The sequence below is a fragment of the Rhodococcus sp. OK519 genome, assembly GCF_003051005.1.
In the GTDB taxonomy this organism is placed as follows: domain Bacteria; phylum Actinomycetota; class Actinomycetes; order Mycobacteriales; family Mycobacteriaceae; genus Prescottella.
In genome coordinates, this window is the sequence record NZ_QAOW01000009.1 from 172,865 (window position 1) to 229,195 (window position 56,331).

Genomic DNA, 56,331 nt, shown 5'->3' on the forward strand with positions numbered 1-56,331 from the left:
GTGAGCCTCGCGGCGGCCGCGATCATGCTGCGGACGGTGATCCGGTGGCAACTGCGCGGGGGTCCGCCGACGCGCGCCGAGCAGATGGCCGCGCTGCACGCACCGTTGCGCCAGGCCATAGTGCACCTGGCCCTGTGGTTCCTCGGTGGCGTGATCTTCGTGTTCCTCACGGTCGAGGAAATGCCCGAACTGTCCATCGCCGTCGTCGTCACCGTCGGCATGGCCGCCACCACCACGTTCGGTTTCACCTACATGCTGGGCGAACGGATCCTGCGTCCCGTCGCGGCGCAGGCCCTGAGCGAGGGCCAGTTCGACCGGACGATGGCGCCGGGTGTCGGTACGCGTCTGGCCATGACCTGGGGCCTGGGCACGTTGATGCCGGTCATCGGCATCATCCTGCTGTGTGTCACGCAGCTGACCACCGATCTGGAGTTCGCGCCGAGCGCGCTCGCGTGGGCGATCCTGCTGCTGTCGATCATGGCGATCGGCCAGGCGTTCGCCCTGTCGATGCTGACGGCGAGCCAGATCTCGGATCCGATCCGGCAGCTGCGCCGCGCGATCGAGCGGGCGCAGAAGGGCGAGACGGACGTGCGGGTCGAGGTGTTCGACGGCTCGGAGATCGGACGCCTGCAGGTGGGCTTCAACCGCATGATGCGCGAGGCCGACGAGCGGCGCCTGCTGCGCGAGCTGTTCGGCCAGCACGTCGGCGAGGACGTCGCGCGTCGGGCCCTGCAGTTCGGAACCGAGCTGGGCGGCGAGACCCGATTCGTCGCGGTCCTGTTCGTAGACATGGTCGGCTCGACCGGCGCGGCGGCGGAGCGGCCGCCGAGCGAGGTCGTCGAGTTGCTCAACGAGTTCTTCCGGGTCGTCGTCGACGTCGTCGACCGGCACCACGGCTTCGTCAACAAGTTCATGGGTGACGCCGCGCTCGCGATCTTCGGCGCCCCGCTGGACCGGCCCGACGCCCCCACCGCCGCGCTCGCGGCCGCTCGCGAACTGCGGTTCGCGCTCAACGAGATCACCGGCCTCGACATCGGTATCGGGGTGTCCGCGGGTCTGGCCGTCGCCGGCAACATCGGCGCGGCCGAGCGCTTCGAGTACACGGTGATCGGCGACCCGGTCAACGAGGCGTCGCGACTGACGGAGCTGGCGAAGCTGCGGCCGAGCCGCGTCCTCGCGTCGACCAGCGCGCTGTACTTCGCGGACGACGAGGAACAGGCGCACTGGGAACTGGGCGATCAGGTCCAGCTTCGGGGCCGACGCCGGAACACGCACCTGGCGTGGCCGGTGTTGTATCCGGAGTGACGTGAGGAAACTTCGTTACCCTGATCTCGTGGTACAGCCGGAGCCCGCCGTAGGAGGCGGCGACACAGATCGGCCGCGTGGTCGATTCTGGTGGCTCAAGTGGGTCGCCGGCGCCGTTCTGGTGGCGTTGCTCGTCGGCGAGGGCATCTATCTGTGGCCGCGGCTGCACGAGTCGTGGCAGGCGCTGGCCGAGATTCACTGGGGTTGGGTGGCGCTGTGCGTCCTGGCCCAGGCCGTCTCCCTCAGCGGCTACGGCCGGGTGCAGAAACAGTTGCTGCGCGCCGGTGGAGTGTCGGTGAGTCAGCGGAAGTCGGTCGCGGTGATCTACGGGTCGACGGCGATGGCGTTGACACTGCCTGCGGGACAGGTGTTCTCCACCGCCTTCACCTACAAGGAGACGCGGCGCTGGGGCGCGAGCCCCGTGGTGGCGTCGTGGCAGCTGGCGATCTCCGGGGTGATCGCCGCCGCGGGACTGGCTCTGGTCGGGGTGACCGGCGCGCTGCTGGTCGGCGGTTCGGTGAGCCCCTTCACGCTCCTCTTCTCGGTCGTGGGACTCGCCGCCCTGCTGTACGCGGGCCGGTATGTCTCGTCGCACCCGGACTCGATCGAGAACGCGGCCCGCTGGGTACTCGGCCGCGTGAACTCGGTGCGGGGCAAGCCGGCGAGCACCGGGATGAACATGGTCCGGACGACGATCGAGCAACTCGACTCGGTGCAACTCGGCAAGCGCGACGCCGCCCTCACGCTGGGCTGGTCGGCGGTGCATCGCACGGCCGACATCGTGTGCCTGGGCGCAGCCTGTTTCGCGATCGGCGCCGAACCCGTGCTCGCCGGTCTGCTGATCGCGTTCGCGGCGGGCAAGGCGGTCGCGACAATTCCCGGGGCGCCGGGTGGCCTGGTGTACGTCGATGCGACGCTCATCGCGACCCTCACGACGGCGGCGAGCATCAGCGCGTCGCAGGCGGTCGCGGCGGCGTTCGTCTACCGCGGGGTGAGCTTCATCCTGGTCGCGATCGTCGGCTGGATCGTCTTCGCATTCCTGTTCCGTGGGCACGGCCAGCAGTCCGAGACCCCGTCGTACGACGTCGAACTGGAGCGCAACGACTGACTCCGCGTCACCCGGCCAGATCTGCGGCCATGGCTTCGAGGTGGGCGCGGCTGATACGCGCGGCCGCCTCGACGTCTCCCGCCGCGATCGCCGCCACGAGCGCGGCGTGCTCGTCGGCGTTCGGTTCAGTGGGCCGGTCCCGGTCCCGGAGCCCCAGTAGACCGATCATGTCCACCATCGCGTCGGCGACACGGGGCACGAACGTGTCGAACAGTTCGGCCAGCACCGGGTTGTGCGCGGCGGTGACGATCGCCCGGTGCACCGCGGTGTCGGCGTCGACGAATTCTCGATCGGGCGCATCCGCTGCCGCCGCGCGGTGCTCGAGGGCGCGACGCATGGTCGCGATGTCCTCCTCGGTGGCGCGCACGGCAGCCAGGCGCGCCGCCTCGATCTCGATCGCTGCCCGAACCTCGACGACGGCCGCGATGGCCTCGCGCTGGAGCACACCCTCCCAACCGTCGTTCTCCGGTGCGGTGCGCTGGACGAACACCCCGGAACCCTGCCGCGCGCGCAACATGCCCTGACCCGCGAGCATGCGCAGCGCCTCACGGATCGTGGACCTGCCGACGCCGAGTTCGACGGCCAACGTCGTCTCGCCCGGCAGCTTCGCGCCGACTTCCCACTCCCCGGCCGCCAAACGACGTCGTAGCTGTTCGGCGGCCTGATCGGCGAGCAGGTTCCGGCTGAGCGCGGCGGTCAATCGATCTCCTCAGGTTGTCTGACAAGTTGTTTTCCTCTAGCTTAACCACCATGACGTTCCGCGGACTGCTTCTCGGTCGCCGCGGCGGGGCCTGAACGAACCGGCACCCCGCCGCGGGGTTCCGCCGCGCCGGTCGATCCTTTCGATCCGCACAGGAGCCACCGTCATGATCTGGAATCGCCAACGCCCGTCGTCCATGCCCAGCCACCGCTACCGCCCGCACTACGAGCGGGTATCGGTGCCGCTCGTCGAACGCTCGTGGCCCACCGCCCACACCACCGTCGCCCCGCTGTGGGTGCCGGTCGACCTGCGCGACGGCAACCAAGCACTCGCCGAACCGATGGACCCGACCCGCAAGCGTCGATTCTTCGAACTCATGATCGGCATGGGGTACAAGGAGATCGAGGTCGGCTACCCGTCGGCCAGCCAGACCGACTTCGACTTCGTCCGAGACCTGGCCGAGCACGGCCTGGTGCCGGACGACGTCACGATCGTCGTGTTCACCGCCGCCCGAACCGATCTCGTCGAGCGCACCTTCGAGTCGGTGCGCGGACTTCCGAACGTCGTGGTGCACATGTACACCGCGACGGCACCGACGTGGCGCGACGTCGTTCTCGGCCACGATCGGGACGCACTGCACCGCTTGATCTTCGACGCCGCGCAGGACGTCGCACGCTGCGGCGATCGCCAACCGGGCGTGCGCTTCGAGTTCTCTCCCGAGGTGTTCAACCTGACCGAACCCGATTACGTGCTACAGGTGTGCGACAGCCTCACCGACCTCTGGGATGCGTCGCCGGACCGTCCCGTGATCCACAATCTTCCTGCGACGGTCGAGATCTCGACGCCCAACGTGTACGCCGACCAGATCGAGTACATGCACCGGAACCTGGCTCGCCGCGAGTCGGTGATCCTGTCGGTGCACCCGCACAACGACCGGGGTACGGGTGTCGCATGCGCAGAACTGGCGGTACTGGCCGGTGCACAGCGCGTCGAGGGGTGCCTGTTCGGCAACGGCGAACGGACCGGCAACGTCGACCTGGTGACGCTGGCACTCAATCTGCACGCGCAAGGTGTCGACCCGATGATCGACTTCTCGGACATCGACGAGGTCCGGCGAATCGTGGAGTACTGCAACAGGATCGACGTACACGCCCGACACCCGTACGGTGGGGACCTGGTGTACACGGCCTTCTCGGGTACCCATCAGGACGCAATCAAGAAGGGCTTCGCGCATCACTACGCGTCGGCGGAGGCGGGCGGCGTCGATCCGGGACAGGCGCCGTGGGACGTGCCGTACCTGCCGATCGACCCACAAGACGTGGGACGCGACTACGAGGCCGTCATCCGGGTGAACAGCCAGTCCGGAAAGGGCGGGATCGCCTACCTGCTGCAGGAGGGCTACGGTCTCGATCTGCCGAGGCCGCTGCAGATCGACTTCGCCAAGCGGGTTCAGCACGCCACCGACGACAGTGGCGCCGAGATCACGGCAGAACAGTTGTGGGAATTGCTTTTCGCGGAGTACGGGTTCGACGGCAAGCTGGGCCCGTGGTCAGTCGATCATGGCGACGGCGGGGATCACCTGCGGGTGCACGCCGAATTCGACGGCGTGGCTGTCGACGGCGCCGCGTTCGCCGGTGGCCCCGTCGAGGCCCTCACCAAGATCCTGGCCGATCACGGCAGGCCGGTGGAGGTGCTCTCACTCGCGCAGCAGTCGGTGGGCGCCGGCAGCGCGGGACGGGCGGCGACGTTCGCCCTGTGCAGCAGCAACGGGGTCACGCGCTGGGGCATCGGATTCGACCAGTCGGTGACAGCGTCCGCATTGCAGGCGGTCCTGTCCGCCGGGGCCGGAAGCTGACGACGACTCCGGCCGGAACACAGCTCACCCGAGCGTGTTCCGGCCGGAGCCACCCGGTCAGCTCAGGTTCGCGGACAGCATGCTGCTGCCGGCACCACTCTTCAGCAGGTCGGCGATGATGGCGCTGCCACCGTCCATGTTGATGGTGGCGCTGCCGAGATCGAGCGCCTGACCGAGGCTGCCGAAGCCGCCCGGAGAGAAGACGACCTGGTAGCTGTAGGACAGCACTGCATCCTGGGCGGTGGCATCGAAGCACGCGCCGACGACGGCGTAGGCGCCCGGGGTGATCTCCTTGATCAGTCCGGTGTTGCCCTCGCCGCCGGTCGTGCTCTCCACGGTCGGCTCCGCGTCCGAGGTCGGGTTGCCGACGTAGTAGACCTTGCTGATGAGCTCCCCGAATCCGGGCCACTGATCCGTCGGCAGCGCGGCGAGCGGCAGCGCGTCGGTGGCGTTGAGCACGATGGGCAGGCACATGGAGTTCTGGCCGGTGCTCGTCTGCGTGACGGTCATGTCGATGACGCCGCCGACGACGTTCGCCGAGATCTTGGGGGCCGGCACCTCGGCCACCGGGTCGGCGGATGCGATACCCGGTGCAACCAGGGCGAGCGCACCTGCAGTCGCTGCAGCGGCGCCTACACAACGGGCAATGGTCGACTTCTTGGACAACTGCTTCTCCTCGCCTCAACGGAAATCACTGTTCATCACAGTTCCGCCGGAGCCGAGATCTCGGTTGGCAGAACCGGATTCGAAACACCCCACCAACGTTCGCGGGGATGGAGCACCAAAGCAGGCCGAACGTATCACGGAAACCTACTGAACGGTAGTAAGAATTTCGGCCTTCGGGACAAACGGGGTGAGGCCTCGGCGAGTGACGCGCATCACCACTGGTTGCGGAATGACGGCGACGGTGCGACCGTTGTAACCACAGTCTTTGAAGTTTCAACTACTTGCCCTCGGGAGCACACATGACCACTGCCGCCACCGCCCTGCCGAACCTCACCGCCGGAACCTGGGCCATCGACCCCACTCACTCGACCGTCGGCTTCGTGGTCCGACACCTCGTGGTGAGCAAGGTCCGTGGCACGTTCAATGACTTCACCGGTGCGATCACGGTCGCCGAGGACGGCACCCCGTCCGTGCAGGCCGAGATCCAGGTCGCGTCCATCGACACCAACAACGAGCAGCGTGACGGCCACATCAAGTCGGCCGACTTCTTCGACGTCGAGCAGTTCCCGACCGCCACGTTCGTCTCCACCGGCGTCCGCCCGGCCGGCTCCAACTTCGTCGTCGAGGGCGAGTTCACGCTCCACGGCGTCACCAAGCCCGTCGAGCTGGCGCTCGAGTTCCTCGGAGTCAACCCGGGCATGGGCAACGGCCCGGTCGCCGGCTTCGAGGCCACCACCACGATCAACCGCAAGGACTTCGGCATCAGCATCGAGATGCCGCTCGAGGGTGGCGGCGCCGTCGTCGGCGACAAGATCACCATCAACCTCGAGCTCGAGGCCGGCCTGCAGGCCTGATCCTCGCCTGAACGACGCACTCGCTGCGGCCACATCCCTCGGCCGTAGCGGGTGCGTTTTTCCATTCCCGAATCAGTCGACGGCGCCGCCGAACCACCGCACCATGTGACCGTCGAGATCCTGCTGATCGTCGCCGACCCACGCCACGTGTCCGTCGGGGCGAAGCAGGACGGCCGGCACGTCCAGTTCTGCATCGACATCGACAACATGGTCGACGCGAGAGGCCCAGTTCGCCACCGAGAGTCGTCCGGTGCGGTCCAGCAGTAGGCCGCGGCCGCCGTGCATCAGTGCGTAGAGACGACCCCGCGCCAGCTGCAGGTCCCGCATCCTACGGCCCACCAATTCGTGTCCGTCCCCGAAGTCGTAACGAACGCCGATCGCGGTGATCTTCTCGATCAGGTACCGGTTGACGTCCTCGAACTCGATCAGCTCCTCGAGTAGCCGTCGAACCGCCTGGGCGCCGGGTTCGACGGACATCAGCTCCATCTGCGCCCGAGTGTTGTCCAGCACCTCGGCGGCCACCGGATGCCGTTCATCGTGGTAGCTGTCGAGCAGCCCCTGCGGCGCCCAGCCGTCCACCTCGGCGGCCAGCTTCCAGCCCAGGTTGACGGCGTCCTGGATGCCGAGATTCAGTCCCTGCCCACCGGTCGGCGGATGAATGTGGGCCGCGTCGCCCGCCAGAAACACCCGGCCACCCCGGTAGTGCTCGGCCAGCCGGGTAGCGTCGCCGAAGCGGGACAGCCAGCGCGGTGAGTGGACGCCGAAGTCGCTTCCCGCGACGGCGCGCAGCTGCGCTTCGAAGTCTGCGAGCGTCGGCGGGGCAGCGTTGTCCTCCGCCAGCCCGTCGGCGGGAACGATGACGCGGTACGTCCCGTCCCCGAGCGGCATGAAGCCGAACCGCTTGTGGGTCTTGCGCACCTCGACCGTCGCAGCGGCCAGCGTCTCCGGCGGCACGGACACCGCCATCTCCCCCAACAGCGTCTCGACCCTGCTGGGCTCTCCGGGAAAGCCGACACCGAGCAGTCTGCGCACCGTGCTGCGGCCGCCGTCGCAGCCGACGAGGTACCGCGAGCGCAGATGTGTCCCGTCGTCCAGTTCCACGCTCACCCCGTCGTCGTCCTGGCCGAGCCCGACCAGTTCGCGGCCGCGACGGAATTCGGCGCCCAGTTCCACCGCCCGCTCGGCGAGGATGCGGTCGGTGACGGGCTGCGGAATACCGAGGACGTAGGAGTGGGCGGTGTCCAAGTCTTCGGGCCACCTGTCGCTGAGTCCCGCGAAGAACCCGCCGACGGTGAACTGCTTGCCTGCCGCGAGGAACCGCTCCAGCAGGCCACGCTGGTCCAGGATCTCGATGCTGCGTACGTGCAGGCCGAGCGCCCGGACGAACGCGGGTGGTTCAGTGCGTCTCTCCAGCACGAGCGTGCGCACGCCGTGCAGTCGCAACTCTGCGGCGAGCATCAGACCGGTCGGCCCGGCCCCGGCAATGATCACGTCGAACATGCGTCCCCTCCACCCTTTTCGATTCAGGCGGACGATTCTGCGGCACAACCGGGGCCTTGCCGCAAGCCCTCCACTCCGCTATAAGTTGAAAGTGGAAGGGATCGAGATTCGATCCTCCTTCCGGCTCGGCCGTGCGCTAGGACCCGAGCATCGACGTCGGCAGCGCCGCCGACCCGGTCGCGGGAGGTTGCGGCAGGAGCGTCAGACCCCCGGTGGCTGCCACCTCCACGGAGGGCTGGCTGACACTCTCCGAGCCGTTCTCGATGTGCCCCATCCACCCTCGCCGAAACGCCGGATCCTCGGTGAGTGTGAGAGCGGCGTCGTACCACCCCTGCTGCGAGGCAGCGATCCAGTAATGTTCCTCTCCCGCCGCCACCACGACGGAACTTCCTGTGAGCGTGGCGGTTACGTCACTCGCACCCTCGTTGGCCACGGCCACCCGCAACGTTCGATCGAGTGGATCGATCGTCGTGCGCACCTGCACCGTCGCGCCCGGCCCGGCCCCCGAACCGGCAAACTCACGACGGAAGCCGTTGGGGCCGACGATCGTCAAGTTATAGCCGTCACCCGGAACCGCAACATCGTGGCCCACGTCGCCGAGCACGTCGAAGTGTCGGGGCAGATCGAACTCGCCCGCATACGGGAACAACGCCAGGTGCACACTCTCGGCGCCGGTGTTGCGCATCGCCACCGACAGCACCTTCGATCCGGCGTCGAATACCGCGTTCGCGTCGGGCTGGTACGGAATCGCCCGTGCTGGGCGGGAACCGCTCTCCTGCAACGGCATCCGCTGATGCTCCGGGGGAGCAGGCTTCCAGCGCGGGGTCAGGGGCGGGGCGGGCGGCGGTGGGGTGACTGACGGCCGGGCACGTGGGGTGTCGAAGTCGAACGTCGACGTCAGATCGCCCGCGACGGTACGCCGCCACCCGCTGATCTCCGGTTGGGTGAATCCGAACCGCTTCTCCAGGAACTGCGTGATCGAGGTGTGATCGAACACCTGGGAGCACACGTATCCGCCGACGGTCCACGGCGAGATCACCGTCATCGGCACGCGCGGGCCGAACCCGAGCGGCTTGTCGCCGACATACTCGTCGGCGACGTCGCGCGGCGGGAGGGGCGGCGGTACGTGGTCGTAGTAGCCGTCGTTCTCGTCGAAGTTGAGGAATACCGCCGTCTTCGACCAGATTTCGGGGTCGGAGGCGATCGCGTCGAGCACCTTGTAGACCAGCGTGGCACTCGACGCCGGCGACGACGTCATCGGGTGCTCGCAGTCCACGGCCGACGGCACCAGGTACGACACCTGCGGCAGGGTGCCTGCCTCGACGTCGGCGCGGAACACGTCGGCGAGCGTGCCGGGCCGTTCCCGTCGCAGCGCCCGGTCGTACAGCCGACGGTCGGACGGATCGAGGCGTGCGACACCGTCGTCGAGGCATCGCAGCAGCAGGTTCTGGACGTCGGGCGACAGCAGCGGCAGCGCCGCGTACAGCGCTGCGAGTGTGGGGAACTGGTACGGCACCAACACCGGATGCCCGAGCAGTCCGTGCACGATCTCCTTGAACCGCACGAAGTATTCGAGGTTGTTGTCGGTGAAGTTGTCCCATTCCTGGTAGGTCCGCCAGCTGATGCCGGCTGTCTCGAGCCGTTCGGGAACCGTCGTCCAGGTGTATCCGCTGTGCCAGGGCATGTACGAGTCGTTGGTGACGGCACGCGAACCGTTCGACTCGAACCCGGTGTATCCGCTGATCCAGTAGTTGCGGTTGGGTGCGGTCGAGGTGGGCACCGAGCAGTGGTAGGCGTCGCAGACGGTGAACGACTCGGCCAGTTCGAACTGGAAGGGGATGTCCTGGCGGTCGTAGTGCGCCATCGTCGCGGCCGTCTTCGCCGTGATCCACCCGTCGTGCCAGCCGTCGGCGATCGCGGCCTGACCGCCGGCCCACTCGTGGTCGAGGGCGTCGACGTTCTGGATGTCCATGCGCTGCGCGTCTGCCGATTCCCTGATCGGGTACGGCACGACCACGGACGTGCGGTCGGGCTGTTCGTACACGGTCCGGCCGGTACGCAGTCGCAGCGCGTTGGGATCACCGAATCCTCGTACACCGCGGAGGGTTCCGAAGTAGTGGTCGAAGGCCCGGTTCTCCTGCATCAGCAGGACGACGTGCTCGATCGAGTCCAGTCCGCCCGGCGGCACCGGCGACGCGAGCGCGGCCTGCAGGGACGGTGGCAGCAGCGATCCGGCCGCCGCTACGCCCACGGCGCCGGCACCCAGGGACATGAACCGTCTGCGGGACATCTCGAACGTCACGTCTGGACCTCCTGGACAAGACGAATACGACACGCTTGCGCGGAGGTTATCGAACGCGTGAGCGCCCCGGAGGCGGATTCGTCGCACCCGCGATGAGTTTCGCGAGCAGGCCCGGTCTGTATGGCTGAGGCTCCACGCATCGGGTGTGGAGCGGCCACACGATCGGAGCCCGTCATGACCGCCGCCTTCCCCCACACCCGCACCGCCCCCGGTACCGCCACCGTGTCGCCACGTGCACGGCTCGTCGGCCTCGTCGTCACCGGCCTGGTGGTGGCATTTCTCGTGTCCGACGCCGTCATCCACCTCGCGAACATCCAGGCGGTCCGGGACTCGATGGTCGAGTACGGCTTCCCCGACTACGCGCCGTACGTGATGGGAATCGTGATGCTCGTGTGTCTGGCGCTGTACCTGCTGCCGGTCACGTCGATCCTCGGCGCCGTCCTGCTCACCGGCTATCTGGGCGGTGCGGTCGCGTGCAACATCCTCACCGAGCAGCCACTGTTCTCGACGATTCTGTCCCCGGTGTACGTCGGCATCTTCGTGTGGGGCGGGCTGTACCTGCGCGACGCCCGTGTCCGCACGATCATGCCGCTGGTCCGGGGGTGAGAGTCCACGCCTTACGACGGTGAGGACGGCCACTCCGCGGCTCGGCATAGGCTGATCGTCGTGAAGAAATACCTGCCTGCCGCCGTCGTCGACATCCTGTTCGTCGCCATCTTCGCCGCACTCGGCCGGAGGAGCCACGAGGAGGCCTCGACCATCGGTGGCCTGCTCACCACTGCGTGGCCGTTCCTGACCGGTCTCGCGGCGGGCTGGCTCGCCACGTTGGCGCTGTACCGCGACAAGTTCGATCCGCGACTGATGGTTCCGACCGGCGTGATCGTCTGGCTGTCGGCACTGGTGGTCGGCATGCTGCTGCGCGTGGTCAGCGACCAGGGCACCGCGTTCTCGTTCGTTCTCGTCGCGGCGTCGTTCCTCGCGCTGTTCCTGATCGGCTGGCGCGCTCTGTACCAAGCGGTCCGGAAGCGTCGTACTCTCGCCGGATCCCGCCGGTGAACAACCGGAACGGCGAGACCCCCGGAGGCGCGATGATTTCGAAGCTCGAACCGCAGGACACCGAGCCCGACCGGGGCTTCTTCGGACAACCGTTCGCGCTCGCGAACCTGTTCGGCGTCGAGATGTGGGAACGCTTCTCGTTCTACGGCATGCAGGGCATCCTGCTGTACTACCTGTACTACCAGGCGAGCGAGGGTGGGCTCGGCCTCGACAAGGAAGCTGCCACCAGCATCGTCGGCGCCTACGGCGGCACGGTCTACCTGTCGACGATCCTCGGCGCATGGATCGCGGACCGCCTCCTCGGCTCCGAGCGCACCCTGTTCTACTCCGCGTGCCTGATCATGTTGGGCCACATCAGCTTGGCGATCATCCCGGGACTCGCGGGCGTCGGCGTCGGACTCGTCCTCATCGCGGTCGGCAGCGGCGGGCTCAAGGCGAACGCCACGTCGCTCGTCGGGGACCTGTACGCCCCGGGCGACGAACGCCGCGACGCGGGCTTCTCGATCTTCTACATGGGCATCAACGTCGGTGGCCTGATCGGTCCGCTGCTCACCGGGTGGGCGCAGAAGAACTGGGGCTTCCACGTCGGATTCGCGCTCGCCGCAGTCGGAATGGCGTTGGGCCTCATCCAGTACACGCTCGGGCGCAAGCACCTGCGCGGGATCGGCGCTGCCGCCCCCAACCCGCTGCCGGTGACCGCTCGGCCGCGGGTCGCGGTCATCGCGATCATCGCTGTCGTCGTCGTGCTGCTGTTCTCCCTCACCGGGGTGATCTCTACCGGCAACATCTCGGAGATCGTCGTCGCGCTCACGATCGTCGCCGCGGTCGCCTACTTCGCGGTGATCCTGACGAGTCGACGCATCAGCCCCACCGAGCGCAGTCGGGTGTTCGCGTTCATCCCGATGTTCATCGCGAGCGCGGCGTTCTGGTCGCTGTTCCAGCAGCAGTTCACCACCGTCGCGATCTACGCCGACACCCGCCTCGACCGCAACCTGTTCGGCTGGGAGTTCCCACCCACCTGGGTGCAGTCCATCAATCCGGTGTTCATCATCATCTTCGCCGGTGTGTTCGCGACGCTGTGGACCAAACTGGGGACCCGCCAGCCGTCGTCGCCGATCAAGTTCGCGCTCGGCACCGGCATCATGGGCCTGGCGTTCCTGTGCTTCATCCCGATGAGCGGCGGCGGCCCCAACAGTGCTCCACTGTTCGGTCTGGCCGGGATCCTGCTGCTCTTCACGTTCGCCGAACTGCTGCTCTCCCCGGTGGGCTTGTCGCTGTCCACCAAGCTCGCGCCGGCCGCGTTCCACACCCAGATGGTTGCGCTGTTCTTCCTCTCGGTGGCGCTGGGGTCGAGCCTGGCCGGGACCTTGTCGCGCTTCTACGACGAGGACAACGAGGTGCCGTACTTCGCGACCATCGGCCTCGCGTCCATCGCCATCGGCGTGGTTCTGGCCGTGTTGTCACCGTGGATCCGACGCCTCATGCGCGGGGTCAACTGACCCCCGCGCCACCCCGCCCCGTCCCCCCGTCCCGCCCCGTCCCCCCGCCCCGCGTTTTGCGCACTTATCGCGAGAATTCCTGCCCCGAATCCGCGACAAGTGCGCAAAACGCGGGGTCGACGGACCATCAAGTCCCGGACGTAGCGGGAATCCGACACGCCTGACGATGTCCGACGCCGGTCAGGCCGGGATCGACACGCCCCTCCGCGACCGCGACGTGCTCCGGCAGCGCGTGTCGGACAAAGATCAACTGCATGCTCAGGCCCCGTATCCGGACGCGCCGGCCCGACTGAGCACCATCTTCGACAGCACCGCCCGATCCGACAGCCGCAGCACCGCGTCGACGAGTTCGACGACGTCGTTCACGGTGAGCATCGTGTCGGCGGGGATGCGGTCCTTGGTCCACTCCGACATGTCGGTGTCGACGTAGCCCGGCGCGATCGCCGTCGCGGAGATGCCGCTGCCCGACTCCTCCGCGTTGAGCGTCTCGACGAGAGACAGCAGCGCGGCCTTGGTGGCCCCGTACACCGCGAGGTTCGCCTCGGCATACACGCCGGTGATCGACGACACCGCAACCACTTTCGCGCCGCGCCCGGGGTTCTCCTCCGCGCCCTTGCGCAGCAGTGGGAGCGCACGCTGCAACAACGCGAACGGCGCCGTCAGGTTCACCGCGACGGTCTTGTCGAACCGGCGCATCGGGAACTCCCCGATCGATCCGGCCGTACCTACTCCGGCGTTCAGGATCAGCGCGCGTAAGGATCCGAAGTGTTCCTCGTGGGCGGCCACAAGCGCATGCGATGCTTCGGGATCGGCCATGTCGGCGGCCACCACGACGACGTCCGTCGCGCCGGCATCCCTCAACCCGGCCGCGACCTGGTCGAGCCGGGTCCGGTCGCGGGCCGTGATCGTCAGCCCGTAGCCCCGCTCGGCGAGCCGACGGGCGATCCCCAGCCCGATTCCCCGTGACGCACCGGTGACCAGCGCACTGTCGGTCATCGATGCCCCTCCACCGCAGCCAGTCCGGCAGCGACGAGCGGCGGTACCGCCTCGCACGCGTGCGCGAATCCCTCGCCCGTCGTGGCTCCGGCGCGATGTCGATGCGTGATGCCCTCGGCGATCACCGCGAGCTTGAAGTTGGCGAGACCCAGATAGAAGCCCCAATGGTCGAGGTTTCGGCCGGTCGCCGTCGAATACTGCTGCGCCATAGCGTCGGCCGACGGCAACCGTGCACTCGTCCACGCTGCTGGTTCACCGAGGATGACGTCGAGCGCGGGATGCCGGTAGACGCACATCTGCGCGAGGTCGGCGAGCGGATCGCCGAGTGTGGACAGTTCCCAGTCCACCACGGCGAGCAGGCGGCCCGGGTCTTCGGCGGCGACAAGCGTGTTGTCGATCCGGTAGTCACCGTGAACGATTGCGGTCTGTGACTGCTCGGGGACCGAGTCCGCGAGTCGCGCATGCAACCGGTCCAGGTCGGGAAGCTCCCGGGTCTTGACCCGGTCCCACTGCCGCGCCCACAACTCCACCTGGCGTGTCAGGTAGCCGCCGGGGCGACCGAACGACTCGAGTCCCACCGCGCGATGGTCGACGGCGTGCAGCGCGGCGAGTACCCGCACCAGTTCACCTACGCACGAATCGATCTCGGAGCCGGTGAGCGTGTCGAGATCATCGACGGTGCGGATCACCCGACCGTCGACGAAGCCGGTGACCGCGAAGGGTGCACCCATCACCGCATCGTCTTCGCACAGCGCGATGGTGGGCGCCACGGGGACCGCCGATCCCTGCAGCGCTGCGCAGACCCGGAACTCGCGGGCGACATCGTGCGCCGACGGCGTCAGGCCCGCGGTCGGCGGCCGGCGCAGCACCCAGCGGGACGCGTCGTCGGACACCTCGAACGTGAGGTTCGACTTGCCGCCCGAGATCAGTCGGGCCCGCAGGTCCCCCGCCGTCGTCACCCCTCGATCGTCGAAGAAATGTTGCAGTGCAGCCAGATCCAGACCGTCGAGTTCTGCAATCTTCATGCCCGCCCCTCCTCGCGCGCGGCCCGTTTCGCCTTGCCGACGACGCGCTTCGCGAGCGCCCAGCGGTGCACCTCGGACGGACCGTCGTACACCCGGAACGGGCGCACCTCACGGGACAGCCTGGCTAGCGGCAGATCACCGGACACGCCCATGCCACCGCACATCTGGATGGACCGGTCGACGATCCGGAAGATCGCCTCCGACCCGAAAGCCTTGGCAATCGACGTCGAATCCGACGCGGCACCGCCCTGGTCGAGTTCCCAGCACGCGCGAGTGAGCAGTGCGCGCGTCGCGGCGATGTCGATCTCGTTGTCGGCGACCATCTTCTGGATCATGCCGAGGTCACCGAGCCGAGAACCGAAGCCGTCCCGGCGGGCGACGTAGTCGACGGCGACGTCGTGCCCACGACGCGCGGCGCCGAGCCAGCGCATCACATGCGTCATTCGGGCGGGACCGAGACGCACCTGCGCGTAGGCGAACCCCTCGTCGACCGCTCCGAGCACTGCGTCGTCGGGCACGAAGAGGTCCTCGAAGAACACCTCGCAGTGCCCACCGATCATCGCCCGGTCGAGGGTCTCGATGTGGCGGCCTACCCGGATGCCCGGCGACGCCGCGGGCGCGAGGAACATCGTCGCGCCGCCGCGGTCCCCCGGCACGCCGGACGTCCGGGCCATGACGATGAAGAATCCGGCACCGTCGGCCCCGGTGATGAACCACTTGTGGCCGTTGATCTTCCAACCGCCGGGCGCCTTCTCGGCCCGGGTGGTGAGAGCCGACGGATCGGATCCGGCACCGGGCGCGGGCTCGGTCATCGCGAAGGCCGAGCGCACCTCGCCGCGCGCGAGGGGCGCCAGGAACTGCTCCTTCTGCGCCGCGCTCGCGACATGTGCGAGCAGGTGCACGTTGCCCTCATCAGGGGCCGCGATGCCCAGCGCCGTCGGCCCGAACAGCGAGTACCCGGCGGCCTCGAACACCGGAGACCGATCGCTCATGTTCAGGCCCAGGCCCCCGAACTCGACCGGCGCGTGCGGCGAGAGCAGTCCTCGCCCCTTCGCCTCGGCCTGCAGTTCGACCCGCAGGCCGTCCCCACCCGCGGCGGTGATGTCGCCACCGTGGGCATCCTCGGCCGCCAGGACCACGTCCTGCACGAACTCCCGGGTTCGTTCGACGAGTCCGACCACCTCGGGCGAATACGACAGGTCCACAGCCACGCCAGATCCTCCATCCGCTTCACCGACCGATCGATCGCTCGGTAGCCATGACGGTGCCACGGACCGTGCCGGAGGTCAAGGCTTACGTGCGGTGGTCAGTCGGCGCCGACGCTGCCGCGGGCGATCGCGAGATAGCGGTCGACCAGGGCGTCGGGACTCAGCGGGCCGTCGGGTCGGTACCAGCCGGCGACGGCGACACACATCGTCGTGACGGCCCGACTCGCGTCGCCCGGGTAGGACGTGCGGAACTCACCCGCAGCCGCGCCCTCCTGGACGATCGAGTCGAGAATCCGTTGCTGTTCGTCCCGCAATCCGACGAAGGCTTCCCGTGCCCGCGGCTCCATGCTGCGCATCTCGGTGGATGCGACGAATGCCTGCTCGCGCCGGAACATGTGGAACCGCAGCAACGATTCGACGACGGCGTCGAACTGCTCGCGGGGCGCCGGCCCAGCATCCGCGAGTGCCCGTCTGCTGCGGTCGAGCAGATCCACCATGCTCCCCTGCGTCAGAGCCACCAGCAGGGCCTGCTTCGACGGGTAGTGGTGGTAAAGACCGGGGACCGACAGCCCTGCACGCGAGGCGATCTCGCGGATCGATGCGCCCTCGTAGCCGCGCTCCGCGAACAGGTCGAGCGCAGCCGCGAGCGGACCCGGCAGCGCGGCGTCGCCGTAGTGCCGCCACGAGCCGGGAACCGAGTCGGTAGTCATGTCTACACCGTATGCGCCGCGGAACCGTTCTTCGCGAGGTGCCGGGCGAAGGTGGGCGAAGGCAGGTTGGTCAGTACGTCGCCTACCTCTCGATGGGCTTCGCGATCTCCCGCATCAGCAGGTCGGTCATCTTCAACGCCCGGTCGCCGCCGTCCGCGTCCGCGACGAAGACCGCGAAGGCGAGGTCGCCACGCGATCCGAAGAACCAACGGTCCGAGTCGTTACCGGAGGCCACACCCATGAGGTCGGGGTACCCCTTGAGGAACGACGCGGAGCCCTTCTGGACGTTGTCGCGCATCGTGTTCCGCAACTGGTCGGTGACGGCCGCCGGGAGCGGACCCTCGACGTCCTTCGCGGTTGCCTGCTGTCCCTCGACGATCATCGGCATCGGGGCGCTGCCCCGGGCGACGGAGGCCGCGACCATCGCGAGACCGAACGGGCTCACCTGCGGGTCCGCACCGTGCTTCGACTTCATCACCTGATCGACGCCGGACTGCGACGCTGTCAGCACCGCGGTTTCCGGCTCCAGTCCCGGCATCTCGTAGTCGAGCCCGATGCCGAGCTGCCGGCCCGCCCGCTCGAGGTCGTCGTCGCTCACATCCTTGGGGTCGACTCCGGCCTGCGCGGCGGCGGCGGTACGCACGAGGTCCAGCGAGTTGCCGGCCGGGTACAGCCCACTGAACACGATGGGGCCTTGGTCGATCGCCTGATTGTTCTGTGCGGCGGCCACGACGGCACCGGTCGACGGACGGACCGCGACGATCACCGACGGCGTGCCGACACTGACCACCGCGTTCTCGGCGGCCAGTTGCAGCCCCGAGTCGAGAGTGGCCTTGATGTCGGGTCCGGGCGGCCCCTGATAGCCCACCTGCTGCTGCGCCGCACCGTCGGGATCGAAGATGTTGACGGCCCAGCCCGCGGTGGCATCGCGGTTCGCCTGCCACACCTTGCGCAGCGGGTCCAGCAAGGGGGTGACGATCCGTCGGTCCGTCGTGATCAGCTTGGGCTGCTTGTCCACGATGACTCCCGGAATACCCGAGAGGCCCTTCTCGAGGTACTGGAAGTCCTGGTCACGCAGCAACACTGCGACGACGCGCTGGCCGGGCTTGGCTGCCATGTCCTTCCGCATCGAGTCCCCGGTGATGAGTGGAGCAACGGGTTCGAGTGCCTTCGCGAGCCGATCGGTAGTGGCGACCTGATCGGGCATCGACGCCGGGTCCAGAGTGATTGCGTTGATCGTCTGCTCCGCCATCAGGGGGTTACCGGCGCCGTCGAACACGCGCGGCGGGGCGGCATCGGTGCGCTCGTAGTGCACTGTGCGTCCGTGTCCGAGCGCAGGAGCGAGCAGGGTGGGATCCCACGAGATGCGCCATCCGACGGCGAGCTTCTTCACGCCCCCGTCGACGAAGTAGCTCCAGTCCTTGCCCTCACCGAAGTTCCACGACGCGTCGACGGTGAAGAAACCGGAGTCGCCGTTGAGTTCCATGAACTGGGCCACCGTCCACGTCGAGTCCTTCGCGTCGAGCCCGTCGAACATCTGCTGGATGGACTCCTCGGCAGCGTTCGGGTACGACGTGAGCTCGGCCGCGGCCTCGGCATCGCGATCGTTGAGGGCACGGACGAATCCACTGACGACCGACTGCGCGCTCGCGTCGGGCTTGTCCCCCACACAGGACACGAGCGCGACGGCCAGGACGGCTACTACGCCGAGCGGCAGGGCGATCGCACAGCTACGCCGGACGCGGGGCGAGGCTCGGAAACCCATGGTCACAATCCTCCCGATTGTCACATCAGCAACAAGCACGGATCGCGTACGAAGGGGTCACGATTGCGCCACTGGCGCTCGGTGCCGATACCCACTCGTTACTTCCGCGCCGCGTCGGGAGCGACGTGGGACTACCGGAGGAACCGACCGGCAGCTTCCAGCGCGGGACCCGAACTATCTGCTCCCGCAACGAAAACCGCGAAAGCGAGATCACCGTTCATACCCACGAACCAACCGTGTGGGCGTGTGCCATCACCGTACTCCGCAGTGCCTGTCTTGCCCTCGAGGTTTTGTATATCGGCGAGAATCCTGGCGGTCCCGTCCGTGACCGTCTCGCGCATCATCGAACGCAGCGCCGCATCGACGTCGGCGGGGGTGGCGTCGACGGTGCGATCGGCGACGCCCGGCTTGCCGACGATCATGGTCGGCGCCGGCGTCGACCCGTTCGCGATGGAGGCCGCGACGAGGGCCATCCCGAACGGCGACGCGGTCACCTCGCCCTGCCCGATCGCCGACTCGACCCGTTCGGCCGGCGACTCTGCCGAGGGCACCGAGCCCGTGACGGTCGTGAGCCCCGGCGTCATGTAGTCGACGCCCAGACCGAACTGGAGCGCGGCCTGTTGCAGCGCGTCCGGCGGCAGCGAGACGGCCAGCCGACCCATCGTCGTGTTGCACGAGTGCGCGAACGCCGAGTGCAACGGCACGGAACCGAGATCGAAGTTGTCGTCGTTGGGGATCTGGCGCCCCTCGATGTTCTCGGTGCCCGGACACGGCAACACGGTGTCCGGGGTGACCTCTCCGTCCTGCAGCGCCGCCGACGTGGTGACGGTCTTGAACGTCGAACCCGGCGGGTACAGGCCGGTGAGCGCGACCGCACCCTGCGCGTCGGCGGGCGCGTTCTGCGCCACCGCCAGCACGGCGCCCGTCGACGGCCGCAGTGCGACGATCGCGGCGGGTTGCGGCACACTCGCGAGCGCGTCCTCGGCCTTCGTCTGCAACCGCAGATCCAGCGTGGTGTCGACGTCCGGGACCGTGGCCGCGTCCTGCCCGGCCAGACGACGGGTCGTTCCGTCCGCGTTCACCATCTGCACGGCCCATCCGGCCGCGGCGTCCTGCTGCTCCTGCCACACGGTGGTCAGATCGGCGAGCACCGGAGACGACAGCGCGCGATCGACCGTCAGCAGTCGCGTCTGCTCGACCAGTTCGACACCCGGGATCGCCGCGAGTTGAGCTCGGACGGGCGCAATGTCCGCTTCGCGCAGGGTGATTGCATTGACAGGTTTGCCGTCGGACTTCGCGAGTTCCGCGCGCAACGACTCGGCCGTGACGGTGGGGGCGATCGGCGTCAGCAGTCCGGCCAGCGCCGAGGTGTCCGCCGGCGGTTGCATGTTCACCAGTGTGACCACCTGCTGCGTCATGATCGGTTGCCCGTCGCTCGCGACAACCTCGGCCGGCGTTCCCGACGTCGGGGTGAACCGGACGGTGGAGCCGGCGCCCAGGCCGGGGGCCAACAGCGCGGGATCCCACGCGATCACATCGCCCGCGACTCGCCCCTCGGTGGAGTACTGCCACTGCTTGCCCTCCCCGAAACTCCAGTCGGCGGCGAGCGTGAACGCATCGCCGTTCTCGGACACCGTGAACGAACGTCCCTGGGCGTCGAGACCGTCGAGCATCGCCGTGATGGCCTTCGACGCCGCTGCGGGGTCGCTGGTCAGATCGGCGGCCGCCTGCACGTCGCCGCTCGCGAGCGCGTCGGCGAATCGCTGCTCGGGAGAGGGTTCGGAACCGCCGCACCCGGACAGGACGAGGGCGGAAGCCACGGCCAGAGCGGTCGCGGTGGTGCGGGGGCCGAGTCGCGAGACAGACATGGTCCCGATGATGCCCGAGAAACAGACCCCGTGGACGGTGGCGCCGCCGTTCGAACGGAGTAATCATGTAATCAGTGCAGTAAGCATTACCCGATCGGCTCGAAGGAGGACGATCATGGGAAGGGCACACGGCCACGGCGGATTCGGACCCGGTGGCCGCAGATTCGGAAGACCCGGAGGCTGGCAACAGGCCGACGCACCGGATGCGTCGGACGCCCCGGATTGGTTTGCGGGACGGCTACCCGACGACTGGTTCACCGGCCCCGCCACCGTCGAGGTGGATCGCGAGGAGATCGTCGTGTTCGGCGAACTCCCCGCCGACGAGACGGAGGACTCCACAGCGGCCGAGGACGGCCGCGTCGCTCGCTTCCGGGAATCGACCCGGCCGGCGCGCATGCAGATCGCGGACGAGGCCGAGGCCCGCTACGGGCGCAAGGTCGCGTGGGGAGTCACGATCGGTGATCGGCGAATCCTGTTCACGCACCTCGCTGTTCCGGTGATGACGCGGCTACGCCAGCCGGAGCGCAAGGTGCTCGACACGCTCGTCGACGCCGGCGTCGCGCGCTCCCGGTCCGACGCGCTGGCGTGGACGGTCAAGCTCGCCGGGCAGCACGCGCAGGAGTGGCTCGCCGAATTACGGGAGGCGATGCGCAAGGTCGACGACCTCAGATCGGAGGGACCGCAGATCTAGTGGAGCACTCAGAGCGCGACCTCGTTCAGACGTCCGGTCGCGACGTCGAACACGAAGCCGCGCAACGACTGCGTGAGCGTCACGAAGGGACTGGCATCGATCCGGCGCAGCGACTGCCGCACATCCTCCTCGAGGTCGGGGAAGGACTCGGCCGACCAGTTCGGCTTGATGCCGGTCTCGTTCTGGATGTCGCGCTTGAATGCGTCGTCGGTGAACGTGAGCATTCCGCAATCGGTGTGGTGGATCAGGATGATCTCGCGCGTTCCGAGGAGGCGCTGACTGATCGCGAGCGATCGGATCTCGTCGTCGGTGACAACCCCGCCCGCGTTGCGGATCACGTGTGACTCCCCCGCACCCAGGCCGAGGATCCCGTACACGTCAAGGCGCGCGTCCATGCACGCGAGGACGGCGACGTGCTTGCTCGGCGGCAGCGGCAGCGGGCCGGTGAACGTCTCGGCGTAGCGCTTGTTGTTCTCGAGGTATTCGTCGGTGACCGTCATCGGCGTCTCCCGGGTTGCTGGGGGGTCGAGCAGGGGTCGAGTACCCGCACACGTCCTCCATGATCGTCGCGCCCGCCCGCCCGCGGAACCCTTCCGCTCGCTTCGAGCGGAATAAATGGGTTGCGCGGTGGTTGAACCGGCCATACCGTGGTCGACGTTCGTGTTTCCGATCGATAGGACAGGCCCTTGCTCCTGTAGAGGTGATCCCCGCGCCCCGCGCGGCGTGTGCTGTGGCACGCGTCGGCGCCCGTACGCACACCTCTCGGAGTTCTCATGGCACACCCGTCCCCGTCCGTATCGCTGTCCGATCTCACCTTCGCGTGGCCCGACGGCACCCCCGTCGTCGACGGCCTCGACGCCGTCTTCGGTTCGGGACGAACCGGGTTGGTGGGCCTCAACGGCTGCGGCAAGTCGACGCTGCTGCGGCTCATCGCGGGCCGTCTGCAACCCGCCCGTGGCTCGATCACTGCCCACGGCGACGTGGCCTACCTGCCGCAGGACCTGACACTCGACCCGGGCGTCCAGGTCGACACCATCCTCGGTATCTCCGGGGTGCGGAAGGCCCTCGCGCGCATCGAATCCGGCGCAGGCGCCGACGACGACTTCGACGCCGTCGGCACGTCGTGGGACATCGAGGAACGCGCCGTGTCGATACTCCACCGCCTCGGCCTGCACCGCATCGTCGCCGACGTCACCGACCTGGATCGAACGGTGGGCGAGTTGTCCGGGGGTGAAACGACGCTGCTCGGCCTCACCGCACAACTGCTGCAGGAGCCGGACATCCTGCTGCTCGACGAGCCCACCAACAACCTCGACGGCGCCAGCCGGGATCTGCTCGACGCCGCCGTCCGGCAGTTCCCCGGCACCGTCCTGCTCGTCAGCCACGACCGCGATCTCCTCGATTCGGTCGACACGATCGCCGAACTCCGCGACGGTCGAATTCGCATGTTCGGCGGCAACTTCGGCGACTATCAGCACGCGATCGAGACGGAGCAGCAGGCCGCGCTCGCCGCGGTGCGCGACGCGCGCAGCGACGTCCGCAAGCAGGGCCGCGAACTCGTCGAGGCCCAGATCAAGCTGGATCGTCGTGCCCGGTACGGGAAGAAGATGTTCGAGAACAAGCGCGAGCCGAAGATCATAATGGGCATGCGGAAACGGGCCGCGCAAGAGTCGGCGGGCAAGCTGCGCGGCAACCATATCGAGAAGGTCGACGACGCGAAGAAGGCGCTCACCGAGGCACAGGACCGGGTGCGCGACGATCGCCAGATCCGCATCGATCTGCCGGACACCGCAGTTTTCCCCGGACAGCAGGTGATCGAACTCGAGCAGGTCCGCCTGCGCACCGGCCAGGTGGTGGATCTGACCGTGACCGGACCCGAACGCATCGCGCTCACCGGACGCAACGGGATCGGCAAGACGACCGCGCTGAAGGAGATCGTGCGAGTGGGCGCGAAGGTGCCGTTCGGCTTCCTGCCCCAGCGACTGGACATCTTCGACGAGAACGCCTCGATTGCGGAGAACGTCGCGACCGCCGCCCCGCACGCCACCCCCGAACAGATCCGGGGGAGCCTGGCCCGCTTCCTGTTCCGCGGCGTCGAGGCCGAGGCATCGGTCTCGACACTGTCCGGTGGGGAACGACTGCGCGCCGCGCTCGCGCTGCTACTCAGCGCCGACCCACCGCCACGGCTGCTGATGCTCGACGAGCCCACCAACAATCTAGACCTACCGTCCCTCGCCCATTTGGTGCAGGCGTTGAACGAATATCGTGGGGCGCTCGTCGTCGTGAGTCACGATCGGCAGTTCCTGCACGACATCGGCATCACGCGCCGCCTGGAGCTCGGCTCGAACGAACTCGCCGAACTCGACGTCGATTCCGCAGCGGTGAACCACCCGAATCGGTAGCGCCCACCGATTCACCCCTGGGTGAGATGCATCTCTTACTCGCACCGCATTCGACCGGGGCTAACACGCCGCGCATCCAGGGCACTAGCGGCCAAGGTCCTCGATCTACGCCCCACCAACCACACCGGCAACAAACAAACTGGTTGTGCCGCTATGGCATTCAGGCCACACCCGCCGCCGCGGGAAGGCGACGAAAACGCCCGTAGGCTGGGCGTCGACGAGCCGAAAGGTAGACACCGTGAACGCCCTCGAGACGACCGACCCCCTCCTCCGGCAGGAGAACCGCGCACAGATCGACACCAAGGACCATGTTCGCGCAGAACGGGAGGCCCGATCGATCGCCGAAGAGGCCCGCATCCAGGAACGGCGGCGGACCCGCAGCCTGTCGACCGTGTTCGCCGTCCTCGCCGCGGTGGGCCCCACCGTCATGGCACTGACGATAGGGGTGCCCCCGGGCGAGGCGTTCCGCGTCCTGCTGCTGACCGTCGTACCGGCCGCCTGCGCGTACTTCATGCTGCGCTCGCGCTGACGGCGAGAACCGGACGATTCCGGAAAGCCTGTTCAGGTGTTCACATGACTCGATAAACTGGCACCACGAATCCCCTCGCCCCAGGAGGGCAGTGTGGCTGTCGACAATGCAGGCGTGAACGGTCAGGTCGTCGCAATGCATATGAGCGACGGCATCATCAACGCTCCGACTTCGGCGCTGTTCTGGGCCGTCGCGATCGTCGGAGTCGGCGTCGCGATCTGGCGAGCCCGAACGGAACTCACCGAACGCACCGCACCGATGGCGGGACTGGTGGCAGCGTTCATCTTCGCGGTCCAGATGATCAACTTCCCGATCCTCCCCGGCGTGAGCGGCCACCTGCTCGGCGGTGGCTTGGCCGCAATCCTGGTGGGCCCGTACACCGGCGCGCTGTGCATCGCGATCGTGCTCAGCGTCCAGGCGCTTCTGTTCGCCGACGGCGGCCTCACCGCCCTCGGCGCGAACATCACCAATATGGCGCTGGTGGGCACGGCCGTCGGTTACGCGGTCGCCGTCGCGCTGCGCCCGTTGCTCGCGGGCCGCGGCGACGCCGGGATCGGCATCCTTGCCTTCGTCTCTGCCTGGTGTGCAACAGTTCTCGCGGCATCGATGTTCGTGGTCGAGTACGCGATCGGCGGTGACGCCGTCACCTCGCTGCACACCGTAGCCGCCTATATGTTCGGCACCCATGCACTGATCGGAATCGGCGAGGGCATCATCACCGCCTTCACGGTCGTCGCGGTCGCACGCGCACGCCCGGATCTGGTGTACCTGTTGCGATCCCGAACCGACCGCACGCGAACGAAGGGGGCGATGTCGGCATGACCACCTCTTCGCGCATCCGCTCACGGTTCCTCGTCGGTTTCGCGATCGCGGCCCTGCTGGTCGCCGGTGTGCTGTCGTACTTCGCCAGTTCCAGTCCGGACGGCCTCGATTCGGCCACTCAGCGCGGCTGTGAGGTGGTCGACGTCGACGGCGCCGAGCAACTGGTCGGCGACTGCATCGCGCAGGGCGCGACCGACCATCACCTGTCGTCGTCCCCGTTCGCCGACTACTCGATCCGCGGAGACTCCGCCCTCACCGGGGTGGCCGGGGTGCTGGGCGTCGTCGCCGTCTTCATACTGGCCGGACTGCTGTTCCGCGCCCTCGCCCGACCGCGCCGGGAACCGTGACGTGTCCGGTTCTCACACCCACCCGCTCTACCTCGAAGGGGCCTCCCCGGTTCACCGACTGCCCCCGGAGGTGAAGATCCTGGCCGCCTTTGTCGGCGTCTTCGCGGTCGTGGCGACACCTCGCGAGGCGGTCTGGGCGTTCGCGGGGTACCTCGTGATCCTGGCCGTCGTGTGGCGGATCGCGGGAATCACGATGCGCTGGTTGGCCCCCCGCATGCTCATCGAGGTCCCGTTCGTCGTGCTCGCGGTGCTGCTGCCGTTCGCGGAGGCCGGCGACCACGTCACGGTTCTCGGACTGTCGCTGTCCGAGCCCGGCCTGTGGGCGGCATGGAACATCCTCGTCAAGGGCAGCCTGGGTGTGCTCGTGTCGTTGACCCTCGCCGCGACCACCCCGGTGCGCTCGCTTCCTGCCGGGCTGTCGCGGCTGCACCTACCGGGCATCGTCGTGACCGTCGTGACGCTCATGCTCCGCTACGTGAATCTGCTTGCGGGCGAAATCGAACGAATGCGGATCGCCCGGATCTCCCGCGGCGACGATCCGCGGACCCTGCATCAGGTGGGTGCCACCGCACGCGGAGTCGGCGGCGTGTTCCTCCGCTCGTACGAACGCGGCGAGCGGGTGCACCTTGCGATGCTCTCCCGCGGCTTCACCGGCACGGTGCCGTTGCACGCTCCCGCCGCCCGTCGCCGGGAGTGGGCCACCGCCCTCGCACCCGCCCTGAGCGCGGTCGCAATTGCCGTCGCGGCCTGGATGGTGTGATGACCTCCCCCGCAATCGAGACCGATGCTCTGGTCTTCGAGTATCCCGACGGCCGACGGGCGCTCGACGGCGTCGACCTCGAGATAGCGGCGGGCGAGCGCGTCGCGATCCTGGGACCGAACGGCGCCGGCAAGACGACGCTGATCCTGCAACTCAACGGCGTACTGACGGCGTCGTCCGGGTCCGTGCAGATCGGGGGTCTGCCCGTCGATCGCGAGAACCTGCGCGAGATCCGGCGGCGGGTCGGCGTGGTGTTCCAGGACCCGGACGATCAACTGTTCATGCCGACGGTCGCCGAGGACGTCGCGTTCGGCCCCGTCAATTTCGGGGTACGCGGCGATGATCTAGAGCGGCGCGTGACAGAGGCCCTCGAGCAGGTCGACATGGCAGAGCACGCGGAGCGCAGCGCCGGGCACCTGTCCGGCGGTCAGCGCCGACGGGTGGCTCTCGCGACGGTGCTCGCGTGCCGGCCCGACGTACTGGTGCTCGACGAGCCGTCGAGCAATCTCGATCCCGTCGCCCGGCGTGAACTCACCGACGTGCTCGTCGGTCTCGACACGACCTTGCTCCTCGTCACGCACGATCTGCCGTATGCCGCCCAGTTGTGCAGGCGTGCGGTGATTCTCGACGAGGGACGCGTGGTCGCGGACGACCGGATCGAGCGCATTCTCTCCGACCGGGACCTACTGGCCGCGCACCGCCTGGAACTGCCCTGGGGATTCTCGCTCCCGGCCCCGGCCCCGGCCCCCGAGGGCTGACGCGCGTCGGACGATCTGCTCGAACAGGGACACGATGCTCTCGTCGGGCCCACGCACGTGGGCCGAAGGGCACGTTCCGCAGCCTGCGCGGAAAATGCTTAAATTATGGAATGATCACTCCAGAAGTAGACATCGACGAGACGTCAGCCTCGTCGCGGACTGGCAGATACCCGCGGGAGACCGGAGACGGGTTGCCCTGGTCTGCGCTGCTGGCAATGGCCGCAACAGCATTCGTCGTCATCATGACCGAAACGCTGCCCGCAGGACTTCTCCGCCAGATCTCCGAGGGGCTCGACATCAGCGAAGCCGCCGCCGGTCAGCTGATCAGCGCGTACGCACTGGGCGCGGTCGTGTGCGCGATACCGGCGATCACCCTCACTCGCGGACACCGGCGCAAGCCGATCCTGACCATCGCAGTGATCGGTTTCGTCGTGGCGAACACGATGACCGCCTTGGCGCCCGACTTCGCGGTCGCGCTCGGAGCACGCTTCGTGGCCGGCGCCTTCTCGGGAATACTCTGGGGGATGCTGGCCGGCTACGCGCGGAAGGTGTCACCGCCGGCGCTGGCCGGAACCGCGCTCACCATCGCGATGGCGGGCACGCCGGTGGCCTTTGCCGTCGGCACACCACTGGCGACCCTCCTCGGGACGGCGGCCGGATGGCGTGTGACGTTTGCGATCATGTCCATTGCCGCAGTCGCACTCGTAGTGTGGATCGTCGCCGCGGTACCCGACGCCCCGGGCCAGGACCGAACGGCTCGAACTCCGCTGCGCCGCGTGATCCTCATCCCCGGCGTCGGGTCGGTGCTTGCAGTTGTGCTCGGCTGGTTCCTCGCGCACAACCTGCTGTACACCTACATTTCGCCGACCATCGAGCACCTCGGTGTCGGGATCAGAGTCGATGTCGCATTGGCGATCTTCGGCGTCGCATCACTGGCCGGCATCGGCGCAACGGGAGCCCTGGTCGATCGGATGCTGCGGCGACTCGCCCTGGCCGGTCTCGTCGCCTTCGCAGCAGGCACCGCCATCCTGACGTTCAGCGGAAGCGACCCGGTTCTCTTCGTGGTCGCAGTTCTACTGTGGGGCATTTCGTTCGGTGGCGCGGCCTCCCTGCTTCAGACCGCGCTCGCGGATGCCGCGGGCCCCGATGCGGACGTCGCGAACTCCATGCTCACAACCGTGGCGAACGCGGCGATCTTCGGGGGCGGGGCGCTCGGCGGAATCGCATTGGGCGTGTCGGGCGCCGGCTCCTTTCCACTCACAGCACTGGCGATTCTCGTCGCAACCATCACTGTCGTGGCCTTCGCACGTTCGCACGGCTTCGTGCCGAGCAGGCGAGACGCGACACGGTAGCGGCATCCCATTCAGAGCTTTTCGCATTGGGTGGCCAATGTTACTGATCCCGTGCGCAATTCGACACGCGGTGCCCGTCGGGGACCTTCCGGTAGTGACTCTGCTCACTTTCAGATCGATTGGTCCATAAAGAATTGACTGCACGATCCTTCTGCGGCAAGTATTACGGCATGAACGATCCAGAAGTCGCCACGAGTGGGATGAAGCGGCGCTCAGCGCCCGCGGCACCCGTGGGCGACCCCGACGTCGAACAACCGTCCCTGAGCGGGGCAATCGTGTTGCTGCTGGCCGTGGTCTGCGGGGCGGCGGTGGCGAATATCTACTACGCCCAGCCGCTGCTCCCGGTGATCTCGCAGGCACTCGGGGTCTCCCCGGGGGTCGCCGGGCTGGTGATCACCGTTTCGCAGGTCGGCTACGCGCTGGCACTGGCGCTCCTGGTGCCGTTGGGAGACGTCCTCGAACGCCGTCGCCTGGTGAGTGTGTTGCTCGGCGCGAGTGCCATCGCTCTGCTCGGTGCGGCGGCATCACCGGGGGTGGGCGCACTGCTCGCCGCTATCGCGCTCGTCGGTGTGACGTCTGCGGTCGCGCAGATCGTGGTGCCGATGGCCGCGTCCCTGGCGCCGAATCATCAGCGCGGGGCCGTAGTGGGCACGGTGACGAGCGGACTGCTGATCGGGATCATGGTCGCCCGTACGATCGCCGGACTCCTCGCCGAAATCGGCGACTGGCATTGGGTGTTCGTCTTCGCCGCGTTCCTGATGGCAGTTCTGGCCGTCGTGCTCCGACTGGTCCTGTCCCGGGTGCCGCCGACGGAACACACCACCTATCCCCGCCTTCTACGCTCGGTCGCGGCGTTGGTGCGCACCGAATCGCTGCTGCGTCGGCGCATGGTCCTGGCCGCAGTCGGCATGGGCTGTTTCACCGTGCTGTGGACCGCGTCCTCGTTCCTGCTGGCGGAGGAGCCGTATTCGTACGGGCCCGCAGCGATCGGCCTGTTCGGGCTGGCCGGAGTCGTCGGCGGTGTCGCCGCGATGAGGGCCGGTCGGCTCACCGACCGGGGGCGTGGTCGTCAGGTGACGACGGGTGGGTTGATCCTGTTGACGGCGAGCTGGCCGGTGCTCGCGATCGCCGGCGTGGGCGGACCGGCCGGCCTGGTCGCGCTGGTCGTCGGCATTGTGGCGCTCAATCTCGCACAGCAGTCCCTGTTGATCAGCCACCAGAGTGCGATCTACCGGCGGGCACCACATGCCCGGAGCCGCGTGACGACAGCCCTGATGGTGTCCGCCTTCGCCGGGAGCACGGTCGCCTCGGCATTGACCGCAGCCCTGTATCCGCGCGTGGGTTGGCCGGGGGTGTGCGTGCTCGGCGTCGCCATCGCACTGGTCGGTGTCGGGACGTGGGCCCTGGAATGGTGGCACCCCAGCCCCGCCGAACCGCTTGCCCCGCCGATGATGTCGGCCGCAGACCCCGATCCCCACACACCCCCGACGGCAGAGGCCGGCACGACCGCCCGCCCCGCCGAGCCGTCTCGTCCGCAGGAGGCCAACCATGCCTGAGATCCGCCGAGTGGCGATCCTCGACGACTACCAGGGTGTCGCGCGACGGCACGCCGACTGGAGCGCACTACCGGACAGCACCCGGCTCACTGTGTTCTCCGAGCCTCTGGGCGGCGCCGAGGACGTGGCAGCAGCATTGAGGCCGTTCGACGTCGTCGTGGCCATGCGTGAGCGCACCGCGTTTCCCGCCGCGGTCATCGACAGCCTGCCGAATCTGCGCCTGCTCGTCACCACCGGCCCGGCCAATGCAGCCATCGACGTCGCCGCGGCCGAGCAGCGCGGAATCGTGGTGTCGGGTACGCGCGGAGGAGGATTGACCTCCACTGCCGAGCTGACCTGGGGCCTGATCCACGCCCTCACCCGGTCCATCCCCACCGAGGACCGCCTTGTGCGCGAGGGGGATTGGGAGCGGACCGTCGGTCGCGACCTACACGGCGCCCGTCTCGGCGTCATCGGGCTCGGCAGCGTGGGCACCCGGGTGGCCCGGGTGGGGCTCGCCTTCGGCATGGACGTCGTCGCGTGGAGCAGCCACCTCGACACCGGCCATGCCCGCGCCGTCGGCGTCACTCCGGTGGACAAGGAGGAACTGCTCGCCACCTCCGATGTGGTGACGGTCCACCTCAAGGCCTCCGCCCGCACAACCGGGATCGTGGGGCGCGACGAGCTCGCGCTCATGCGACCGAATGCGTTTCTGATCAACACCTCTCGGAGCGCTTTGATCGACGGAGAGGCACTGCTCGCGGCTCTGCGCGACGGAAGGATTGGCGGGGCCGGCCTGGACGTCCACTCCGTCGAGCCTCTGCCGGACGACTCGCCGTGGCGCACTGCTCCGAGGACGGTGCTCACGCCGCACCTCGGCTACGTCACCGAGGGCACGTACGACATCTTCTATTCCGATGCGCTCGAGGACATCCTCGCCTACGGCGCCGGAACCCCGATCCGAGTGGTCGCTCCGTGAGAAGACAGCACCCCTCTGCCTCTGCTTCTGTCTCTGCCTCTGCTACACCCGACGAAAGGCACGACTCCGTGACAATGCACGGTACCCACGAGCGACACGACCCGGCGCGCAGCGACGATTCGGGCTTCCGGATGCCCGGGCTCTGGAGGCGCACACTCGGTGAACTCACCGTGAGCTACCTCCCGGACGCGGGGGTCGCGATGATTCCGGACCGGCTGTACCCGTCCTCCACCGACGAGGAATGGGGCCACCACAGCACCCACGTCACCGGAGCCGGTCACCTGTCCATGGGATGTGGAGCCCTGCTCGTCGAGCGCGGTGACACCCGACTGCTCATCGACGCCGGACATGGGCGCATCTCCGGCGACGAGGTGGAGCATTTCCAGCACGCCTTCGGCCACGTACAGGATCTCCCCGCGTCGCTGGCCGCCCTCGGCGTGGATCCGGCCGAGCTGGAGATGGTTGCCTTCACCCACTTCCACGGCGACCACACCGGCTGGGCCCGGCCGGACGCCGTCGACGATCCGCGGAGCCTGTTCACCAGGGCCCGGTGGATGGTCGGCGAGGGCGAGTTGGAGAGCATCGCACCCGGGAGTGCGCCGGTGCTCGCCGGGCAGAGTGAACGAACGGTCGCCGTGGCCGACAGGACCGAGATCGCCGATGGCATCCGCGCGTGGTCCCTGCCCGGACACACGCCAGGGCACACCGCGTGGATTCTCGACACCGGCGACGGTCGGGAAGTCGTGGCATTCGGCGATGCCCTGCACTCGCCCGTTCAGGTGGCGCACCCGGATTGGGAGGTGCTGCTCGACACCGAGAGAGACGAGGCCGAGCGGTCCCGGCGTCGGCTCATCGACTACCTGGAGCGAGACGGGGTGTACGGCTTCGGCGTCCACTTCGCCGATCAGCAACTGGGCACCGTGGATTCCGGGCGCTGGCGACCCTGGAACGACGCGACGGATGCCCGCTGACGTAACGGGCGGCACTCCCTGCGAGCGCAAACCACCACACCAGAAGGAGATTCGGAGTGAACACAGAATCGCGGCCCGCCCTGACGGCGGGCGCCGTCACCCTCGGAAACGATCTGACGGTCACCCGCCTCGGCTTCGGCTCGATGCAGCTGACCGGCCCCGGGGTCTGGGGGGATCCGAGTGATCCGGACGAAGCCGTCCGGGTGTTGCGCCGAGCCGTGGACCTCGGCATCGACTTCATCGACACGGCCGACTCCTACGGTCCGGCGGTCGCCGAACCGCTCATCAAGAAGGCCCTGCATCCTTATCCGGAAGGGTTGGTCATCGCGACCAAAGCCGGCCTCACACGCCCGGGCCCCGATCAGTGGCTTCCGGTCGGCCGGCCCGGGTACCTGCGCCAGCAGGCCGAGATGAGCCTGCGCCACCTCGGCCTGGACTGCATCGACCTGTTCCAGCTGCACCGCATCGATCCCGAGGTGCCGCTGGAGGATCAGATCGGGACGCTGAAGGAGTTGCAGGAGGAAGGGAAGATCCGCCACATCGGCCTCTCCGAGGTGTCCGTGGGGGACGTCGAGGCGGCGTCGGCGATAGTCGAGATCGTCTCGGTGCAGAACCTGTTCAACCTGGCCGATCGGACGGCCGAGCCTCTGCTGGACTACGCCACGGCACACGGCATCGCCTTCATCCCCTGGTTCCCGCTCGCCACTGGCAGGCTCGCGCAGAAGGGCGGCCCACTGGCCGTCCTGGCCGAACGACACGGTACGGCCCCGTCTCGACTCGCCCTGGCCTGGCTCCTCGAGCGGTCCCCGGTGATGCTGCCCATCCCGGGAACCTCCTCCGTGGCACATCTCGAGGAGAACGTGAGCGCTGCCGGTATCGAACTGTCCGGCAGCGAGTTCGCAGCCCTGTCCGAGGCTGTGTAGTACATGCCTCACGGTGCGGCAACCGCCGGATCGCGGTTGCCGCACCGTTATAATGGATGATTCATTCCATTAAGGAGGTCGCCGTGCCCACCCTCGGCCGTCCCCGCGCGTTCGACACGCAGGCGGTGCTCGAAGCCGCGATGCGGCTGTTCTGGGAGCACGGCTACGACGCGACGTCGATGACCCAGCTCCGCGAAGTCACCGGACTGTCCTCGGCGAGCCTGTACGGCGCCTTCGGTTCCAAGCAGGGATTGTTCGAACGAGCGGCGGAGCACTACGTCGCCGGGCCGGGCAGCGTTACCGACGTCATGGCTGACGAGACCCTCGGTCCACGAGAGGCCATAGCCCGGCTGCTCCACGGGTCGATCGACATGCAGACCGACACCTCCCATCCCCGCGGCTGCCTCGTCGCACTGTCCGGCACTGTCCGCGCCCCCGGCGACGGCGAAGCCGCGGTACGCCGGATGATGGCGGCACGACGTGCGGCGGACCGAGCAGGCATCCGCCGATGCGTCGTACGAGGCATCCAAGCCGGCGAGCTGGCGGAAGACACCGACGTGGACGGCTTCACGTCCATGATCCACAGCTTCCTGCTCGGCATTTCCACGCAAGTGTGCGACGACGTACCCGGCCGACACCTCCACGCCGCCGCCGACACTGTGCTCGCCGTCTGGCCCGAACCCGGCAAGGTGTCCTGACCGACCGCATTCTCAATACTCGATGTGGCCGGCGCGGTCGAAGAACTGTCCGGTAGGTCCATCGGGGCCGAGTCGGGCCAGCATCACGGTCGCGTCGGTTCCTTCGGTCACGGTCTGATGTCCGCTGTGCCGGTTGAAGTCGGTGCTCGTGTATCCCGGATCGCTCGCGTTGACCCGAAACTCGGGCAGGTTCTTCGCGTACTGGACGGTCATGGCGATCACGGCCGCCTTCGAACTCGCATACGGCACGGCCTTGACGAAGTGTTCGTCGCTGCCGGGGGTGATCAGCGACCGGGCGAACCCGACTCCGGAGGCGACGTTGACGATCACCGGATTCGCCGAGCGCCGCAGCAGCGGAACGGCGGCCTGCGTGACGCGCACGATCCCAAGGACATTCGTGTCGAACACCTCCTGCACGGCGCCGGCGTCCAGATCGTCGAGGCCGAAGGACTTGCCCAGGATGCCGGCGTTGTTGACGAGGACGTCCAGATCAGGCAGCTGGGCGAGCGCCGCGTCGACGCTGCGCTGGTCGGTGACGTCGAGCTGCACGGGGCGTGCGCCGAGTTTCTGCACCTCGGCCGCCGAGGCCAGGTCACGCATGCCGGCGTAGACGGTGTGGCCCGCATCGATGAGCCGTCGCGCAGTCTCCAGGCCGAGGCTGCGGTTGGCTCCTGTGATGAGTGTGGTGGTCATGTCCACAACACTCGTTCAGCGTCAGTGCACGCACCAGGCACCGCTCGACGGTAGGACCGGCAGTACCACCCACCGCGCGCAGGCGCCCAGCAGAATGGTGGCATGGACGAATTCGCGCGTGTACTGCGCGCCTGGCGCGACCGCGTGCAGCCCGAGCACGTCGGGCTGCCGCCGGGTACGGGTCGACGCGCGCGCGGGCTGCGGCGCGAGGAACTCGCGATGCTCGCCGGCGTCAGTGTCGACTACATCGTGCGGCTGGAACAGGGCCGGTCGACCAATCCCTCGGCACAGCTGCTCGGTGCGCTCGCGCGGGCATTGCGCCTGACCGACGACGAGCGCGACCACCTGTACCGAGTCGGCGGTGTCGCCGTTCCCACACCTGCCGCGTTGCCCCGGCACGTGGGCCCGGGCGTCCAGAGGATCGTGGACCGACTCGGCGACGTGCCGGTCAGCGTGTACAGCGCCGCACATGACCTCCTGCTGTGGAATCCGCTCTGGGCGGCACTGCTCGGTGACCCGTCGACTCTGTCCGGTTTCCGTCGGAATCTCGTCTGGCGGGTGTTCACCGACGAGGGCGGTGCTCCGGTTGTCACGCATACCGCCGCCGGGGAGGACGAATTCAGAGCGGACCTGGTCGCAGACCTGCGATCTGCGATGGGGCGCTACCCCGACGATGCCCCGCTGCAGGATCTGGTGAACCAACTCCTCGCGCAGTCCGACGAGTTCGCGGCGCGCTGGGCGCAGGCGCACGTGGCCCTGCACCGCTCCAGCCGAAAGACCGTGCACACCCGAACTGTCGGCGACATCACGGTGGACTGCGATGTACTCGGCGCGCCGGGCAGCGGCGACCTGAGGATCGTCGTCTACACGGTCGTACCCGGATCCGCGGATGCAGAGAAGCTCGATCTGCTGCGTGTAGCCGGTCTGCAGGACCTGATGCGTCATCGACCTGTACCGACGGACACCAGTTCCGGGCGCGACCCGATGAACCGCCCTGAAGCGGCCCGGTAACCACCTCTGCGGCGCCTCATCAGGCACGCTCGACATCCGACTGCCCCACATCGACCGCCGACGCCTGCAACCCCGCCAGACGCGGATTGGTCTGCTGCAGTTGCCAATCGGTCCAGTACTCGAGACTCCCGGCTTCGTCGGCGTCGAGACGGTCGCACACCAGATCCCAGTGCACCGCCACCCGATCGCTGATCCTCAGGTCCCGAACGAAGGATCCCGTACCCACACTGCGTCGGGCAGGCCGATCCTCGAGCGGTCCGAGGGCAAGACGCCGGCCGTCGAACTGCAGACCGCGCGAACGCACCGTGGCGGTGTGCGGCGTCAGGCTCACGACGACGCCGTTGCGGATGCGGCACGAGTCGAGGACGTGCAGCGGTTGGGGCATCCCGGTGCCGAGCAGTCGCGTCCACGGATACACCCCGAACACGTGGAACGCGTGCGTCGGCGCTGCCTCGGGCAGCAGATCGTCGGTGAGGTACTTCCAGTAGCGACCGGCGCGAACACCCAAGCGGGTCAGCAACTCCCGCCCGAAGCGCTCGCGATCCACCGCGGCGGTCACCGCGTTGCCGGTCCAGTAGCCGCGGACCACCCGCTCGTCGAGCGGGTCGTCGATGCCGGCCAGTTCGGCGATCAGTTCCTGGTACGGCCATGCTCCGCTGAACTGCCGCGCGGCGACGTCCACATCGGATGCGGCACCGTCTCCTCCGCACGCCACCGCCTCGAGACTCGCGGCGCCAGCCGGGCCGCAGTAGCCGAGCGCGTTGGGCGCATACGCGTACCGCGCGAACAGAAGACGGCCCGCGTCGATCCCGGTGGTCACTCCTGTCTCCGTCCCACCAGCAGCGCAGTCTCCCGGTGCAGGCGTCCGAAGTTGTAGTACGCCGCGCACGCCCCCTCCGGCGACACCATGCACGTGCCGATCGGCGTCTCGGGAGTGCACGCGGTGCCGAATACCTTGCACTCCCACGGCTTGATGACGCCCTTGAGGACCTCACCGCACTGGCACGCCTTGGGGTCGGCGACCCGCACGCCCGGCATCGAGAAGCGTTCCTCGGCGTCGAACTCGGCGTAGTCGGGGTGGATCTTGAGCGCGCTCTGCGAGATGAATCCCAGTCCTCGCCATTCGAAATGCGGTCGCAGCGCGAAGGTCTCGCTCATCAGCTTCAGCGCCTGCGTGTTGCCCTCGGGCCGGACGACGCGGATGTACTGGTTCTCCACCTCGCACCGACCGTCCCGGATCTGCTGCAACAGCATGTGCACCGAGGCGAGGATGTCGAGTGGCTCGAAACCGGCGACCACCATCGGCTTTCCGTACACCTCCGACACGAAACGGTACGGCCGCAACCCGACGACGGTCGAGACGTGACCGGGCCCGAGGAAGCCCGACAGCCGCAGGTCGGGCGACTCGAGGATCGCCTTGATGGGCGGCACGATCGTCACGTGGTTACAGAAGATACTGAAGTTCGTGACCCCCATCTGCCGCGCCCGCACCAGCGTCACCGCCGTCGACGGCGCCGTGGTCTCGAACCCGACCGCGAAGAACACCACCTGCTTGTCGGGGTTGTCGACGGCGATCTTGAGCGCGTCGAGCGGCGAGTACACGAATCGCACGTCCGCCCCACGGGCCTTGGCCTCGATGAGGTTTCCGCGGGAACCTGGCACGCGCATCATGTCGCCGAACGTCGTGAAGATGACATTCGGCTGTTCCGCGAGGTACATCGCGTCGTCGACGCGCCCCATCGGGATGACGCACACCGGGCAGCCCGGTCCGTGCACGAGTTCCACGGACCGCGGCAGCAGGTGTTCGATGCCGTGCCGGTAGATGGTGTGGGTGTGGCCGCCGCACACCTCCATGAACTTGAACTCGTCGTCGCCGGCGAGTTCGGTGATGGACCGGACCAGTGCCCTTGCGGCCGCCGGATCGCGGAATTCGTCCACGAACTTCATGGTGCAACCTCCTCGGTGACGCGCCTGTTCAATTGATGCTCGACGAGTTGAACGCGTCGATCTCGTTGACGTAGTCGGCGCCCATCTTCTGGACCTGGTCGAGCGTCAGCGCCGCCTCGGCCTCGTCGATCTTCGCCATCGCGAAGCCCACGTGGACGAGAACCCAGTCGCCGACGACCAGTCCGTCGTCGGCAAGCAGACGCACGCTGATGATCCGCTGGACTCCGTTCACGTCGACCTTCGCCAGGTGCTGCTCGGTGTCCACCATCTGCACCACCTGGCCCGGAATACCCAGACACATGGTCGGCTCCTTCCTCGCTCAACAGATCCGCGGCAGCGGGTCACCGACGAGCATGTCGACGATCCGGCTGCCGCCGAACGCGGTTCGCAGGGCCACGATTCCCTCGGGTTCGGCGAGAATCTCGCCGACGACGGCGGCGTTCTCGCCGCCCGCACAGGCGCGGAGCGCGGCCAGCCCCGCCTCGGCCTCACGCTCGGGCACGACGGCTACGAACTTGCCCTCGTTCGCGACGTACAGCGGGTCGATGCCGAGCAGATCGCACGCCCCCGCCACCTGAGGCAGGACGGGCAGCGACGCCTCGTCGAGGATCACCGCGAACCCCGTGGACTGTGCCAGTTCATTGCACACCGTCCCCACACCACCGCGAGTGGCGTCGCGCATCCACCGCGTGGAGGGTGCGGCGTCGAGCAGGGCGTGCACCAGACCGTTGACAGGTGCTGTGTCCGAACGAATATCAGCCTCGATCGCGAGTTCGCCGCGCGCCAGCATCACCGCCATGCCGTGCTCACCCATCGTGCCCGACAGCAGCACCTGGTCCCCCGCCTGCACGTACTCGGGCCCCAGTCGCGTCGTGACCGGCAGCGTCCCGACGCCGGCGGTGCAGATGTAGACGCCGTCCGCCGCGCCCTTGCCGACCACTTTGGTGTCGCCGGTGACCACGTGGACGCCGGCCTGCGCCGCGGAATCGGCGATGTCGGCGACGATCTCGCGCAGCAGCGAGATCTCGAAGCCCTCTTCGATGACGAACGCGGCCGACAGCCACAGGGGCCGCGCCCCCGTGACCGAGAGGTCGTTGACGGTGCCGTGCACCGCGAGGTTGCCGATGGACCCGCCCGGAAACTGCAACGGCTGCACCACGAACGAGTCGGTGGAGAACGCGATCCGCTCTCCCGACGGCAGTGACAGCGCTGCGGCGTCACCGAGTTGCTCGAGTTGCGGATTGCGCAGCGCCTCCACGAACACCGAGTCGACCAGTGCGGCCGAGGACTTTCCGCCCGCCCCGTGGGCGAGGGTCACCACGTCCTCGAGCAGGCGTGGCCGTCGCTTCCGGAAGGACGCGATGCGCTCGAGGACTCGGTCCTCGCGGTCGGCGGCCGTCGTCGGATCCGTCGTCATGGGCTAACCCTCCTGTCCTGTGGTCGCGTTCGGTCCCGTGGTTTCTCGCGACATGTGTTCCTGAGCGGCCTCCCACAGCCGGTAGCCGACCAGCGCGTGACTCTCCTGGATGCGGTGGATGCTCTGGGAGCGGATCGTGAAGCAGTGGTCGAGATCCTCGCTGACCGCCATGCGGCCGCCGTCGTGCCCCGCGAATCCGATCGTGAGCAGTCCGCGCCGTCGCGCCTCCGCGAGGGCGATCATGAGGTCGTCGGAGTTGCCCGACGTGGACAGCGCGATCGCCATGTCGTGCGAGTGGGCGTGCGCGATGATCTGCCGGGAGAAGATGAGGTCGAAGCCGACGTCGTTGCCGAGCGCGGTCACCACCGCCTGGTCCGCGGCGAGCGACCAGGCCGCGACGGGCCGGCCGCGCGCCGGACGACTGAACAGTGACGCGAGAGTGGCTGCATCGGTGGAACTTCCGCCGTTGCCGAATGTGTAGAGACGACCACCCTCCAGGAAGCGCTCCGCCATCCGCGCGCCGGCCTCGCGGATCCCGTCGTCCCATTCGGTGATCGACTCTCGCTGCAGCCGCGCACTTTCCGCCGCTTTGGATCGGGCAGAGGAGGCGAGATCGTCGAGCAGAGCCTCGGCGCCCTCCTCGTGGGCATCGATGAACGGGTACAGGAAGTCCGTCTCCTCCGACCGCGGTCCCGGTGTGGTCATGTCCATCCCCCCTCGTTCGGATCGATGCGGGTGATCGCGGCACCGCCGTGCACCAGCAGCAGATCGTGGTCCGCGACGTCGGCGATCAGCGTGGCGTCGACGCGTTCCTCCCCCGTCGACGTGCGCACCAGGACTCCGTCGAACGGATTCCCCGGCACCAGAATCACTTCCGCGATTCGTCCCTCGTCACTGCACGTGACGCACACGTCGTCGGCGCACTCCGACTCCGGTACCTCCAGCAGCCCCTGATGCTCGAAGCAGACGTGGGTGAGCTCCCACAGCAGGTGGTACATCAGCACGAACCGACCGGTCGCCGGCACCATCGGATCATCGGACTCGACCCACAGGATGTGGGTAGCCGCGCCCGCCGGCGGCCTGGGCCCCGAGCCGATCCAGATCGTGTCCGCACCCCACGCCGGGGCGCGCCGCATGATGTCCCGGACCTGACGCTGATCGGCGGAGGCCACCGCGAGGATCACGTCACCGGGGCGCGTCGCGACGCGGCACTGCGCAACGGGGTCGGGTTCGACGAGCGACACCGACGGCAGCGCCCGTTTCCCCATGATCACCGGATGGACGAACTCGACCGCCACGTGATGGGCGTGCGGCTCCCACTGCGGCGAGACCACCCACAGGGTCGCGCCGTGCTGGAAGCGTCGGGCCAGCGCCAGTGCCGCCGCGGCCAGGTCGGCGGACAACTCCCGGTCGATCAGTTCCACCGTCGTATCGCTTGTCGTCATGAATGCACCCCATCGATCGTTGTTCGTGCCCGACGCCGGTTGCCGAGCAGCGCCGTTCCGAGCGCCGCCTGCCCCAGCGAGAGTCCCCCATCGTTGGCTGGGACCACGTGGTGCGTGAGCACCCTCAGCCCCTCCGTCTCCAGGGCTGTCCGGACGAGGGTGGTGAGCACCCGGTTCTGGAACACCCCACCCGTCAGGCCCACCGTCTCGATCCCCGACGCCCGAGCGATGTCGATCGCGAGCGCCGCCGTCGCCGACGCCAAGGCTCGGTGGAACCCGCGGGCCAACTCCGACGGCGATGTTCCGTCCCGCACACCCGCCACCAGACCGGCGAGCAAGTCGCCGAGCAGCAGTTGCCGATCCGACACGGACATCTCGAGCGGTGCGGGACGCTCAGCCGTCCGGGCCAGCGCCTCGAGTTCCACGGCGGCCTGGCCCTCGTATGTGACGCGGTGCCGCACACCGAGAATCGATGCGACTCCGTCGAACAGCCGGCCGACGCTCGTGGTCCGCACGCACCCGAGGCCTGAACGCAGTTGCGCCACGACGAGTGCCCGTTCGCTCGCCTCGAGAGCGCGGGCACAGGGCAGGTCGTCGGAGTCGAGCAGACCCACCTCGTCGAGGAGCGCCAGCGCCACGCGGGCCGGATTACGCACCGCGACATCGCCGCCCGGCAATGAGAACGGCTGCAGATGCCCCGCCCGGCCGACATCGCCGAGATCGGTGCCGACGAGCAGCATCTCGCCGCCCCACACCGTGCGATCGCAGCCGTAGCCGGTGCCGTCGAACGCGATGCCCAGCAGCGGAGTCCCGATCACATGGTGCTCGGCGGCGAGGGCCGCGACGTGCGCGTGGTGGTGTTGCACGGTCGCGAGCGGTACACCCGTGCGGGCGCTGTAGTCCTCCGCCCAGTTCCGCGTCGAGTACCCGGGATGCTCGTCGGCCACCACCAATTCGGGGCACACGTCCTGCAGCGCGGTCAACTGCGCGACGGCGTGCTCGAATGCCTGCCGGCTCTCGAGGCTGCCCATGTCGCCGAGATGCCCGGAGCAGAAGGCGAAGTCTCCCCGGGTGAGGCAGAAGGTGTTCTTCACCTCGGCGCCCACGGCCAGTACCGTCGGCCCCGGCCCGTCGAGCAGGAGCGGCAGCGGCGCGTATCCGCGCGAGCGCCGGATGGGCTGCACCTCGCCGTCCACCACCGTGAGCACCGAGTCCTCGCACGGCACCGCGATGTCGCGGTCGTGCAGGAGAAGCGCGTCCGCGATGCCGGACAGTCGCTGCCGCGCATCCGCGTTCGTGAAGCAGAGGGGTTCACCGCCCAGGTTGCCGGACGTCATCACCAGCAGCCTCGGCACCTCGGCGCGACTGCCGGGTACCGGCGCGAACAGCAGGTGGTGCAGCGGCGCGTACGGCAGCAGGATGCCGAGTTCGTCCAGGCCCGGCGCCACCTCGGCGGCAATCACGTCTCCGGGCCCCGCGTGGAGCAGCACGATCGGGCGGGCCGGACTGCCCAGCACGGCTGCCTCGACGTCGTCGATCGCGCAGACTGCCCGTGCCGCCGCCAGGTCCGCGGCCATCACCGCGAACGGCTTCGCGGGACGCTGCTTGCGGTCGCGAAGCCGTCGGACCGCAACGGGATCGGTGGCGTCGCACACCAGATGGAAGCCGCCGATGCCCTTGACCGCCACGACGCCGCCCGCCACGATCACCCGCTGGACGAGCGCGAGAACCGCGTCGTCCCCGTCGGTCCGGACGCCGTCCTCCTCGACGAACACGCGGGGGCCGCACTCGGGGCAGCAGATCGGTTGCGCGTGGTAGCGGCGGTCGGCGGGGTCCTCGTACTCGCGCGCACACCGCGCACACATCGGGAAGGACGCCATGGTGGTCGCGGGCCGGTCGTACGGCAGATCCGTCACGACCGTGTAGCGGGGACCGCAGTTGGTGCAGTTGACGAACGGATGCCGGTAGCGCCGGTCGGCGGGATCGGCCATCTCACGCGCGCAGTCCGCGCAGATCCCGACGTCGGGCGGGACGAGGGTGCGCGCCCCGGGGGTGTGCATGCTCGGGACGATCCGGAATCCGGGCGGCTCCTCGACCGGTTCGCTCACCTCCTCGACGGTCACGTCGAGGACCACGGCCAGCGCGGGTGCGTCGCGACGCACCCGCTCCGCGAACTCCACGAGGAGCTGCGGCGGCCCCTGCGCCTCGACGAAGACGCTCACCTCGTCGTTGCCGCAGTGCCCCGTCAGCCCCAGTTCCCCCGCGAGGCGTGCGACGAACGGGCGGAACCCCACCCCCTGCACCACTCCACGCACGATCAGCCGGTGCCGCTCCATCGCGACCCGGCCGACCTGTGTCTCGGGAGCGGCCGTCACGGCGACGCGCCCCCGTCGATCCGCGGTTCACGGGGCCGGCCCATCATCTCCAGGCCTGCCATCGCCTGCGCTGCACCGTCCGCGTCGACGCGTTCCACCGCGAAACCCATGTGGATCACCACCCAGTCGCCCGGGTCGAGAACGGTGTCCTCGAGCATCCCGACGTTGACCTTGCGTTCCATGCCTTCCACATCGACCAGCGCCAACTGGCCGCCGTAACCCTCGAGCATCCGGACCACCCGTCCCGGTATTCCCAGACACATCGCTCAGCCCTCCACGCCGACGCCGGCACCGAACTCGGTGAGCACCGCCCGGACCGCGGCCGCGGCGTCGGGGACCGCCCGCGCGACCGGTTCCGACAGGCCGATCCGCTCGTCGACGTCACGAACCTGACAGCCGACGACGACGGTGCGCGGCAGGGTGCCGCCCAGGGCCGCAAGGCTCGCGAACACCGAGGCCGGATCCATCGCGTGCGCGTCCAGTTGCGGTGCGGTGTCGGGGTTCTCGCGATCCACCTCGAATGCCCGCACCGCACCGGGGGCGCCCCGATCGGGAAGCGCATCCACCAGCACGAGTCCGTCCCACCCGTCCAGCAGGTCGTACGCGAGGTGCATGCCGCGGATTCCGTAGTCGACCGCGCGCACCCCGTCCGGCAGTGGACCGGCCGCCACCGCCCGCAGCGTCTCCGGCCCGAAGCCGTCGTCGCCGAGGAAGATGTTGCCGATCCCCGCAATCAGCACGCGGGGTGACGCGGACGTCATGCCGTCACATCCGCCGCATCCGCAGGTACCGCTTCATGTCCGGTATCGAACGGACCGTGATCCACACGCCCGCCGCGGCCACCGCGGCGAACAACACGGTCGAGACCATTCCCACTGCTCTCATGACTGACTCTCCTCTCGGTCGTCCGCCTCGCCGCCGACCGGGTCGAGCGGTTCCACCTCGTCGGGGGCGAAGTACAGGTAGCGGCCGTACCACTCGTGCAGTTCGGCCGCCGGGTCGTCGACCAGCACCACGCCGACGTGCGTCCCACCGTCCACGTCGGCATGCACGGTCGCGACCCGAGCGACCTGACCGGCGAAGAACAGGTCCTGCGCATCCGCGCGCCGCGACGGCTTCAACCGGACCATGCTGCCCTTCGCGACCCGGACACCGCCGACCAGCACGCCGTCGGTTGCGGGCCGAACACTGGTGTCCGCAGCCGGATCCCACCACGGGACGTCGTCAGGCACCTCGGGCACCAGTCCGCCGGGCGTGACGAACGTCGGTGGTTCGCCGAGACCCGAGGCCGGCGGATCGAACGCGCGTGGATCGCGCAGCGCTCCGTGCAGTCGCTGCATCTCGTCCGGCGACATGTTGTCGCAGCGATCGATGATCGCCGCGGCCCGCGGGTCGGTGGCCCGTGCCTGCGCCTTCTCCTCGTCGGTCAACGTCATGATCCGCAGGGTGAGGATCTCGTCGATCTCGGTGGCGTCGAACAGGTCTCCGCCGCTCTCCTCCGCCACCTCGGGGTGGTCGTACAGGATGATCGGGGACGCGAGGATCACATCGCTGGTGCCGGGGAGAGACGGATTCTGCTCGCCTGCGAGCACCGGATGGCACCGATACTGGCGGCAGCCGTCGACTGCGGCAGTGAACTCGGCGGGCGGGTCGACGAGCGACACGAAGCGGGCTCCCGACGCCTCCACGATCAGATGGGCGCCGATGAGCGAGTGCCGGATCGCGGTGTCCTTCACTGCGACATCCGGGCGATCCAGGACATCGAGGGACGCGGTGTTCCGCACCTCCAGGCGCACACGAGGCGCGCCCTGCGTCGTCGTGACGCTCAGGTCCACGACACCGCGGACCGGAAAGCGCTCCCGCACCAGTCGAGCCGTCGCTCCCAGCTGTTCGACGTCCGCCCCGCCCGGCGCGGAGACGTCGACGGTGGTACCCGCCAACAGTTCCGCGATCGTGAAGGCGCCGAGCGGGATCTCGACCTCGACGGCCTCGTCCCAGGTGACCCAACGCCGGCCGTCGACGGTGAGTTCCGGGACCGGTTCGTAGCCTGTCAGCCCGTCCGTCTCGGCAGTCCGCACCTGAAGTTGCAGGAACCGCAGCACCGGTTCGACGACCGAATCGTCCACACCCCGGTCGAGCACACACTCGACGCGCATCGTCGCGTCCTCGCCCACGCCGCGGTCCGCGGCACCCACCGGACCGAGCACGCCGAACTGCCAGCGTGACTGGTTCTTTCCCGATGTCGAGCGATACGGATACAGCAAGTAGCCCTCGTACAGCACCGCGTCGGCCACGGCCCGCACCCGCGTCAGATCACCGATCTCGGTCATGTCGCCACCTCCCCCGCGCCGTCGAGCAGTTCGGTGACGGCCTGGTCGAGCCCGAGCAGGCCCCGAGCCGCCTTGAACCTGACCAGCGCCTCGATGGTGTCGTGGTCGAGCCGCACCCAGCCACTGGACGGGAAGTTCTGCCGCACGACGTCGCGCCACGTCTCGACCGGAAGGTCGAACGGCGCCTCCCGATCCCACGGGATCTGCTCGACACCGAAACCGTTGGTGCCCTTCGTGAAGATCGTGCCGCTGAACAGGAATCCGAGCGGGACGGTTCCGTCGTCGAGTGCGTGCAGGTATTTCGACGCCGTCACCTCGAAGTCGTACGTGCACGGCAGCACCAGTTCGGTGATGCACTCACCGGTGAAGCCGGGCACCACCGCCGACGTGTGCAGCCACGGGAACGTCGACAGCGTCGTGCCCCAGCGTTCACGCGGGCCGAACAGATCGAGCAGTCCGGCTTCCTCCCGCTCCGTGTACCGACGCCGTCTCGGCTCGATCCGGATTTGGCACCGCAGCGCCATCGCGTGGACGACGGCGCCCGTGGTCTCCGCGATCCGCAGTCGTGCAATCAGGTTGGGCGTCACCGCGAACGGTTCCGGACCGACCGACAGCACCGAGAAGTCGAGAGCGGTCACGATGCACCTCCGTCGGGCCTCGCGACGCTGCGACGCTCGACGCGGGCGAAGAAGTCGTCGAGTTGCGCTCGCGCGTCCTGGCCGCCGTCGAACCCCCGCCAGCACCGGCGGAGCCGGCCCACCAGTTCGTAGCACGCATCGATCGGCAACAGGTGGCACTCGGCACCCGCCGGCCCGGTGTTCGGCACCCGGATGAGCAACGCCTCGACGTCCGGCGCCACCGTCGACAGCGCCGGGTTCTCGTCGATCACCGCGGCCCACGCGTCGATCGGCAACTCCGATTCGGTGGCGCCCGCCGGCCCCGGATAGAAGGCGACGGTGCGATCCTGGTCGGAGTTCCGGAAGAAGAAGGCCAGCCCCACCGGTATCTCGAGTCCGTCCCACCGACCGGGTCCGAGCCGGAAGTCCGGGAACGACAGGTACCGATCGGGCACCGCCCGATACCTCAGTTCCGCGCCCGGTTCGGCGAACAACAGATAGCAGGGGCGGCACACGCACATCAGTTGCCGTCCCGCCATGTTCACTACGTGCGAGTGCTCGTCGGCGATGGGTACGGCGCACATCTCGCACCGCTCCCCCGCTGCCCGTGCGGGACGTTCGGCGGCGATTCGACGAAGCACCCCCAACGCCGATCCGCTGGGGGTACGAGGGCCGGGCGCGGCCGTCATCCCGTCACCGCCGTGGGTACCGCGACGGACAGGATGCCGTCGCGGGTGAGCACCGGCAGCGGATCGAGGTGGCCGTCGGGCTCCTCTACGCCGATGCCCGCACGGCGAACGTCGTAGTGGGCGCGGCAACTCGGACAGCGCAGTACCGCGTCGTTCACGCCGCCCCCGGCCCGGCGCTGCATCGAGGTTCCTGCCATCGAGTTCCCGCAGGCGGGGCACCGGTCCCGGTACGCGAACACCTCGTCCCCGAGCCGGCACACCAGCATCGGCAGGCCTCCCACCGTGAACCCGCCCACCTCACCCGGTGCGAGGTCCGCGAATTCCTCCGCCGACAGCCACGTTCCGCTCTGCTGCGCGTCCTCACGCACGTGCGACATCAGCGAATCCACCGTGAACACACCGGGTGTGGGTGCGGTCTCGCTGTCCTCGGTCTCCACCTCGATCGCACTCGTCTCGGGGGCCGCGGCCTGCACGGCACCCTCGACCGCGAGCTGCAAGGTCACCGCCGACGACGGACACCCGTGGCAGCTGCCCAGCAGCCGCAGCCGGACGACGCCGTCGGTGACGTCCACCAGTTCGACGTCTCCGCCGTGCGATCCGAGGTACGGGCGAACGCTGTCGAGCGCCGTCCGGACGCGGGTCTCGACGTCGTGCGGGTGCAGTCCACTGACCAGCAGCACGCTCGACACCAGTTCGTCGGCCGCAAGTTCGTCGACCAGGCCGGGGGTGCGGGCGGTGAGCGCCAGGACGCGTCCGAGCGCCTCGCCGTACAGGTCCACGACCTCACGGACCAGTTGCTCGGCCCGCTCTCTGGCTACGGGTCCGCCGGCGGAGGCGGCGTCCAACAGCGCCTCGATCCGATCGCCGGCCTCCCGCCAGCGATCGGATTCGTGCGTTCGTTCTCGCGTCTCGTCCTGTGTTCTCCCCATCCGTCACCTCACTCGCCGGTCATCGACTGTGTGGGCGAATGCAACTTCTCGAGGGTCTTCCCGTCACCGAGGTACATGTGCACGCCGCACGGCAGGCAGGGATCGAAGCTGCGCACGGTCCGCATGATGTCGATGCCCTTGAAGTTGTCGCGATCGTTCTCCTCGAAGATGTTCAGGTCCGTGACAGCGTCCTCGTACGGGCCCGGAATACCCTCGGCATCGCGGGGACTCGCATTCCACGGAGTCGGCGGGTACGGGTGGTAGTTCGCGATCTTGCCGTCCCGGATCACCATGTGGTGCGACAGCACGCCGCGCACCGCCTCGGTGAATCCGCAACCGATGCCCTCGTCGGGCACCTCGAACGGTTCCCACGTCTTGGTGCGTCCGGCATTGATCTCGACGAGCGCCTTCCGTGCGAAGTGCAGCGCCATCGCCGCCGCGTACGCCTGGAAGTACGTCCTCGCCCGGTTGCGCTCGATGGTGTTGCTCCACTGCGGAATCCGCCATTCGAAGCTCGCCGGACCCTTGAGCGCCGTCTTCGGGAATTCGATCTTGACGCTGTGCCCGGTCGACATCACCTCGTCGGTCTCGACCATTCCGGCGAGCGCGGTCGACCACATGCGGGCCAGGGCGCCGCCGCCTGTGTCGAGGGCCAGATTGTTCTTGCCGTCGAACCACCGCGGCGACATCACCCAGCTGTACTTGTCCTCGAGATCCCGCTTCTGCGGCTTGGGATTGGTGTGCTGGTTCCACGGGTGCCGCCGGTCCACCGGATTGCCCAGTGGGTCGGTGGTCACGAACATCTCCTGATCGGACCAGTCGTCGTAGTACGACGAGCCGAGCATGATCCGGATGCCCAGGTTGATGTCGACGAGGTCGGTGGTCAGCAACTTCCCGTCGACGACGACGCCCGGGGTGACGAACATCTTGCGGCCCCAGTCGGTCATGTCCTTGTACGCGAAGTTGCACACCTCGGGGTCCTGGAAGGCGCCCCAGCAGCCGAGGAGGGTGCGCCGCTCGCCTACGTGCTCGTAACCCGGCAGCGCCTCGTAGAAGAAGTCGAACAGGTCGTCGTGCATCGGGACGACCTTCTTCATGAACTCGATGTAGCGCATCAGCCGCGTCGTGTAGTCGGTGATCAACTGCACGGTCGCGACCGTGCCCACACCTCCCGGGTACAGCGTCGACGGATGGACGTGCCTGCCTTCCATGAGGCAGAACATCTCTCGCGTGAGGCGGCTGATCAGCAGCGCCTCCCGGTAGAACTCGCCGGTGAACGGGTTGAGGGCCCGCATGATGTCGGCGATGCTCTTGTAGCCGTGCTCGTCCGAGTGCCGGGCCGGCGTGTTCTCGGCCTGCGCGAGCACACCGGGGTTCGTCTCGGCCACCATCTTCTCGCAGTAGTCGACCGCGACCAGATTCTCCTGGAAGATGTTGTGGTCGAACATGTACTCGGCAGCCTCGCCGAGATTCGCGATCCACTCGCCGAGGTGCGGCGGCTGGACGCCGTACGCCATGTTCTGGGCGTAACACGAGCACGTCGCGTGGTTGTCACCGCAGATTCCGCAGATGCGGCTGGTGATGAAGTGCGCGTCGCGCGGATCCTTACCCTTCATGAACAGCGAGTAGCCCCGAAAGATCGACGACGTGCTGTGGCATTCGGCCACGGTCTTGTTCTTGAAGTCGACCTTCGTGTAGATCCCGAGGCTGCCGACGATCCGGGTGATCGGATCCCAGGCCATCTCGACGAGACCCTTGTCGTCGGTCGCCCCCTGTTTCGGCTCGGGCACTGTGGAAGTCATCGAGAAGCCTTCTTTCCCTCGGCGATCACGCGAGTTCGCACTACCAGGTACGGACGGCCCCCGTCCTCAGGAGGCGCCCTGGTGCGCGCCAATGAGGTTCCTTCTCGAGCGTGCGTCCGGTGACGCTCCGCAATGTCCGGATCACCGATCCGTACACCTCGGACACCGAGCTGGAGAGGATGCCGCCCGGAGGTTCGTCCATGAACGGCATGAACTTGTCCGGGAATCCGGGCATCGTGCATCCGATGCAGATGCCGCCGACGTTGGGGCAGCCACCGATTCCGGCCATCCAACCACGTTTGGGCACATTGCATTTCACGACAGGACCCCAGCATCCCAGTTTGACGATGCACTTGGGTGAGCCGTACTCGGTCGCGAAATCGCCCTGCTCGTAGTAGCCGGCACGATCACAGCCCTGATGCACCGTCTGCCCGAACAGCCACTGCGGGCGGAGTTGCTCGTCGAGCGGGATCATCGGCGCCTGCTCCGTCACCTGGTACAGCAGGTACGTCAAAGTCTCCGACAGATTGTCCGGCTGGATCGGGCATCCCGGCACACAGACGATCGGCAGACCGGCCTTCGACTTCCAATCCCAGCCCAGATAGTCGGGCACTCCCATCGCGCCCGTCGGATTGCCGGCCATCGCGTGAATACCGCCGTAACAGGAACACGTACCGGCCGCGACGATCGCCGTGGCCTTCGGCGCCAGACGGTCGAGCCACTCGCTCGTCGTGACCGGCTGCCCGGTCTCCGGGTTGTTGCCGAATCCGCACCAGTAGCCCTCGTCATGCAGCTTCTCGTTCGGAATCGAGCCCTCGACAACCAGAACGAACGGTTCGAGTTCGCCGCGGTCCGCCTTCCAGAACCACTCGAGAAAGTCGTCGGCGCCACCGGCAGGTCCGCACTCGAAGTCGATCAACGGCCAGTGAACGGCGATCTTGGGCAGTCCGGGCAGTGCACCGAAGACGATTTCCTCGACGCTCGGCTGGCTGGCTGCGGTGAGGGCCACCGAGTCTCCGTCGCAACTGAGCCCCGCATTGATCCACAGGACGTGAATGACGCCCTCGTCCGTCTCCTCGGGCTGCGACTTGCCGGCCTTCTTCGATGCTTTCGTGGGTGTCGACATAACGGCCACTCCCCGGGGCATCCCGCCCCTGCGTCACCGGAGTCGACCCTCGGCCCACTTGCGTGACGCCCACCACAATTAAGGCGCGACAGCGGTAGGTCTGTCAACGCCGGATGATCATTCGCGCCGGCGCTCCGAGATCCACTCGTACCATCGTTCGAGACCCTCCCCGCTGGTCGCGGACAGATTGATCACGCGCACATCGGGATTCACCGATCGCGCATTCCGTTCGCACGCCTCCGGATCGAAATCGACATACGGAAGAAGATCGACCTTGTTGACGATCACCAGGTCCGCCACCGCGAAGATGTGCGAGTACTTGAGTGGCTTGTCGTCACCCTCCGTCACAGAGATAAGGACAACCTTGCCTTGCTCGCCGAGGTCGAACAGCGCGGGGCACACGAGATTTCCCACGTTCTCGACGAACACCAGCGACTCGTTCGGCGGGCTCAGCGTGTCGAGTGCCCCTCTCGTCATCTCGGCGTCGAGGTGGCATCCCGATCCGGTATTGACCTGCACCACAGCGCATCCCGTCGCCTTGATGCGATCGGCGTCGAGCAGGGTCTCCTGATCCCCCTCGATCACCGAGACCGGGGTCGACGACTGCAGGTCCTTCACGGTGCGCTCGAGGAGGGTCGTCTTGCCCGACCCCGGCGAACTCATGAGGTTGAACGCCAGGATCCCGCGTGCCTGCAGCCACGCCCGGTTGTCCGCGGCCAGCCCGTCGTTCTTGGCCAGGATCTTCTGCTCCAGCGTCACGGTCTCGGTCGCGACCGCTTCGTGATCATGGTCGTGATCGTGATCATGCGTGTGACCGTGCGAGTGGCCGTGGCCGTGCCCATGACCGTGCTCGTGCTCGTGCTCGTGCTCGTGCGGATGGCCGTGTTCGTGGGGAACCGTTTCCGCCGGCACGCTGATCCGCGCCCCGGCCGGTTCGTCGAGTTTGCCGCAGCCGCACGTCGCACACATGGTTCAACCCACTTCCATCGACATGATTCGCAGTTCACGACCCGAGAGGACCTCGACGTCGGCACTTCCGCACGGACACAACAAGATCAAGTCCTGCACGGGAAAGTCCGTATCGCAGCCCCGGCAGTGCGCGAGTCCGGGCGGTTCCTCGATGTCGAGGCGAGCCCCCTCCGCGACCGTCCCCTCGGTGACCAGTTCGAAGCAGAACTGCATCGCGTCCGGCACCACCGCACACAGTCGACCCACTTGCAGACGGATGCTGCGCACGCTGCGATCGCCGGCACGCTCGCACACCGCGTCGACGACGCTCTGAGTGATCGCCATTTCGTGCATCGCAGGTCCGTCCCTGGACGAAGGCTTCGGATCACACGATAGGACTCCAGAGTGCCGACGTCAGCAGTTTCGGGAAGGAGCTAGCGCACGCCCTCCGCCTGACCCGACGCCGCCGCCAAGCGACTGGGTGCGGTCAGCGCCGCGACGCCCATGTCGATCAGGTTGTTCATGAACTCGCTGTTGTCCAGCGAGTGGTCGGCCCCGTCCTGGATGTCCTCGGCCCTGCTGGCCATCGCACCCACAGCCATGTCGATCCAGACGCCCAGGCGTTCGTCGCGCAGCGCCTCGGGGAGGTGAACCAGGCGCGCCTGAAGCTGCGAGTAGGCCCACTGAAGATCGTCGGTGCTGTCCGGATTGAGCGAATGATGTGAGCGCATCTCGCTGCGGCGCCGCATGTGCACCAGGATTCGCAGATAGTTGCGGCCGCTTTCGGTGTCCAACTGGAACCCGAGCGGCCACACCGCGACGACGAGGAGCTCCTCGATCGAAGGCTCCTTCCCGCCGAGTTCCTCGACCAGCACTCGGCGTCGAGAGTCGATCGCGTCGCGATGCCGACGCACGACGGCCTGCAGCAGGGCCTCACGAGAGCCGAAGTGATAGTGCAATGCCGAATTGTTCGATTGCCCTGCTGCACGATTGATCTCGCGAAGATTCGCATCCTCGATGCCGAGAGAAGCGAACACTCGCTCAGCAGCATCCACCAGCCGTTCCCGAGTTGCACTGCCGTCGCGTCCCATGAGCGCATCCTATGTTCGGCTCCTCGCCGCCGGAACGGAGTCTCCGGTTCCAGGTCTTGACAATCCGCGCCCCTCCCCGCAAATTAATCCCATCGGATTAGTTGAGACGAGCGAGGAGGGTTGGATGGCAATCGAGGTATCGGCGCTGACAACTGCGATAGGTGCGGAGATTCGAGGGGTGGACCTACGGACGTGTGACGAGGCGACCTTTGCGGAAGTCCGGGACGCATTGCACGAATACCAGGTGCTCTTCGTCCGAGGCGCCCACCTGGACACCGACGATCATCTCGCGGTGGCCCGACGTTTCGGCGTGCCGAGCATTTTCCCGATCGCACGATTGCAGGGCGCCACGGAACCGAGCCTGCAGGTGATTTCGGATGGACCGGACAGTCCGCCGACCGCCGAGATGTGGCACACGGACGTCACCTGGATTGCGACGCCGCCACGATACGCACTCCTGTGCGGCGAGGTGATTCCCGACGCCGGCGGCGATACGTTGTGGGCCTCGATGACCGCCGCTCACGACGCTCTCTCCCCGACGATGCAGAACATGCTCGCGGGTCTCGAAGTGGAGCACACCACCGACAGTTTCGTCGAGTCGGTCCTCGAGCGCGGACACCACAGTCCACAGGCACAGGCCCTGGCGGGTCGCCTGCAGGAGGCATACCCACGGGTCGTGGTGCATCCGCTGGTACGCACACATCCCGACAACGGGCGTCGGATCCTGTTCATCGGCGGGCCGTCGATGCACCGCATCAAGGGCATGCGACGCGACGAGAGCGACGCCCTCCTCGGCTTCCTGAAGAACTACGTGACCGACGAGCGCTTTCAGTGCCGGTGGCGTTGGAGTGCGGGCGATCTTGCGATCTGGGACGAGCGTTCGACCATGCACCGAGCCGCCGCCGACCACTTTCCCGAATACCGCACGGTCCGACGGATCGAGATCGACGGCGATCGACCGTATTTCGATCACCGGAGTCGATGTGACCGAGAAATCTCGAGAGCGTCCTGACCGATGGGGAGAAGAACGATGATTCGATCGAAGCGGCCCTGGGCCGTATTGACCCTGGTCGTCAGCGCAGCACTGCTGGCCGGCTGCGCATCCAATGCAAGCGCGAGCGGCGAGACAACGGCCGCAGCGGACACCTTCATGCCAGGGATTCGCGGCGACCAGGGCGATGGCGGTGACCCTGCCGACGGCGGAACCCTGTCGTTTGCGAGCTACGCGCCTGTGTCCAGTCTCGACCCGGTCCGGACCCAGCCTTCCGGCTCGACGGGTGGCACCGAGATGGCGGCGATCTACGACCTTCTCGTCCGCTACGACGCGGAGACGGGCCGGTACGAACCGCAACTGGCCCGATCACTGGAGCCGAGTGACGGCGGCAAGACCTGGGCCCTGACGCTGCGGGACGGTCTCACCTTCAGCGACGACACGCCCCTGGACGCGTCCGCGGTGATCGGCAGCATCAACCGCTACAACGCGAAGCGCGGTGCCAACAACGAGATCTGGTCTCGCAACGTGGCGGCCGTGACTTCTCCGGATCCGTCGACCGTGATCTTCACCCTCACCCAGTCCTGGTCCGAGTTTCCGGCGCTCCTGGCGTTCGGACACGGCATGATCGTGGCGCCGACCGCCGACCGCGGTGGCCAGTTCGTTCCGACCGGAGCCGGCCCGTTCGAAGTGGAACGGTTTGCGCCTCAAGAAGAACTCGTCCTCACGCCACGTTCCGACTACTGGGGCGGCGCACCCCATCTCGGCAAACTGAAGTTCGTCAGCGTCCAGGGCGAACAGCCCAAGCTCGACACACTGGCGTCCGGCGGAATCCAGATGGCGTACCTGCGCAATGCCGAGACGGTACTCACCGCCAAGGACCGGTTCCCCGGGTACGCCGACTTCATCAGCATGGCGATGATCGGGCAGATCAACCACCGACCGGGACATCCGGGTGCCGACGTCCGCGTCCGCCAGGCGATGGCGTCCGCCATCGATCCCGCGACGATCGACCAACGAGCACGCGCCGGACAGGGCATGCCGGGTGCCGAACTCTTTCAATCCTGGTCGAACTGGAACAACGACGTGGCGCCGCTTCCCCCGGATCAGGCCAAGGCCCGGGAACTTCTGAACGCGGCCAAGAAGGACGGCTACGACGGCGTCGTCCGCTACGTGGGAGTCCAGGACCCGAACGGTGAAGCTGCCGGTCTCGCGGTGCAATCCATGCTGCAGGCCGTGGGCTTCGACGTCCAACTGGACTTCGTGCACAGCCCGACCGACATGGTGAAGCGACTCTACGTCGACCACGACTACGACCTAGCGTTCGGCGGGACCGGACTGCTCGACGCCGCGCCCTTCCTTCGCCTCTATTCGACGCTGTACAGCACCTCGACCAACAATTCGGCGGGCGTGCAGAGCCCCGTGATCGATGCGGCGCTGGATGCTGTCATGACCGCGGACTCGGACGACGCCAAGCGTGCAGCGCTGGCGAACGTCCAGCAGGTCTTCAACGACGAGGTCCCGATCCTGGTGTGGGGCGCCGGCGCCAACTACGTCCCCTGGCAGGACAACGTTTTCGGAGTGAAACCGAGCCTCGACAGCATCATGCTGCTCGACAAGGTGTGGATCGCCCCGTGACGGCCAGAGTGCGGCGCCGGTCGAGCGTGATCAGCCGGCGTCGTGCTCGTGGAAGTGCGTCGCACCGATCGTGTGGAGCAGTTCGTGGACGGTGTCGTCGACGAGGCGGTACCGGACCGTGCGTCCCGATCGCTGCGCCTCCACCCAGCCCTGCTGTCGCAGCAGGCGCAGCGCATGCGACACCGCGGTGCCCGTCATGCCGAGTGCGGCGGCGAGATCGGTGACGCAGATGTCGGGCGCGTGGTGCAGGCACAGCAGCAGCCGCAGCCGATTCGGATCCGACAGCAGCTCGAAGCGGCCCGCCCAGCCCGCGATGTCCGGGGCCACCAGTGCCTGTGCGGCGCGGCGGACGTGATCCGGGTCGATGGCGGGAGTCTCGGGCACGGCCTCAGTGTAGGTCTGTGTAACCGAAACGGGACCTAACGTAGAGGCGTGGTCATGCAGCAGGCAGTCAATCCCGTCGACGGCGTCGGCATCGCGTACCGAGTGATCGGAGACGGCCCACCGTTGGTCCTTGCGCACGGCACCGCGCTGTCGAGCGCGATCTGGCGGGCCTTCGGATACGTCAAGGCGCTGCGCGACGAGTTCCAGCTGATCCTGCCCGACATGCGCGGTCACGGCCGCAGCGACAAACCGCACGAGCCGGCGTCGTACGCGATGGACCTCGTCGTCGGCGACATGCTCGCGGTGCTCGACGACCTGGGCCACGAGCGCGCGCACTATCTGGGTTACTCGTTCGGCGGACGCGTCGGCCTCTCGCTCGCCGTCGCGGCCCCGGAGCGCCTGTGCACGCTCACCGTCGGCGGCGGAAGCAGCCGTCCGCAGGCCGGTTCGTTCGACAAACTGTTCTTCCCGGGCTGCATCGACGTCCTCGATCACGAGGGCATGACGGCCTTCCTCGACCGGTGGAACGAGCACCGCCCGTGGCCGCTGGATCCGGCGACGCGGGCCGCGTTCGACGCGAACGATACTCGCGCCCTGGTCGCGTATCTGCGCCGCTCGGAGGAGGAGCCCGGCGTGCCCGACGCGGCACTCGCCGCGCTGGACGTCCCGACACTGCTGTTCGTCGGGTCGGAGGACCGGCCACGTTTGTCGGACACGCAGAAATTGGCGGCACTGATCCCCGGGTCTCGGCTCGCCGTGATCGACGGCTTCGACCACGCCACCACCGTCGCGGCCTCCCCCGAGGTCCTGACGGTGGTGACGCCGTTTCTCGACGATCACAGTCTCAGCGGCTGAATGCACCCTCGAGTCGGTTCCGCGAACCCGGGTGGATCAACCGCGCCGCGCTCACCAGTCCGTGGTCGGACCAGGTCCGCCGGCGGATCAGCAGGCACGGTTCGCCGCGGTCGATCTGCAGCAGGCGGCATTCCTCGGGACTGGCGAGGACCGCCTCGACGACGTGCTCGCCGCGCACCAGCGGGGCGACGCGGGTGAGGTAGTCGTTGGGGGTGATGGCGGTGAAGTCCTGATCGAGGTAGGCGGGTGCCTCAGCCGGGTTCACCAGGCGATCCTCGACCTGGATCGGCTTGTCGTCCTCGTAGTGCACCAGCACCGAGTGGAATACCTTGGCCCCGACAGCATCTCGCAGGAACGCCTGCGAGTGGTCGGTCTCCTCCTCGCGGACGAAGATCACCTCGGTGCGGTGCCGGTGGCCGCGCTCCTGGATCTCGTCCGCGATGTTCTTCACCTCGAACAGCGGTGACGGGGTCTTGGTGCTGGCGACGAACGTGCCGATGCCCATCATCCGGACGATGAGGCCTTCGCCCGTCAACTCACGCAGCGCACGGTTGATCGTCATCCGGGACAGTCCGAGCGCGCCCACGAACTGATTCTCGGACGGCAACTGGTCGCCCTCCGACCAACGGCCCGAACGGATCTGCTCCGCTACCAGCTTCTTGACCCGCTCGTAGGCAGGCACGGACTCGCCACCGGCCTCGCCGAACAGCGCGGCGAGTTCCGCGTCGACGTCAACCACTGCCATCCGCTGCCCCTGTATCTAGAGAAGTCCCGCCGATACGGTCTTCGACTCGGCCCACGGAGTCTACCGACCGGTGCGCTGCCGAAACGGTATGCCTGGTCATCGACTCATCGACAT

The 56,331-nt window shown here is 67.9% G+C and carries 58 protein-coding genes (2 of these 58 only partly in view); 24 read left to right on the plus strand and 34 right to left on the minus strand.

The window, feature by feature from the left end:
- Both C8K36_RS20780 and C8K36_RS20785 read left to right on the plus strand, forming a co-directional pair.
- A protein-coding gene (locus C8K36_RS20780) for an adenylate/guanylate cyclase domain-containing protein (RefSeq protein WP_107986647.1) crosses the window boundary here: on the plus strand, positions 1-1,305 show its 3' portion. Its footprint begins 153 nt before the window's first position; only the last 1,305 of its 1,458 coding nucleotides appear in the window; its start codon lies off the left edge, out of view; it ends in the stop codon at positions 1,303-1,305.
- A 28-nt stretch (positions 1,306-1,333) separates the two neighbouring features.
- Positions 1,334-2,413, plus strand: coding sequence for a lysylphosphatidylglycerol synthase transmembrane domain-containing protein (locus C8K36_RS20785; protein ID WP_107986489.1), 1,080 nt, complete (start codon positions 1,334-1,336; stop codon positions 2,411-2,413).
- Between the two features lie 7 nt (positions 2,414-2,420).
- Here C8K36_RS20785 and C8K36_RS20790 read toward each other — a convergent pair whose 3' ends face one another.
- On the minus strand, positions 2,421-3,113 hold the full coding sequence (locus tag C8K36_RS20790; RefSeq protein ID WP_107986491.1) for a FadR/GntR family transcriptional regulator: 693 nt from the start codon (positions 3,111-3,113) through the stop codon (positions 2,421-2,423).
- Between the two features lie 166 nt (positions 3,114-3,279).
- Between C8K36_RS20790 and C8K36_RS20795 the strand changes: the two genes are divergently transcribed.
- Positions 3,280-4,968, plus strand: coding sequence for a 2-isopropylmalate synthase (locus C8K36_RS20795; RefSeq protein ID WP_107986493.1), 1,689 nt, complete (start codon positions 3,280-3,282; stop codon positions 4,966-4,968).
- A gap of 57 nt (positions 4,969-5,025) precedes the next feature.
- Here the strand turns inward: C8K36_RS20795 and C8K36_RS20800 are convergent, their stop codons facing one another.
- Positions 5,026-5,634, minus strand: coding sequence for a hypothetical protein (locus C8K36_RS20800; protein ID WP_107986495.1), 609 nt, complete (start codon positions 5,632-5,634; stop codon positions 5,026-5,028).
- A 299-nt stretch (positions 5,635-5,933) separates the two neighbouring features.
- On the opposite strand from C8K36_RS20800, the gene C8K36_RS20805 reads away from it, so the two are divergent.
- Positions 5,934-6,488: a YceI family protein gene (locus C8K36_RS20805; protein WP_107986497.1), complete on the plus strand. Its 555-nt coding sequence runs from the start codon at positions 5,934-5,936 to the stop codon at positions 6,486-6,488.
- 72 nt (positions 6,489-6,560) lie between these two features.
- Here C8K36_RS20805 and rox read toward each other — a convergent pair whose 3' ends face one another.
- Both rox and C8K36_RS20815 read right to left on the minus strand, forming a co-directional pair.
- Positions 6,561-7,988: a rifampin monooxygenase gene (rox, locus tag C8K36_RS20810; protein ID WP_107986499.1), complete on the minus strand. Its 1,428-nt coding sequence runs from the start codon at positions 7,986-7,988 to the stop codon at positions 6,561-6,563.
- A 136-nt stretch (positions 7,989-8,124) separates the two neighbouring features.
- Positions 8,125-10,290: a phosphocholine-specific phospholipase C gene (locus C8K36_RS20815; RefSeq protein ID WP_258195525.1), complete on the minus strand. Its 2,166-nt coding sequence runs from the start codon at positions 10,288-10,290 to the stop codon at positions 8,125-8,127.
- Between the two features lie 174 nt (positions 10,291-10,464).
- On the opposite strand from C8K36_RS20815, the gene C8K36_RS20820 reads away from it, so the two are divergent.
- From C8K36_RS20820 to C8K36_RS20830, 3 genes are read left to right on the plus strand one after another with little or no spacing between them, the layout of a single operon-like run.
- The gene (locus tag C8K36_RS20820; protein ID WP_107986501.1) at positions 10,465-10,896 is read left to right on the plus strand and encodes a DoxX family protein; all 432 of its coding nucleotides are present in this window, start codon (positions 10,465-10,467) and stop codon (positions 10,894-10,896) included.
- A 60-nt stretch (positions 10,897-10,956) separates the two neighbouring features.
- A complete protein-coding gene (locus C8K36_RS20825) occupies positions 10,957-11,346 on the plus strand; it encodes a DUF3054 domain-containing protein (protein ID WP_107986503.1) in 390 nt (129 codons plus the stop codon).
- 32 nt (positions 11,347-11,378) lie between these two features.
- Positions 11,379-12,845, plus strand: coding sequence for a peptide MFS transporter (locus C8K36_RS20830; RefSeq protein ID WP_107986651.1), 1,467 nt, complete (start codon positions 11,379-11,381; stop codon positions 12,843-12,845).
- Positions 12,846-13,103: 258 nt separating this feature from the next.
- On the opposite strand, the gene C8K36_RS20840 is transcribed toward C8K36_RS20830, so the two are convergent.
- The 6 genes from C8K36_RS20840 to C8K36_RS20865 all read right to left on the minus strand — a co-directional run bounded on the left by C8K36_RS20840 (position 13,104) and on the right by C8K36_RS20865 (position 20,417).
- Positions 13,104-13,841 (minus strand): SDR family NAD(P)-dependent oxidoreductase, encoded by a 738-nt coding sequence (locus C8K36_RS20840; RefSeq protein ID WP_107986505.1) that lies wholly within the window; start codon positions 13,839-13,841, stop codon positions 13,104-13,106.
- Complete coding sequence (locus C8K36_RS20845; RefSeq protein WP_107986507.1) at positions 13,838-14,866, minus strand: phosphotransferase family protein; 1,029 nt, start codon at positions 14,864-14,866, stop codon at positions 13,838-13,840. Before C8K36_RS20845 ends, C8K36_RS20840 begins: the two co-directional genes overlap by 4 nt.
- Positions 14,863-16,077 carry an acyl-CoA dehydrogenase family protein gene (locus C8K36_RS20850; protein ID WP_107986509.1) on the minus strand — a complete coding sequence of 405 codons (1,215 nt, stop codon included), beginning with the start codon at positions 16,075-16,077 and terminating at the stop codon, positions 14,863-14,865. Before C8K36_RS20850 ends, C8K36_RS20845 begins: the two co-directional genes overlap by 4 nt.
- 95 nt (positions 16,078-16,172) lie before the next feature.
- Positions 16,173-16,784: a TetR/AcrR family transcriptional regulator gene (locus C8K36_RS20855; protein WP_107986511.1), complete on the minus strand. Its 612-nt coding sequence runs from the start codon at positions 16,782-16,784 to the stop codon at positions 16,173-16,175.
- 82 nt (positions 16,785-16,866) lie between these two features.
- A complete protein-coding gene (locus C8K36_RS20860; protein WP_258195526.1) occupies positions 16,867-18,549 on the minus strand; it encodes an NTF2-like N-terminal transpeptidase domain-containing protein in 1,683 nt (560 codons plus the stop codon).
- Between the two features lie 131 nt (positions 18,550-18,680).
- Positions 18,681-20,417, minus strand: a complete 1,737-nt coding sequence (locus C8K36_RS20865) for a penicillin-binding transpeptidase domain-containing protein (RefSeq protein ID WP_107986513.1) — start codon at positions 20,415-20,417, stop codon at positions 18,681-18,683.
- Positions 20,418-20,532: 115 nt separating this feature from the next.
- Here C8K36_RS20865 and C8K36_RS20870 point away from each other — a divergent pair, with 115 nt between their 5' ends.
- A complete protein-coding gene (locus C8K36_RS20870; RefSeq protein ID WP_107986515.1) occupies positions 20,533-21,108 on the plus strand; it encodes a hypothetical protein in 576 nt (191 codons plus the stop codon).
- An 8-nt stretch (positions 21,109-21,116) separates the two neighbouring features.
- Here the strand turns inward: C8K36_RS20870 and C8K36_RS20875 are convergent, their stop codons facing one another.
- Complete coding sequence (locus C8K36_RS20875) at positions 21,117-21,608, minus strand: beta-class carbonic anhydrase (RefSeq protein WP_107986517.1); 492 nt, start codon at positions 21,606-21,608, stop codon at positions 21,117-21,119.
- 273 nt (positions 21,609-21,881) lie between these two features.
- Between C8K36_RS20875 and C8K36_RS20880 the strand changes: the two genes are divergently transcribed.
- The 12 genes from C8K36_RS20880 to C8K36_RS20935 all read left to right on the plus strand — a co-directional run bounded on the left by C8K36_RS20880 (position 21,882) and on the right by C8K36_RS20935 (position 33,184).
- Positions 21,882-23,510: an ABC-F family ATP-binding cassette domain-containing protein gene (locus C8K36_RS20880; RefSeq protein ID WP_107986519.1), complete on the plus strand. Its 1,629-nt coding sequence runs from the start codon at positions 21,882-21,884 to the stop codon at positions 23,508-23,510.
- 238 nt (positions 23,511-23,748) lie between these two features.
- The gene (locus tag C8K36_RS20885; RefSeq protein ID WP_107986521.1) at positions 23,749-24,039 is read left to right on the plus strand and encodes an ABC transporter permease; all 291 of its coding nucleotides are present in this window, start codon (positions 23,749-23,751) and stop codon (positions 24,037-24,039) included.
- 135 nt (positions 24,040-24,174) lie between these two features.
- Complete coding sequence (locus C8K36_RS20890; protein WP_181319670.1) at positions 24,175-24,861, plus strand: energy-coupling factor ABC transporter permease; 687 nt, start codon at positions 24,175-24,177, stop codon at positions 24,859-24,861.
- Positions 24,858-25,208: a PDGLE domain-containing protein gene (locus tag C8K36_RS20895; RefSeq protein WP_107986525.1), complete on the plus strand. Its 351-nt coding sequence runs from the start codon at positions 24,858-24,860 to the stop codon at positions 25,206-25,208. The genes C8K36_RS20890 and C8K36_RS20895 overlap by 4 nt, the downstream gene beginning before the upstream one ends.
- A 1-nt stretch (position 25,209) precedes the next feature.
- Positions 25,210-25,968 carry a cobalt ECF transporter T component CbiQ gene (gene cbiQ, locus C8K36_RS20900; RefSeq protein WP_107986527.1) on the plus strand — a complete coding sequence of 253 codons (759 nt, stop codon included), beginning with the start codon at positions 25,210-25,212 and terminating at the stop codon, positions 25,966-25,968.
- A complete protein-coding gene (locus tag C8K36_RS20905; protein ID WP_107986529.1) occupies positions 25,968-26,726 on the plus strand; it encodes an energy-coupling factor ABC transporter ATP-binding protein in 759 nt (252 codons plus the stop codon). The genes cbiQ and C8K36_RS20905 overlap by 1 nt, the downstream gene beginning before the upstream one ends.
- A 215-nt stretch (positions 26,727-26,941) precedes the next feature.
- Positions 26,942-28,078, plus strand: a complete 1,137-nt coding sequence (locus tag C8K36_RS20910; protein WP_219910036.1) for an MFS transporter — start codon at positions 26,942-26,944, stop codon at positions 28,076-28,078.
- Positions 28,079-28,248: 170 nt separating this feature from the next.
- Positions 28,249-29,634 (plus strand): MFS transporter, encoded by a 1,386-nt coding sequence (locus C8K36_RS20915; protein WP_219910037.1) that lies wholly within the window; start codon positions 28,249-28,251, stop codon positions 29,632-29,634.
- Positions 29,627-30,592: a D-2-hydroxyacid dehydrogenase family protein gene (locus C8K36_RS20920; protein WP_107986535.1), complete on the plus strand. Its 966-nt coding sequence runs from the start codon at positions 29,627-29,629 to the stop codon at positions 30,590-30,592. Before C8K36_RS20915 ends, C8K36_RS20920 begins: the two co-directional genes overlap by 8 nt.
- Positions 30,593-30,666: 74 nt before the next feature.
- A complete protein-coding gene (locus C8K36_RS20925; RefSeq protein WP_107986537.1) occupies positions 30,667-31,563 on the plus strand; it encodes an MBL fold metallo-hydrolase in 897 nt (298 codons plus the stop codon).
- Positions 31,564-31,619: 56 nt separating this feature from the next.
- Positions 31,620-32,486, plus strand: coding sequence for an aldo/keto reductase (locus C8K36_RS20930; protein WP_107986539.1), 867 nt, complete (start codon positions 31,620-31,622; stop codon positions 32,484-32,486).
- Positions 32,487-32,569: 83 nt separating this feature from the next.
- Positions 32,570-33,184 (plus strand): TetR/AcrR family transcriptional regulator, encoded by a 615-nt coding sequence (locus C8K36_RS20935; RefSeq protein WP_107986655.1) that lies wholly within the window; start codon positions 32,570-32,572, stop codon positions 33,182-33,184.
- Positions 33,185-33,196: 12 nt separating this feature from the next.
- On the opposite strand, the gene C8K36_RS20940 is transcribed toward C8K36_RS20935, so the two are convergent.
- Positions 33,197-33,877: an SDR family NAD(P)-dependent oxidoreductase gene (locus C8K36_RS20940; RefSeq protein WP_107986657.1), complete on the minus strand. Its 681-nt coding sequence runs from the start codon at positions 33,875-33,877 to the stop codon at positions 33,197-33,199.
- Between the two features lie 102 nt (positions 33,878-33,979).
- On the opposite strand from C8K36_RS20940, the gene C8K36_RS20945 reads away from it, so the two are divergent.
- On the plus strand, positions 33,980-34,888 hold the full coding sequence (locus tag C8K36_RS20945) for a helix-turn-helix domain-containing protein (protein ID WP_107986541.1): 909 nt from the start codon (positions 33,980-33,982) through the stop codon (positions 34,886-34,888).
- Between the two features lie 19 nt (positions 34,889-34,907).
- On the opposite strand, the gene C8K36_RS20950 is transcribed toward C8K36_RS20945, so the two are convergent.
- The 19 genes from C8K36_RS20950 to C8K36_RS21035 form a co-directional block, all read right to left on the minus strand.
- Positions 34,908-35,708, minus strand: coding sequence for a DUF6390 family protein (locus C8K36_RS20950; RefSeq protein WP_107986543.1), 801 nt, complete (start codon positions 35,706-35,708; stop codon positions 34,908-34,910).
- A complete protein-coding gene (gene hypD, locus C8K36_RS20955) occupies positions 35,705-36,835 on the minus strand; it encodes a hydrogenase formation protein HypD (protein ID WP_107986545.1) in 1,131 nt (376 codons plus the stop codon). Before hypD ends, C8K36_RS20950 begins: the two co-directional genes overlap by 4 nt.
- A gap of 28 nt (positions 36,836-36,863) precedes the next feature.
- On the minus strand, positions 36,864-37,136 hold the full coding sequence (locus C8K36_RS20960; protein WP_107986547.1) for a HypC/HybG/HupF family hydrogenase formation chaperone: 273 nt from the start codon (positions 37,134-37,136) through the stop codon (positions 36,864-36,866).
- Positions 37,137-37,154: 18 nt separating this feature from the next.
- On the minus strand, positions 37,155-38,252 hold the full coding sequence (gene hypE, locus C8K36_RS20965) for a hydrogenase expression/formation protein HypE (protein ID WP_107986549.1): 1,098 nt from the start codon (positions 38,250-38,252) through the stop codon (positions 37,155-37,157).
- A 3-nt stretch (positions 38,253-38,255) separates the two neighbouring features.
- A complete protein-coding gene (locus C8K36_RS20970; protein ID WP_107986659.1) occupies positions 38,256-38,957 on the minus strand; it encodes a D-sedoheptulose-7-phosphate isomerase in 702 nt (233 codons plus the stop codon).
- Positions 38,954-39,697 (minus strand): hydrogenase assembly protein HupF, encoded by a 744-nt coding sequence (locus C8K36_RS20975; RefSeq protein WP_107986551.1) that lies wholly within the window; start codon positions 39,695-39,697, stop codon positions 38,954-38,956. Before C8K36_RS20975 ends, C8K36_RS20970 begins: the two co-directional genes overlap by 4 nt.
- Positions 39,694-42,033 (minus strand): carbamoyltransferase HypF, encoded by a 2,340-nt coding sequence (hypF, locus tag C8K36_RS20980; protein ID WP_107986661.1) that lies wholly within the window; start codon positions 42,031-42,033, stop codon positions 39,694-39,696. The genes C8K36_RS20975 and hypF overlap by 4 nt, the downstream gene beginning before the upstream one ends.
- Positions 42,034-42,068: 35 nt before the next feature.
- Positions 42,069-42,335, minus strand: a complete 267-nt coding sequence (locus tag C8K36_RS20985) for a HypC/HybG/HupF family hydrogenase formation chaperone (RefSeq protein WP_107986553.1) — start codon at positions 42,333-42,335, stop codon at positions 42,069-42,071.
- A 3-nt stretch (positions 42,336-42,338) separates the two neighbouring features.
- The gene (locus C8K36_RS20990) at positions 42,339-42,833 is read right to left on the minus strand and encodes a hydrogenase maturation protease (RefSeq protein WP_107986554.1); all 495 of its coding nucleotides are present in this window, start codon (positions 42,831-42,833) and stop codon (positions 42,339-42,341) included.
- Between the two features lie 4 nt (positions 42,834-42,837).
- A complete protein-coding gene (locus C8K36_RS25495; protein ID WP_420910917.1) occupies positions 42,838-42,957 on the minus strand; it encodes a DUF6893 family small protein in 120 nt (39 codons plus the stop codon).
- The gene (locus C8K36_RS20995) at positions 42,954-44,402 is read right to left on the minus strand and encodes a hypothetical protein (protein ID WP_107986556.1); all 1,449 of its coding nucleotides are present in this window, start codon (positions 44,400-44,402) and stop codon (positions 42,954-42,956) included. Before C8K36_RS20995 ends, C8K36_RS25495 begins: the two co-directional genes overlap by 4 nt.
- Complete coding sequence (locus tag C8K36_RS21000) at positions 44,399-45,040, minus strand: DUF6084 family protein (RefSeq protein ID WP_107986558.1); 642 nt, start codon at positions 45,038-45,040, stop codon at positions 44,399-44,401. Before C8K36_RS21000 ends, C8K36_RS20995 begins: the two co-directional genes overlap by 4 nt.
- Positions 45,037-45,708 carry a DUF5947 family protein gene (locus tag C8K36_RS21005; protein WP_107986560.1) on the minus strand — a complete coding sequence of 224 codons (672 nt, stop codon included), beginning with the start codon at positions 45,706-45,708 and terminating at the stop codon, positions 45,037-45,039. The genes C8K36_RS21000 and C8K36_RS21005 overlap by 4 nt, the downstream gene beginning before the upstream one ends.
- Positions 45,705-46,637 carry a NifU family protein gene (locus C8K36_RS21010; protein WP_107986562.1) on the minus strand — a complete coding sequence of 311 codons (933 nt, stop codon included), beginning with the start codon at positions 46,635-46,637 and terminating at the stop codon, positions 45,705-45,707. The genes C8K36_RS21005 and C8K36_RS21010 overlap by 4 nt, the downstream gene beginning before the upstream one ends.
- Positions 46,638-46,645: 8 nt before the next feature.
- Positions 46,646-48,439: a nickel-dependent hydrogenase large subunit gene (locus C8K36_RS21015; protein WP_107986564.1), complete on the minus strand. Its 1,794-nt coding sequence runs from the start codon at positions 48,437-48,439 to the stop codon at positions 46,646-46,648.
- 40 nt (positions 48,440-48,479) lie between these two features.
- Positions 48,480-49,565: a hydrogenase expression protein HypE gene (locus tag C8K36_RS21020; RefSeq protein ID WP_107986663.1), complete on the minus strand. Its 1,086-nt coding sequence runs from the start codon at positions 49,563-49,565 to the stop codon at positions 48,480-48,482.
- Positions 49,566-49,682: 117 nt separating this feature from the next.
- Positions 49,683-50,534 carry a hydrogenase nickel incorporation protein HypB gene (gene hypB, locus C8K36_RS21025; RefSeq protein ID WP_107986566.1) on the minus strand — a complete coding sequence of 284 codons (852 nt, stop codon included), beginning with the start codon at positions 50,532-50,534 and terminating at the stop codon, positions 49,683-49,685.
- Between the two features lie 3 nt (positions 50,535-50,537).
- Positions 50,538-50,867 (minus strand): hydrogenase maturation nickel metallochaperone HypA, encoded by a 330-nt coding sequence (locus C8K36_RS21030; RefSeq protein WP_107986568.1) that lies wholly within the window; start codon positions 50,865-50,867, stop codon positions 50,538-50,540.
- Positions 50,868-50,947: 80 nt separating this feature from the next.
- On the minus strand, positions 50,948-51,604 hold the full coding sequence (locus C8K36_RS21035; RefSeq protein WP_107986570.1) for a TetR/AcrR family transcriptional regulator: 657 nt from the start codon (positions 51,602-51,604) through the stop codon (positions 50,948-50,950).
- A 124-nt stretch (positions 51,605-51,728) separates the two neighbouring features.
- On the opposite strand from C8K36_RS21035, the gene C8K36_RS21040 reads away from it, so the two are divergent.
- Positions 51,729-52,616, plus strand: a complete 888-nt coding sequence (locus C8K36_RS21040; RefSeq protein WP_107986572.1) for a TauD/TfdA dioxygenase family protein — start codon at positions 51,729-51,731, stop codon at positions 52,614-52,616.
- An 18-nt stretch (positions 52,617-52,634) separates the two neighbouring features.
- Positions 52,635-54,233, plus strand: a complete 1,599-nt coding sequence (locus tag C8K36_RS21045) for an ABC transporter substrate-binding protein (protein ID WP_107986574.1) — start codon at positions 52,635-52,637, stop codon at positions 54,231-54,233.
- Between the two features lie 30 nt (positions 54,234-54,263).
- On the opposite strand, the gene C8K36_RS21050 is transcribed toward C8K36_RS21045, so the two are convergent.
- Complete coding sequence (locus C8K36_RS21050) at positions 54,264-54,617, minus strand: ArsR/SmtB family transcription factor (RefSeq protein WP_107986576.1); 354 nt, start codon at positions 54,615-54,617, stop codon at positions 54,264-54,266.
- 54 nt (positions 54,618-54,671) lie between these two features.
- Here C8K36_RS21050 and C8K36_RS21055 point away from each other — a divergent pair, with 54 nt between their 5' ends.
- Complete coding sequence (locus tag C8K36_RS21055) at positions 54,672-55,472, plus strand: alpha/beta fold hydrolase (RefSeq protein WP_181319671.1); 801 nt, start codon at positions 54,672-54,674, stop codon at positions 55,470-55,472.
- Here C8K36_RS21055 and hutC read toward each other — a convergent pair.
- Both hutC and C8K36_RS21065 read right to left on the minus strand, forming a co-directional pair.
- Entirely contained in the window at positions 55,462-56,217 is a 756-nt protein-coding gene (gene hutC / locus C8K36_RS21060) for a histidine utilization repressor (protein WP_107986580.1), read from the minus strand. The two genes, C8K36_RS21055 and hutC, sit on opposite strands and share 11 nt — an antisense overlap.
- Before the next feature lie 96 nt (positions 56,218-56,313).
- Positions 56,314-56,331: the end of an aldolase/citrate lyase family protein gene (locus C8K36_RS21065; protein WP_258195527.1), read on the minus strand. 846 nt of this gene lie beyond the right edge of the window; 18 of the gene's 864 nt are visible here — the last part of the coding sequence; its start codon lies off the right edge, out of view; the stop codon is at positions 56,314-56,316.

Coding starts and splice junctions, on each gene's coding strand:
- C8K36_RS20795 (WP_107986493.1), top strand. CDS start 3,280: ATGATCTGGAATCGCCAACGCCCGTCGTCCATGCCCAGCCACCGCTAC.
- C8K36_RS20805 (WP_107986497.1), top strand. CDS start 5,934: ATGACCACTGCCGCCACCGCCCTGCCGAACCTCACCGCCGGAACCTGG.
- rox (WP_107986499.1), bottom strand. CDS start 7,988: ATGTTCGACGTGATCATTGCCGGGGCCGGGCCGACCGGTCTGATGCTC.
- C8K36_RS20820 (WP_107986501.1), top strand. CDS start 10,465: ATGACCGCCGCCTTCCCCCACACCCGCACCGCCCCCGGTACCGCCACC.
- C8K36_RS20830 (WP_107986651.1), top strand. CDS start 11,379: ATGATTTCGAAGCTCGAACCGCAGGACACCGAGCCCGACCGGGGCTTC.
- C8K36_RS20840 (WP_107986505.1), bottom strand. CDS start 13,841: ATGACCGACAGTGCGCTGGTCACCGGTGCGTCACGGGGAATCGGGCTG.
- C8K36_RS20845 (WP_107986507.1), bottom strand. CDS start 14,866: ATGAAGATTGCAGAACTCGACGGTCTGGATCTGGCTGCACTGCAACAT.
- C8K36_RS20855 (WP_107986511.1), bottom strand. CDS start 16,784: ATGACTACCGACTCGGTTCCCGGCTCGTGGCGGCACTACGGCGACGCC.
- C8K36_RS20860 (WP_258195526.1), bottom strand. CDS start 18,549: ATGGGTTTCCGAGCCTCGCCCCGCGTCCGGCGTAGCTGTGCGATCGCC.
- C8K36_RS20865 (WP_107986513.1), bottom strand. CDS start 20,417: ATGTCTGTCTCGCGACTCGGCCCCCGCACCACCGCGACCGCTCTGGCC.
- C8K36_RS20870 (WP_107986515.1), top strand. CDS start 20,533: ATGGGAAGGGCACACGGCCACGGCGGATTCGGACCCGGTGGCCGCAGA.
- C8K36_RS20875 (WP_107986517.1), bottom strand. CDS start 21,608: ATGACGGTCACCGACGAATACCTCGAGAACAACAAGCGCTACGCCGAG.
- C8K36_RS20880 (WP_107986519.1), top strand. CDS start 21,882: ATGGCACACCCGTCCCCGTCCGTATCGCTGTCCGATCTCACCTTCGCG.
- C8K36_RS20890 (WP_181319670.1), top strand. CDS start 24,175: ATGCATATGAGCGACGGCATCATCAACGCTCCGACTTCGGCGCTGTTC.
- C8K36_RS20895 (WP_107986525.1), top strand. CDS start 24,858: ATGACCACCTCTTCGCGCATCCGCTCACGGTTCCTCGTCGGTTTCGCG.
- C8K36_RS20905 (WP_107986529.1), top strand. CDS start 25,968: ATGACCTCCCCCGCAATCGAGACCGATGCTCTGGTCTTCGAGTATCCC.
- C8K36_RS20910 (WP_219910036.1), top strand. CDS start 26,942: ATGGCCGCAACAGCATTCGTCGTCATCATGACCGAAACGCTGCCCGCA.
- C8K36_RS20915 (WP_219910037.1), top strand. CDS start 28,249: ATGAACGATCCAGAAGTCGCCACGAGTGGGATGAAGCGGCGCTCAGCG.
- C8K36_RS20920 (WP_107986535.1), top strand. CDS start 29,627: ATGCCTGAGATCCGCCGAGTGGCGATCCTCGACGACTACCAGGGTGTC.
- C8K36_RS20925 (WP_107986537.1), top strand. CDS start 30,667: ATGCACGGTACCCACGAGCGACACGACCCGGCGCGCAGCGACGATTCG.
- C8K36_RS20940 (WP_107986657.1), bottom strand. CDS start 33,877: ATGACCACCACACTCATCACAGGAGCCAACCGCAGCCTCGGCCTGGAG.
- C8K36_RS20945 (WP_107986541.1), top strand. CDS start 33,980: ATGGACGAATTCGCGCGTGTACTGCGCGCCTGGCGCGACCGCGTGCAG.
- hypD (WP_107986545.1), bottom strand. CDS start 36,835: ATGAAGTTCGTGGACGAATTCCGCGATCCGGCGGCCGCAAGGGCACTG.
- C8K36_RS20960 (WP_107986547.1), bottom strand. CDS start 37,136: ATGTGTCTGGGTATTCCGGGCCAGGTGGTGCAGATGGTGGACACCGAG.
- hypE (WP_107986549.1), bottom strand. CDS start 38,252: ATGACGACGGATCCGACGACGGCCGCCGACCGCGAGGACCGAGTCCTC.
- C8K36_RS20970 (WP_107986659.1), bottom strand. CDS start 38,957: ATGACCACACCGGGACCGCGGTCGGAGGAGACGGACTTCCTGTACCCG.
- C8K36_RS20975 (WP_107986551.1), bottom strand. CDS start 39,697: ATGACGACAAGCGATACGACGGTGGAACTGATCGACCGGGAGTTGTCC.
- hypF (WP_107986661.1), bottom strand. CDS start 42,033: ATGGAGCGGCACCGGCTGATCGTGCGTGGAGTGGTGCAGGGGGTGGGG.
- C8K36_RS20985 (WP_107986553.1), bottom strand. CDS start 42,335: ATGTGTCTGGGAATACCGGGACGGGTGGTCCGGATGCTCGAGGGTTAC.
- C8K36_RS20990 (WP_107986554.1), bottom strand. CDS start 42,833: ATGACGTCCGCGTCACCCCGCGTGCTGATTGCGGGGATCGGCAACATC.
- C8K36_RS25495 (WP_420910917.1), bottom strand. CDS start 42,957: ATGAGAGCAGTGGGAATGGTCTCGACCGTGTTGTTCGCCGCGGTGGCC.
- C8K36_RS20995 (WP_107986556.1), bottom strand. CDS start 44,402: ATGACCGAGATCGGTGATCTGACGCGGGTGCGGGCCGTGGCCGACGCG.
- C8K36_RS21005 (WP_107986560.1), bottom strand. CDS start 45,708: ATGACGGCCGCGCCCGGCCCTCGTACCCCCAGCGGATCGGCGTTGGGG.
- C8K36_RS21010 (WP_107986562.1), bottom strand. CDS start 46,637: ATGGGGAGAACACAGGACGAGACGCGAGAACGAACGCACGAATCCGAT.
- C8K36_RS21015 (WP_107986564.1), bottom strand. CDS start 48,439: ATGACTTCCACAGTGCCCGAGCCGAAACAGGGGGCGACCGACGACAAG.
- C8K36_RS21020 (WP_107986663.1), bottom strand. CDS start 49,565: ATGTCGACACCCACGAAAGCATCGAAGAAGGCCGGCAAGTCGCAGCCC.
- hypB (WP_107986566.1), bottom strand. CDS start 50,534: ATGTGTGCGACGTGCGGCTGCGGCAAACTCGACGAACCGGCCGGGGCG.
- C8K36_RS21030 (WP_107986568.1), bottom strand. CDS start 50,867: ATGCACGAAATGGCGATCACTCAGAGCGTCGTCGACGCGGTGTGCGAG.
- C8K36_RS21035 (WP_107986570.1), bottom strand. CDS start 51,604: ATGGGACGCGACGGCAGTGCAACTCGGGAACGGCTGGTGGATGCTGCT.
- C8K36_RS21040 (WP_107986572.1), top strand. CDS start 51,729: ATGGCAATCGAGGTATCGGCGCTGACAACTGCGATAGGTGCGGAGATT.
- C8K36_RS21045 (WP_107986574.1), top strand. CDS start 52,635: ATGATTCGATCGAAGCGGCCCTGGGCCGTATTGACCCTGGTCGTCAGC.
- C8K36_RS21055 (WP_181319671.1), top strand. CDS start 54,672: ATGCAGCAGGCAGTCAATCCCGTCGACGGCGTCGGCATCGCGTACCGA.
- hutC (WP_107986580.1), bottom strand. CDS start 56,217: ATGGCAGTGGTTGACGTCGACGCGGAACTCGCCGCGCTGTTCGGCGAG.